Source organism: Novimethylophilus sp., from assembly GCF_036504375.1.
Classification (GTDB): domain Bacteria; phylum Pseudomonadota; class Gammaproteobacteria; order Burkholderiales; family Methylophilaceae; genus Novimethylophilus.
In genome coordinates this window covers 1-48,550 of sequence record NZ_DASXVH010000032.1, presented here as the reverse complement: position 1 = coordinate 48,550, position 48,550 = coordinate 1, and the positions used below count along the sequence as shown (strand labels likewise).

The window sequence follows — 48,550 nt, the reverse complement described above, 5'->3', positions numbered from 1 at the left end:
GGCCTTGGCTTCGCCGCCGAATTTCTTCGACAGGATGGTGGTGATCGCCGCCGTCAATGTGGTCTTGCCATGGTCTACGTGACCAATCGTGCCTACGTTGACGTGCGGCTTGGTCCGCTCAAACTTGCCTTTTGCCATGATCAACCCCTCTCACTATCGCGATATGTCAAATAAAAATGGTGCCCATGGCGAGAATCGGACTCGCGACCTCTCCCTTACCAAGGGAGTGCTCTACCACTGAGCCACATGGGCGCTATGTTTTCCGGTATACCAATACCCCGGAAAACCGCAAACTACAACTGGAGCGGGTGAAGGGAATCGAACCCTCGTCATAAGCTTGGAAGGCTTCTGCTCTACCATTGAGCTACACCCGCAAACCGCAACCGGTAACCAGTTACGAACGCCTTCACTTGGCTCCAATAAATTCATTCTGGTGGAGGGGGAAGGATTCGAACCTTCGAAGGCAGAGCCGTCAGATTTACAGTCTGATCCCTTTGACCGCTCGGGAACCCCTCCTGCCGAAACAACCGACAATTATGTTGAACTTTTCATCTCTTGTCAAACCCTCCTTGAATTTAAACTCACGCCGCAAGGCCCTGAATCAGCCGTTTTAAGGATTTTGACGAGCGGAAAAACCTGCCCGCTCCTTGCAGCGCTTACGTTTCCCCCTAATCCGGCAATGTGCATTGCTCCAGCCGATCCAGCCAGCTCAAAGCATGCTCTTGCGATTCACCGCACATTCCCGGCGATGGCCGCAGTCCGCCACAAAAAGCGGGCCGCTCGGTGCGGCCAAATACGGCACAACGATTATCTTCGGTCAGCTGGAGACATCGCACGCCCGCCGGCTTGCCAAACGGCATGCCCGGCAATGGCGAAGTGATCGAAGGTGCGATGCAGCAGGCGCCGCACCCTTCACGGCAGACAACTTCGCTCACGCCTTTTGGTAAACCTCGGCGCCCTGCTTGACGAACTCGACCGCTTTTTCCTGCATGCCCTTGTTCAGCGCTTCCTGCTCCGAAACGCCCTGGCTGGCAGCATAGTCGCGCACATCCTGGGTGATTTTCATCGAGCAGAAATGGGGGCCGCACATCGAGCAGAAGTGGGCGAGCTTGGCACCTTCCTGCGGCAGGGTCTCGTCGTGGAATTCCTTGGCCTTGTCCGGGTCCAGACCAAGATTGAACTGATCTTCCCAGCGGAATTCGAAACGCGCCTTGGACAAGGCATTGTCGCGGATTTGCGCGCCGGGATGGCCCTTGCCCAAGTCGGCGGCATGGGCGGCGATCTTGTAGGTGATGATGCCCACCCGCACATCTTCCTTGTCCGGCAGGCCCAAATGCTCTTTCGGCGTCACATAGCACAGCATCGCGCAGCCATACCAGCCTATCATCGCGGCGCCGATGCCGGAGGTGATGTGGTCGTAGCCGGGGGCGATGTCGGTGGTCAGCGGCCCCAGGGTGTAGAACGGCGCTTCGTCGCAGTGCTCGAGCTGCAACTCCATGTTCTCCTTGATCATATGCATCGGCACATGGCCGGGTCCCTCGATCATTGTCTGCACGTCATGCTTCCAGGCGATCTTGGTCAGTTCTCCCAGCGTTTTCAGTTCGGCAAATTGTGCCTCATCGTTGGCGTCATAGATCGAACCCGGGCGCAGACCGTCGCCGAGCGAGAAGCTGACGTCATAGGCTTTCATGATCTCGCAGATATCCTCAAAATGCTCGTAGAGGAACGATTCCCTGTGATGCGCCAGACACCACTTGGCCATGATGGAGCCGCCGCGCGAGACGATGCCGGTCATGCGCCTGGCGGTCATCGGGATGTGCGCGAGGCGCACGCCGGCGTGGATGGTGAAGTAGTCCACGCCCTGTTCGGCCTGCTCGATCAGCGTATCGCGGAAGATTTCCCAGGTCAGCTCCTCGGCCTTGCCGTCAACCTTTTCCAGCGCCTGGTAAATTGGCACGGTGCCGATCGGCACCGGGCTGTTGCGGATGATCCATTCGCGCGTTTCGTGGATGTTCTTGCCGGTGGAAAGATCCATCACCGTGTCGCCGCCCCAGCGGATCGACCACACCATCTTCTCCACCTCCTCGGAAATGGAGGACGCCAGCGCCGAGTTACCGATATTGGCATTTATCTTCACCAGAAAATTGCGGCCGATGATCATCGGCTCCAGTTCCGGGTGATTGATGTTGGCGGGGATAATCGCACGGCCGCGCGCCACTTCGTCGCGCACGAATTCGGGCGTGATCACCTGCGGAATCGATGCGCCGAAGTTCTGTCCGGAGTGCTGCTTGAGAATCAGCTCGCTCAACCCTTCGCGGCGCTGGTTTTCGCGAATCGCGATGAACTCCATCTCCGGCGTGACGATGCCTTGGCGGGCATAGTGCATCTGGCTCACGTTACGGCCCGCCTTGGCGCGGCGCGGCGGGCGGTTCAGGTTGAAGCGCAGCTCCGCCAGTTGCGGGTCGGTCTTACGCTGATGGCCGTACTTCGAGGTGGGGCCGGCCAGTTGCTCGGTATCGTTGCGCTCGGCAATCCACGGCGCGCGCAAGTCGGGCAGGCCATTGCGGATATCGATGCTGGCAGCGGGATCGGTATACGCACCGGAGGTATCGTAAACCACCACCGGCGGATTTTTTTCCGCACCGAAAGCGGAGGGCGTATCGGACAGGCTGATTTCGCGGAACGGGACTTTAACATCGTCACGGCTGCCGGTAACGTAGACCTTGCGCGATTTCGGAAACGACTTCACTGCCTCCGGGTCGAGTTCGGCGGCAATGTTGAGGAATTTGGGGTTGGCATTCATCTGTGGTGCTCCCAGGAGGAAGTTAAGGAGCAGCATCTGCTGCTTCCCTACGGCGGCATGACCCGCATCAGGTTCAAAGGGTATTTCTCACTGCGGCACTACCGCAGACCCCCAGCAATGCCTGCCAAAGTACTTGAAATATGGAATAATTGCAAGATTGAAAAACACTTGGACATGCCCATATGAATATCGAACAAGCTCGCTTCAATATGATTGAACAGCAAATCCGCACCTGGGAAGTGCTGGACCCGACCGTCCTCGACCTGCTGCAGCAGGTCCCGCGCGAGGATTTTGTGCCGGGCGGCTATAAGGGCCTGGCGTTTGCCGATCTGGAAATCCCGCTCGGCCATGGTCAGACGATGCTGTCGCCCAAGCTAGAAGCACGCATGCTGCAGGCGTTGGATCTCAAAAAGGCCGACAGCGTACTGGAAATCGGCACCGGCAGCGGCTATATGACGGCCTTGCTGGCCAAGCTCGCCGGGCGCGTCGACAGCGTGGAAATCGTTTCGCATCTCAGCCGGGACGCCGCGCAAAAGCTGGCTGCGCACGGTATCGCCAACGCCGCGCTGGAAGTCGGCGATGGCGCGCGCGGCTGGGGCAACGCCACTTACGATGTCATCGTGCTGACCGGATCCACTCCTCTACTGCCGGAAAGCTTTCAGCGCCAACTCAATCCGGGCGGGCGCCTGCTGGCCGTGGTAGGCGAAGCCCCGGCAATGGAAGCCGTATTGATCAACTGCGTGGCGCCGGGCGTCTATCGGCGCACAACCTTGTTCGAGACCTGCATTCCTGTGCTGCGGAATGCACTCGAGCCTGAGCGCTTCAGCTTCTGATTGACCAAGCGGCCGGTCAATTGTATGCTCCGGCCATCGCTTATCAGGATTTGCTAATGCAGAGGCTTGCTCTATTTTCTTTAGCTTTTTTTATCGGCGGCAATGCACTTGCCGATGACAGCCGGCAAAACCTGATGGACATCTATCGGCAAGCTCAAGCCAACGACTCGGCTTGGGCCGCGGCCCGCAGCGCCAATGTTGCCGCCCAGGAAAAACTGATTCAGGGCAAGGCGCTGACCCTGCCTACCGTTACCATCAACGCCAATGCCAACCACTCCAATACCGACCTGCAATTTCGCGGCAGCGGCGGCAGCTCGGCGTTTCGCTTCGGCGGCGGAGGAGAATCGTTCGAAACCTATGGCTATAGCGTCAACGTGAGCCATCCGCTGTACCGCAAGCAAAACAGCATTCAGTACGAAGAATCCAAAACCCAGGTAGCGCAGGCCGACGAGCAGCTCAACATCGCCCGCCTCGACCTGATGACGCGCACTTCGCAAGCCTATTTCGACGTACTGCTGGCGCAGGTCAGGATAGACCTGATCGGCGCGCAAAAAGCGGCGATCACCCAACAGCTGGAGCAGGCCAAGGCCAATTTCGAGGTCGGCACATCCACTATCACCGATGTGCATGAAGCCCAGGCCCGCTATGATTTGCTGATCGCGCAGGAAATCACGGCACGCAATGACTATGAAGCGCGCCGGCGCACGATTCAGTCCATCATCGGCCAGGTGCCTCACCGCCTGGTTGCGGCGAAGGAACAATTGCCGGTCAAGATCCCCGAACCGCAGGATATGGAACAATGGGTTGAAATTGCCGAACAGCAAAGTTACCAGTTGAAAATCCAGCAGTTCCAGCTGCAACTGGCCAGCCAGGAAATCGAACGTGCCCATGCCGGCCATCTGCCGACGCTGGATGCGGTAGGCGGATACAACGATGCACGCGCCAACGGCAGCGCCAATGGCATAGGCAGCGACCAGAAAAACTTCACGATCGGCCTGCAGTTTCAAGTGCCGCTTTACCAGGGCGGCGCTATTGCTTCGCGCGAACGCGAAGCAATAGCCAGCCAGCAGAAAGCCAAGGACGACCTGGAGCAGGCGCGGCGCACCACAGACCTGCAAACACGGCAGGCGTACCTGGATGTGGCCAGCGCGGTGGCCCAGGTCAAAGCCAACGAACAGGCGCTCGTCTCCAGCCAGAGCTCGCTCGATTCCACTTCGCTGGGGTATGAAGTGGGCGTACGCACCAGCGTGGATGTGCTGAACGCCCAGCAGCAGTTCTACAGCGCCAAGCGCGACCTGCTGCAGGCGCGCTATACCTGGCTGCTCAGCGTCATCAAGCTCAAGGCCGCAGCCGGCGTGCTCAACGAGAACGACCTCGTCGCCACAACCGCGATGCTGGAAGGATCATGAACCCCACCGCGATCTGCCAGCGCGTCGAAAGCCAGCTTGTCATCGTCGACGTGCAGGAACGGCTGTGCAGTTCCATGGAGCAACAGGCGCTGGGTATCACTATCAGAAATTGCACCATCCTGCTACAGGCAGCCAAGCTGCTGGCGGTACCTGCGCTCTACACCGAACAATATTCCAAAGGCCTGGGCGCCACGCTGCCCGAACTCGCGCAATGGCTTCAGCCTGCGACGCCGGTGGAAAAAACCAGTTTTTCCTGCTGCGAAGAGAGCGATTTCTGCGTCCGGCTGGACGACACCCGTCCGCAAGTGGTACTGGCCGGCATGGAATCTCACATCTGCATACTGCAAACCGCCCTGCAGCTGCAGGAAATGGGCAGATGCGTCTTCGTACCGGAGGATGCGGTGCTTTCGCGCAACCCGGCCAGCAAGGCCAATGCGATGCACCGCCTGCGCCAGGCCGGCATCATCGTCACCAATACCGAATCCGTGGTGTTCGAGTGGCTGCGGGTCGCCGAGGGCGACGCATTCAGGCAGATCAGCAGGCTGATCAGATAAACTTCTCCACCAGCGCCAGCGTACGCCGCGCCGCGCCGCGGTTGCCCGCGGCAAACGCCAGACCGGCCGCACCCATGCGCTCGCGCAGAGCGGCATCGTGCGCCAGTTCTTTTATTTCCGCAGCCAGCGCGGCCGCATCCCACACCCGCACCGCCGCCCCTTGCATTATCGCCGTTGAGGCCGCCTCATCGAAATTATACGTGTGTGGGCCGAGCAGCACCGGCTTGCCCAGCGCGCAGGCTTCGATCAGGTTCTGCCCACCGTAGGGCAGCAGGCTGCCGCCGATAAAAGCGAAATCGCAAACCGCATAATAGGCCGCCATCTCGCCCATGCTGTCGCCCAGCAGCACGGCGTCATCGGCGCCTGCCACGCTGTTTTCCGAGCGCCGGCGATAGCGCACGCCACACGTTTGCAACAGCACCGCGACCTCGTCGAAGCGCTGGGGATGGCGCGGCACGATGATCGTCAACAAACCCGGAATCCCGGCCTGCTGCACCGCATCCAGTACCAATGCCTCTTCGCCTTCGCGCGTGCTGGCCGCAAGGAAGATCGTGCGCGGTACGCCGCAAAGCCTTTGTAGGGTAGCGGCGGTGGCTTTTGCCGGCAGCACGTCGAACTTGAGATTGCCGGTCACCACTGCTTGCGGTGCGCCCAGTTCGCACAGGCGCCGGGCATCGGCTGCGGTTTGCGCCGCTATCGCCGCCAATTGCGTCAGCGAGTCTTCGACCAGCGCGCTCACCCTGGCATAGCCTCGCGCCGACCTCGCCGACATGCGCGCATTGACCAGCAGCAGCGGCATCTTCCCGGCTTTGCAGGCATGGATCAGGTTGAACCACAGCTCGGTTTCCATCAGCAGCCCGATCCGCGGGCGGAAATGACCGAGAAACCTGTTGACCGCGAACGGCAGGTCATAAGGTAAATAGGCGCGCAACACACTGTCGCCGAACAATTGTTCGCCCGCCTTGCGGCCGGTTGGCGTGGCATGCGTGAGCAGGACCTTGTGGCCGGGATAGCGCTGACGCAACAAATCGACCAGCGGCGCTGCGGCATGCGTCTCGCCGACGGATACGCAATGCAGCCAGATCACCGGCTTGTCGGCAACGCCGTCGAAAAAGCCGAAACGCTCGCCGACATGGTGCAAATATTCCGGCTGCCGCAGCGAGCGCCACAGCAGCCGCAGCGGTATCAGCGGCACCAGCAGCCAGAGCAAAAGGGTATAGAGAAATCGCGGCATGCAGGCATTTTCTCATCATTTTCCCATATCGTCGCCAGCGCCGTGAGCGAGGGCTCACGCTCCGGCTGCCGCATGCCTATTTTAGAGTTCCAAAGTCAACGGAAAAATTGCCGAGAACGGCTTGACGAGGCACAAGCTAAAGGGTTTAATGTGTCACCTGATCACAATATCTTGTGTTTACAAATTTTATAAATAAAAACAAACGGGAAGGAATGTCGGCATGCTAAAAGCTGTGAAACAGGCGCAAAAACTGGATAAAGAGGTTCCTATGCAACCGGTAGCGCTCGACATCTGGGACAAGAAATACCGTCTCAAGTCCAAACAGGGAGAGGTCATCGATCAGGATATCGATGACACCTACCAGCGCGTGGCGCGGGCTCTGGCCGATGTCGAAACCAGCGAAGAAAAACGCCAGCTGTGGCATGAAAAATTCCTGTGGGCGCTGCGCCGCGGCGCCATCCCGGCCGGCCGCATTACCTCCAACGCCGGGGCGCTGGAGCACAAACCGGCCACCAGCACGATCAACTGCACGGTCAGCGGCATTATCGAAGACAGCATGAACGGCATTCTGGAGAAAGTCCATGAAGCCGGGCTGACGCTGAAAGCCGGCTGCGGCATCGGCTACGAATTCTCCACGCTGCGTCCCAAGGGTGCGTTCGTCGCCGGCGCCGGCGCCTATACTTCCGGCCCGCTGTCGTTCATGGATATCTACGACAAGATGTGCTTCACCGTGTCCTCCGCCGGCGGCCGCCGCGGCGCGCAGATGGCCACCTTCGACATCGCACATCCCGACGTGGCCGATTTCATCAAGGCCAAGCGCGAAGCCGGGCGTCTGCGCCAGTTCAACCTGTCCTGCCTGATCACCGCCGAATTCATGGAAGCGGTGAAAGCCGACGCCGAATGGAAGCTGGCTTTCCCGGTTACCGACAAGGAAGCCCAGGCCGACGGCCTCAAACTGGACGACACAACGCAAGTGGTGTGGCGCGAATGGCCGGTAAAGAACAGGTACCTCACCCGCGAATCCGACGGCAAGATGGCCTGCCGCGTCTACAAGACCATCAAGGCGCGCCGGTTGTGGGACGTGATCATGTCGTCCACCTATGACTTCGCCGAGCCGGGCTTCATCCTGATCGACCGCGTCAACGAGATGAACAACAACTGGTTCTGCGAGAACATCCGCGCCACCAATCCCTGCGGCGAGCAACCATTGCCGCCGTACGGCGCTTGCTTGTTAGGTTCGGTCAACCTGACCACCTTCGTGCGCCAGCCGTTTACCGAAAACGCCCATTTCGACTGGAATGAATATAAAGAAGTAGTCGCGATCTTCACCCGCATGCTGGACAACGTGGTGGAAGTAAACGGCCTGCCGCTGGAACAGCAGCGCCAGGAAATCACGCGCAAGCGCCGCCACGGCATGGGCTACCTCGGCCTGGGCTCGACGCTGACGATGCTGAAGATGCCCTACGGCTCGGACGACTCGCTCAAGTTCACCGAGGAAGTGACGCGCGTGATGGCGGAAACCGGCTGGGAAATCGGCCTGGAACTGGCCGAGGAAAAAGGCCCGGCGCCCATCATGGAGGAAGAGTTCGAAGTCACCGCCGACATGCTGGCCAAGCGCCCGGAAATGCTGAAGGACGGCATCAAGCTCGGCGACAAGATCAAGGGCCGCGTGCTGCTCGGGCTCTACAGCCGCTACATGCAGCAGTTCCCCAGGAAGCTCACCAAGGCCATCGCGGAAAAAGGCGTGCGCTTCACCCATCACAGCTCGATCGCGCCCACCGGCACCATTTCGCTGTCCCTGGGCAACAACGCCAGCAACGGCATCGAGCCCTCGTTCGCACATCACTACAGCCGCAACGTGATCCGCGAAGGCAAGAAGTCCAAGGAAAAGGTCGACGTCTGGTCTTACGAACTGCTGGCGTATCGTGAGCTGATCAACCCCAAGGCGATGCCGTTCTCGGACAAGGAAGAGGAAAAGCTGCCGGAGTATTTCGCCGATTCCTCGACCATTCCGGCCAAGGCCCACGTCGACATCCAGGCCGCCGCGCAGAAATGGATCGACAGCTCGATCTCCAAGACCATCAACGTACCGACCGATTATCCTTACGAGGATTTCAAGGACATCTATTTCTACGCCTACGAAAAAGGCCTGAAGGGCTGCACCACCTTCCGCTTCAACCCGGAAGCGTTCCAGGGCGTGCTGGTGACCGAGAAAGACCTGGAAAGCACCACCTATAAGTTCACGCTGGAAGACGGCACGGTGGTCGAAGCCCGTGGCAACGAGGAAATCGAGTACGACGGCGAAATCCATACCGCCGCCAACTTGTACGACGCGCTGAAGGAAGGCTACTACGGCAAGTTCTAATACTTCCGTATCAGGAGAAAAACATGACCATCAAGATCAACAAAAAAATCACCGCCTACAACGTGGTGACCGAAGAAGACAAAGCCAAAGCTGAAGATGCGGCCACAGCGGCCAGCACCAGATCCGCCGAGGTGGTGCAACTGGGCGAGCCGCTGTCGCGCCCCGACAAGTTGGTGGGCAACACCTACAAAATCAAGACGCCGGTTACCGAGCACGCGCTCTACATCACCATCAACGACGTGATCATGAACGAAGGCACGCCGCAGGAACACCGCCGCCCGTTCGAGATATTCATCAACTCCAAGAACATGGAACACTTCCAGTGGATCGTCGCGCTCACCCGCGTCATGTCCGCCGTGTTCCGCAAGGGCGGCGACATCACCTTCCTGGTGGAAGAACTGCACAGCGTGTTCGACCCGCGCGGCGGCTATTTCAAAAAAGGCGGCAAATACATCCCCAGCCTGGTCGCCGAAATCGGCGAAGTGGTCGAGCAACATCTGCAGGAAATCGGCATGCTCAAAAAGCCCGGCCCGGACGAGCACCAGAAAAAACTGATCGCCGAGAAACGCGCCGAATACCTTGAACGCCAGACCCAAGACAGTGAAACTGAAGGCAGCGAAAACAGCGCCTTTCCCCCCGGCGCCCAACTCTGCGGCAAGTGCCACACCAAGGCGGCGATTATTATGGATGGGTGTTTGACATGCTTGAATTGTGGGGAGAGTAAGTGCGGTTGAGGTAAGAGGAACAAAGGGCCAGCCTAGCTGTTCTTGACACCATAAGTTGCAGGTTTTACAGCATAAGCTGCAAGTTTTTACACCATAAATTGCAACCAACTAAAAGCCCGCTTCTGCGGGCTTTTATGTATGCTCAAATTCCGCTACTGAGCCAATACTAGACTTGGATAGACACCACGAACTACTCGCTCGACGCGTGAAGAACAACGTAGAACATCACGGAATCCTCTACACGCCCGTGGGGGAATCAACGGTGCGCTTCTCCGTCTATCACTTAAAACACTGTCCAGTTTTGTGGGGCCACCTCTTGTTGCCTTTGAAGGCACTGGTTCGTCGGATGTATGCTGATGGCTTTTAAATCGGACCGGACCATGGAACCCCACATCCTCATTTCACGCATTGGCGTGGGTTCATGTTGTCGGAAGAACCAAGCGGTTATCGGGATAGACCTTAATTTTTCCTGATTCGTCCATATTGCCACGTTCCGCTGCCGGCGGCGGCTTTGAGGTTAACTGCCATCCTTGTTGCAGGCTCTGAAGATAAATCCACACACCCCCATCATATCGGCCTATGATGGAACTACGTTGGTTTGGCCTATTAGACTGACCCGACGGCAGGGAATCACCTGTAACTGAATCATATGCGTGACTGGGCATTTTTCCATGCCGGCACTGCGAGGAGATATATCATGGCTAAAGGACAGCAACGCGGTAACAAGGAAGCGAAAAAGCCTAAAAAGGAAAAACAACCGACCGCCCCGATTGGGACGTTTATCACGATGCCGAAAGTAATCCAGCCTCACAAAACCACGCATTAAGCGCTTTCAGCAAGAAAATAGGGGCTTGACCCCTATTTTTTCTCCTTCTATCCCGTCACTTTCCGCTTATGGAACGCGCCCTTCAGGATTTTGTTGCGTCGTCCATATAAGGAAGCTGTGTTAACTGGTAACATCCCGCGCTACTAAAATTCCCAAACATAAGGACAACAACATGAGCAACATCGTCATCGAGCATAACCCGGACGCCGCCCGCCTGGAAGCGCTGGGCGTTTCCAAGTGGCCGACCTGGTCGAAAGAAGTATCGACCTTCCCTTGGACTTTTCCCGAGCAGGAAATTGCGCTGATACTCGAAGGCGAGTGCGTAATTACGCCTGAAGATGGCGAACCGGTTACTTTCGGCAAGGGCGACCTGGTCACCTTCCCCGCCGGGATGAGCTGCGCCTGGGAAGTGCGCAAACCGCTGCACAAGCATTACCAGCTGGATGGCACTAAACTCGGCCAGATCGCGCGCCGGGTGCGGAAGTTTTTACCTTTCTGATCCGTTTGAGCTTAAATCAGGCGATTCTGGATTTTTAGCCGCCTGACAAGAACCAAGAACAGGTTCTATTTATTGCCTTCCGTATTGCCCCGCTCCGCCAGCAGATAACCCAGCACCGAGTCGAGCCCCAGCCGCTTGAACAGCGGTACCGCAAACACGGCGGCGGAAAGATGGATGGCGGCTTCACGCAGGAAATTGGGCGAGCTCATTGGGTATTCCAATCTTCAAGAATCATGCGGATAGGTTTTTATACAAGCCGCCTCGGCCGCTTGGCAGAAAAAGGGCACGATGGCCTGTAGAATACGCGCGTTAGTGCCGTGAATAAGGCAGTAAGCTTGGTACCTCAAGCCGATGAGCCGTCATTGACCTAGTGTGACTCTGCCGAAATAGATTAGGCGCACTAACTTTCCAGCCTTGCAGGCTGGTTATTGGACAGGCGGCCAACCTGCCGGATTGATACCCTGCACGGCAACAGGATAGGCGAGCTGCAGGCTTATTTCACCGAGCGGGTGGGCATAGACAGCAGATTTTCGAGACCGCCGGCTTAAGCGTGCATGTGGATCAGGGCATGTTGGTCGACGAACATGCGCCGGATTTATCTCTCGCTGACAAATTCACGTTCTCTTGCGCGCCGGTTGCTGCGCCCTACTTAACATACGGCCAAGTTTTATTTGGCTTGGCCAAGGAAATTTTTGGTATGAAACTCAAGTCATGACCATCGCACGCCGGTACATGCCGGAAACCTCGAACATCCCCAAAATTCGTTACCCGCCTTGGCTCCGTAAACCGCCACCCGGCGCACCATTTGGCTGCTGCATTTAGGGCAGGTTTGGGCTGTGCCTGAGCCTGCCGGCTGAGCCGTATCCAAGGCAATACTGCTGGCGCCAGGCTGTTCCGGCACCGCCTCCCCGCGCTTGAACGTCAAGAACTTCCATCGCCGCGATGAAGCTCTATCCACACCGGGGGTGGGGGTGGAGGTCGATTTCCTTTTATTTTTTAGCATTTTTATTTTTCAAGATCTCACACCTGCATCCATGCAAAGGATGCGGTCGAGTGACCATACATGCCGCTCAATGCCCATAAAGTCCATCGGCGGCAATGCTCCCCTTGTGATTCATTCGTTTTTCTTGTAGCCGGCAATTGTTATTGTTTTATGCCGATTGATTATTGATTTACAAGCTGTTTATTGGGGATGATATTCCTTTTGCATATGCCGCAAACCTATCAGGACGGATAGGTTTTCCATCGTTGAGGGCTTGGGATTACCCAAGCCCTGGCCGCCATCAAGCCGCCTTTGCCAGCGTGTCACATAAGCCTTTGTAGGTTTTTTCGATATCCACGTGCAAGGCCACCGCATTCTCGACTCCGATTCGGATCGGCGGGCCGAAGCGCAGCGTCACGACACCGGCGCGGCGCAGCAGGCGTTCGATGGCCGTGGTGGTGACCGTGACGTAGTGCTCGACCCCCATATGGTGGCCGTAGGAGATGATTTTTTCGATGGATTCCATCGCCAGCTCGGAGAAGCCAAAATTTTGGCGGCCTTCGGTTTCGATGGCGAACCGGCTTAATTCCCAGATTTTCGGATGTGCCGGCGCCGGCTGTCCGTGCAGCAGTTCGGGAAAGGAGTCCTTGAGCATATAGGGCCCCTCTGTCGGCAAAATGCGCCAACAGCCGCGCAATATCCCGCCCGGCTCTTTCATCATCATGTAGTGCGGTTCGATCGCGTCGTAGCCATCGATTTCCATGCCACTCATGATGGGCACGTCCCACCCCATGCGGTCTTTGAACACCTTGGCACGCAGTTTGTGCATGTCCCATAGATCTTTGCTTTGGAAGTCACGCCGGGCTGCTATTTGGATTTGCAACGACATTTTAAGCCTCCATTCAGATTGGTTATGCAGGAGGCATAGATAATTATGCGTTTTGTGTATTTACATAACTATCAAGGTTGATAGGTTGGAAAGAGGGCAAACAGGCAGGAAAATTGCGTACTGATGACGCGATGCCCAGAGGGCGAACACAGGGCGTGTCACATTTCCGAATGATTGTGCCTGATGAGGAGTTAACGACATGAAAGACGATGTTCGTGGATTGGATAAAAATTTTTTACGCGCCGATGTACTGCGGGAATCCCGCATCGCCCGGCGCGAAACCCAGACCAAGTTCTGGCGGCGTTTCGGGGTGACCCAGTCGCGCGGCAGCCGCTTTGAATTGGGAACGGAGATTCCGCCTTCGGTGGCGATCCTGATCAAACTGTATTTCGAAGGGACGGTCAGCGATGGCGATTTGTGGCGGGCGCGCCGCAGCAACCCGGTGCTGAAGTTGACGGCGAATGCGAGCGAAGCGTCGGTCTAGACCGGGCTGATCAGGCCGAGACGTATGGCCTTGACCACCGCTTGCTGCCTGGTAGCCACTTTGAATTTGCGGCGTACATTGCCGACGTGAAAATTAACGGTGGCCTCCGAGCAGCGCATGATCTGGGAGATTTCCCAGGAGGACTTGCCCACCATCGCCCATTTCAGGCTTTCCAGCTCGCGCCGGGTCAAATGGATGCTATTTTCCTGCGGAGCTGACGGCGTGGCAAAACGCAGCGAAGATTCGAAGACATAATCCCGGATCAGTGCGAGTTCGGGCATGAAGCGGCCCAGTTCGCGCTGAAACTTTTTGTCGGCCAGGGTATCGGAAACGAAACTGATGACGCCAAACTCACCGTTAGCCCCATGCACCGGATAGGTAATGCCGGAGCGAATGCCGTAGCCGCAAGCCTCCTCGTACAACTCGCGCTGCTGGGGGGCTTTGAAGGTTTGCGGCTGCCAGATCAGCGGCAACGTGCTGTTCAGGCAATGGCCCACCGTTGGGTCAACGTAATGCAGCTTTTCCGAATCGTATTTGCTGCGCCAGCGGGATGAATAATTGCTGCGCAGAAAGGCATTTTCCAGCGGGGTCTGCTTGTTGGGGACGACGCCGTACACCGTCTGCTCGAAGCCATGCCGGCGCGCCAGCGAGAACAGCGCCTTACTCCAGGCGTCTTCCGTCGCGCAATTCAACAAGCCATACAGCGATTCGATCTGAACCACGTGCCCCCTTTACCTGCTTGTCCGGCATGCGTTTGTTTTTGGTGTTCCTGCAGCCAGATTTAATTATCGTAAGGTCCGCTTATTAATGCAACCATTTATCACAAAAGGCTTTTTACGCGGCTAACCAACAGCCGCGGTTTGAAGGTAAGGCTGCGATAAATCAACCGATTTTATAAAACCAAGATTGATGTGCATCAAGGATTAAATTGATCCGCGGTGCTACAGTACAGCGTCGAACAATCAGTTCGCATTAGCGGAGGAGAATGCAATGAGCGCAACATTTACCAAAGCCATGGCGCGCAATGTCTTTTACGGCGGGACGGTGTTTTTTTTCCTGCTGTTTCTGGCGCTGGCTTTCGACACCAACCAAACCCTGCCCAAACGCGATAACAGCCAGAACCTGACGGCGGCCGTGGCGCATGGCAAGAACATCTGGGAAACCCACGACTGCATCGGCTGCCATACGCTGCTGGGCGAAGGTGCCTATTTCGCGCCCGAACTCGGCAATGTCTACAAGCGGCGCGGACCGGACTTCATCAAAGCCTGGATCAAGTCGCAGCCGACCGGTGCTCCCGGACGCCGGCAAATGCCGCAGTTCAACCTGACCGACCAGGAACTGGACGACCTTGTGGCGTTTCTGAAGTACACCTCGGAAATCAACACCAACAAGTGGCCGCCCAATATCGAAGGCTGACCTGCCTTTCATCATCTGGAGATAACGATCATGCAATATAAGTCTCAGGCAGTGGCGAAGCCTTATTTCATCGCCGCGATAGGCCTCTTTATCGGGCAGATCCTGTTCGGCCTCATCATGGGCCTGCAGTATGTCGTGGGGGATTTCCTGTTCCCCGAAATCCCGTTCAACGTGGCGCGCATGGTGCACACCAATCTGCTCATCGTATGGCTGCTGTTTGGCTTCATGGGAGCTTCTTACTATCTGGTGCCGGAGGAAACCGAAACCGAGCTGTTCAGCCCCAAGCTGGCCATCGCGATGTTCTGGGTGTTCCTGGTCGCAGGGGCTCTCACCATCCTGGGTTATCTGCTGGTGCCCTATGCGGCGCTCGCCAAGATGACCGGCAACGACATCCTCAACACCATGGGGCGGGAGTTCCTCGAGCAGCCGCTGCCGACCAAGCTCGGCATCGTGGTGGTGGCGCTGGCCTTCCTGTTCAATATCACGATGACCCTGCTCAAGGGCCGCAAGACCGCGATCAGCCTGGTGTTGGTGCTGGGGCTGGCGGGGCTGGCGGGGTTCTTCCTGTTCTCATTCTATAACCCGGCCAACCTGGTGAAGGACAAGTTCTACTGGTGGTGGGTGGTGCACCTGTGGGTGGAAGGCGTGTGGGAACTGATCCTGGGTTCGATCCTGGCCTTCGTGCTGATCAAGGTCACCGGCGTCGACCGCGAAGTGATCGAGAAATGGCTGTACGTGATCATCACCATGACGCTGGTCACCGGCATCATCGGCACCGGTCACCACTACTACTGGATCGGCACGCCGGAATACTGGAAGTGGTGGGGCTCGATCTTCTCCGCACTGGAGCCGATTCCGTTCTTCATGATGACGGTATTCGCCTTCAACATGGTCAACCGCCGCCGCCGCGAGCATCCCAACAAGGCGGCCACGCTGTGGGCGCTGGGCACGGGCGTGATGGCCTTCCTCGGCGCCGGGCTGTGGGGCTTTTTGCACACGCTGGCACCGGTCAACTATTACACCCACGGCACGCAGATCACCGCGGCGCACGGCCATCTGTCGTTCTACGGCGCCTATGTCGCAGTGGTGCTGACGATGATCTCCTACGCCATGCCCATCCTGCGCGGACGGGCGGCAAATTCAGAGAAATCGCAGGTGATGGAAATGTGGGCGTTCTGGCTGATGAGCATCTCGATGTTCTTCATCACGCTGTTCCTCACCGGCGCCGGCATCCTGCAGGTATGGCTGCAACGCGTCTCCGCCACGCCGATGAGTTTCATGGCGGTGCAGGATCAGATCTCGCTGTTCTACTGGGCGCGTGAAGGCACCGGCATGGTGTTCCTGATCGGCCTGATCGTCTATGTATGCAGCTTCTTCGTGAAAGGCGAAGCCAAAGCCACAACTTAATGATTAAGGGTAGTTGCCCCTGGGAGAAGCGACGTTGGCTTCTCCCTTTTTTATTTCTGCACGCAGTTGATGCACATCAAGTACCCGACTGCTTTCACGGGGTATTATTCATACATGCAGTCAATCTGCCTTGTTGAGAAAAATCCATGAACCAGCCCGCCATCGTAATCGACTCCTTCACGCCGACCGTATCGCCGTCGTCCGGCCATGACGGCGCGTTGCCCGGCGATCTGGCGATCTGGATTTTCATCTTCGCCGAGATGCTGGCGTTCGGCGTGCTGTTTGTCGCCTATGCTTTCACCCGCGCCCACAATGTCGAGATGTTCAACGACTCGCAACTCACACTGAGCCGTACCTCGGGTGCGATCAATACGCTGGCACTGATCACCAGCAGCTATTGCGTGGTGCGCGCTGTTTCCGCGATCAAGCACGGCTTATCGCGAGCATGCGCCCATTGGCTGTCCGGCGCAGTACTGCTCGGCGGCGTGTTCGTCGCCATCAAAGTGGTAGAGTTTCACGCCAAGTTCGAGGCCGGCATCACGCTCAGCACCAATGCCTTTTACATGTTCTACCTGGCGCTGACATTCTTTCACTTCATGCATGTGCTGATGGGCATGGTGATCCTCGCCTGCGTCATCGCCAAGGCGCGCCGCGGCGGCTACAGCCGGCATGATTACGTGGGCGTGGAAACCGGCGCGTCGTTCTGGCACATGGTCGATTTGCTGTGGATCATTCTTTTTCCGCTGGTGTACATCATTCGCTAGAGGCTGCCATGCAAACCGCAAAAAACCAATCCGATTTCTTCTCCACCGCCATCTGGGCGGCCCTGGTCGCACTGACGACACTCACCTACAGCATCGGCGAGACCGGCCTGGCCGGTAAGAACGTGATGCTGGCGCTGCTCTTGATCGCGCTCGTCAAGGGGCAGATGGTGGCGAATTATTTCATGGGCTTGCGCCACACCAATATCTGGTGGCGTAGCATAGTCTTCGGTTACTTCGTGATCGTCGGCGGCCTGATCGCCGTGGCCTATATCTGACAGGGGATACGATGAACTCGTCAAACGCATTGCCGAGCCTCGAACAAGCAATGGACACCATTCCGTTTTACAAACCGCACGGCAGTGAAATCGAGCTGTTCGAGCGCGCCTGGCGCAACCGCCTGCCGCTCTTGATCAAGGGCCCCACCGGCTGCGGCAAGACACGCTTCGTCGCGCATATGGCGGCGCGGCTGAATTTGCCGCTGTACACCGTCGCCTGCCACGACGACCTTACCGCCGCCGACCTGGTCGGCCGCCACCTGATCGGCAACGGCCAGACCGTGTGGTGCGACGGCCCGCTCACCCGCGCGGTGCGCGAAGGCGGCATCTGCTACCTGGACGAAGTGGTGGAAGCGCGCAAGGACACCACCGTGGTGCTGCACCCGCTGGCGGACGACCGGCGCATTCTGCCGATAGACCGCACCGGCGAACTGCTGGAAGCGCCACCGTCGTTCATGCTAGTGGTGTCTTACAACCCCGGCTACCAGAATTTCCTCAAGGGCATGAAGCCCTCCACGCGCCAGCGCTTCGTCTCGCTCGGCTTCGATTTTCCCGCCCCGGCGCAGGAAGAGGCGATTCTGGTGGGCGAAACCAGCATCGACAACATGGCCGCAAAACGCCTGGTTTCCATCGCCCAGGCTTTCCGGGCGCTGCGCGGCCACGACTTGGAGGAAGTCGCCAGCACCCGGCTGCTGGTATATGCCGCAACGCTGATCAAGGACGGCTGCGAACCGTCGCTGGCTTGCCGCGCGGCGCTGGTGGAAACACTGACCGACGACCCCGACACCGCCTCTGCATTGAGCGAGGTCATCGATGCCACATTCGGCAAATGACGACGGCCGCAGCCTCGCAATAGCAGCCGAGGTGCTCTACCTGGCCAACATCACGCTGGTGCCGGTGCTGGGGTTCGTCATTTTGCTGCTGCTGTATTTGCGCCAGACTCCGCAAACGCCGGCGCTGGCACGCTGCCATCTACGCCAGGCGATATCCGGCAGCCTGTGGGCGGGCGCGCTGCTGGTAGCCCTGACTACGCTCATCCTGCTGCTGGGCGGCTATCGTTCCGCCTATACGCTGATCACCCTTATTCTCTATTTCTTCAGCTGTCACTCCGTGCTGATCCTGCTCGGCATGGCCGGGCTTGCGCGTGCCCTCGCCGGCAAGCCTTTCGTTTACCCGTTGATAGGCGTGCGCTGCGATGATAAGAGCCTGTTTCAATAGGAAACAAAAGATGTGTTTGTTTTCTACTGAAACAGGCTCTAACCTGCAACTGCGGCGGCGATTGTTTCAGGGCGGTTTTTTCATCCTGTTCGTGCTGGCGCCGGTGTTCGACCTGTTCCGGCTCGACCTTAACTTGCACCATTTCATCATTTTCGGCATGGACTGGACGCTAGGGCTGGACGCCCTGCTGGCGCATCAAATTACCCCGCTGCAGGCCGGATTCAATATCTTTGTGCGCGGGTTTCTGCCGCTCGCCGCGGTCATCGCCCTGGTCATCGTCGTTTCGCTGAAATACGGCCGGCTCTACTGCGGCTGGCTGTGCCCGCATTTCTCCGTGGTCGAAACGCTCAACCAGCTGATGCGCCGCGCCATCGGCAAGCACAGCGTGTGGGACCGGGAAACCCTGCCCGAGCAGGACAAGGGCGCGCGTCCTGTCCAGCGCAACCGGGCCTGGCTGCTGGTATTACTGCCGCTGACGCTGGCATTTTCGTTTGTCTGGGCGACGGCACTGCTCACCTACCTGCTGCCGCCGTCGGAAATTTACGCCAACCTGTGGCACGGTACGCCGACGCGTAATCAGGCGCTGTTCATCGGCATCGGCACCAGCGTATTCTTCCTCGAATTCACGCTTGCCCGGCACCTGTTCTGCCGCTTTGGCTGCGCCGTCGGCCTGTTCCAGAGCCTGGCCTGGATGGCCAACCACCGCGCCATGGTGGTGGCCTTCGACCGCGCCAACGCCAGCGCCTGCCAGGACTGCACCAATGCCTGCGACAATGCCTGCCCGATGCGGCTCAAGCCACGCACGATCAAGCGCCACATGTTTTCCTGCACCCAGTGCGCGAGCTGCATCACCGCCTGCCGCGACTCTCAAGCTGACAGCCCGCACGGCTCGCTACTGGAGTGGACAGCCGGTACCGCGGCGCTGGACAAATCCGACCGCGAGCAAACACGGCAGGCAGCGTCTCATCATCGAGTCATCCAGATTGTGAGAACTTGAGAGATGGAAGAATACGTTGGCGGACTCTGGCACAAACTGGTGACGCACGCGGCCGACCGGCGGCATGCGCAGGCTGCGGTCACGCTGGATGAAATCGGCAAGACCGCGAGCATTTTTTTCCGCGCGCTGGGCGGCGACCCTGGCCTCAACCTGTCGGCTACGCCCGCCACGCGACACGGTGCCCGCCGGCGCTGGCTGGAATGGCTCGCCGCCAGCGGCGAAAAGGCCGAACTCGCCTGGCGCGATGGCGAAACCTTGCGCCTGCCCGAGCGCATCGACCTGTTTCCCGAACGCGACCTCAACCGCGATCTCTATCTGTGGCTGGTCGCGCTTTCCGCCGTCGAGGCCGAGCCCGCCCTGCCCTGGATCGTGCGCAGCCAGCGCTCCACGCTCGCGACCCTGGAGCGCTTTCCCGGATTGACTGCGCGCTACCGCCGGCTGGTGCAGGCGCTGCTGCCCCTGCGCCGCGCCCCGCAACAGTTGCCCGAGGACGAAGCCGCGCAGGAGCAGGCCCTTCGCCGGGCGCTGCTGCAGCCCGGCAGCATAGAAACGTTGCCGCGCGCGCGCCGCCCATTCCAGCCGGTACCGCTGTGGCCGCATCCGCTGCCGCCCGCGGGCAAGGCAGGTCGCGCCCCAGTTGGCGACGGCGCGCCGGAACGCGACGAAACCAGCCAGGACGTCGCGCACAGCCGCCGCAGGCATGTCGCCGAGCGCACCGACATGCCCGACGGCAAGGACGGTTTTCTCATGCTGTTCCGCGCCGAAAGCCTGTTTTCATGGACCGAATACATCAAGGTCAACCGCCCGCAGGACGACGAAGAAGACGCCGCCAACGCCGCGCTTGCGGCCGAGGATATGGACGCCATGACGGTCGCGCGCGATGGCCAGACCAGCGCCGCCAAGCTGCGCTTCGACCTTGACCTGCCGGCTGCGGGCGAGGACGACACGGTACTGGGCGAAGGCATTGCGCTGCCGGAATGGGACTGGAAGAAACAGCTTCTGCAGCCGGATTATTGCCGCCTGCAGGAAATGGTGGCGCGCCGGGCCGCGCCGTGCGAGCTGCCCCAGCCTTTGCGGCGTACCGCGCGCCGTCTGCGCAGCCAGTTCCAGGCTCTGGTGCCGGTGCGCAGCTGGCTCAAGGCGCAAGCCGATGGCGAGGAAGTCGATCTCGATGCCTGGGTGCGCCATGAAACCGACCGACTCATCGGCGTGCACGCCGCCGAACGCGGGCTTTACCGCGCGCAAACCGCCCAGCAGCGCGACCTGGCCTGCCTGCTGCTGGCTGATTTGTCGTTATCCACCGATGCCTATGCCTCGGACCACGCGCGCGTGATCGATGTCATCCGCGACAGCCTGTTCCTGTTTTCCGAGGCTCTTTCGGCAACCGGCGACCGCTTCGCGCTGTACGGCTTCTCTTCGCTCAAGCGCAGCCATGTTCGTTTTCATCGCCTGAAAAGTTTCGATGAACGTTATGATTCGGATATCCGCGGCCGCATCGCTGCGATCAAGCCCGGCTATTACACCCGCATGGGTGCCGCCATTCGCCATTCGACAGCGCTATTGTCGAAACAGCCCAGCAGCCAGCGCCTGTTGCTGCTGCTCACCGACGGCAAGCCCAACGACCTCGACCGCTACGAAGGCCGCTACGGCATCGAAGATACCCGCATGGCCCTGAGCGAGGCGCGCCGGCAGGGGCTGCAGCCCTTCTGCGTCACCATCGATCGCGAAGCCAACGACTATCTGCCGCATCTGTTCGGCGCCGGCGGCTATGCGGTGATCCGCAAGCCGGAAGATCTGCCGCGGGAATTGCCGCTGCTGTACGCGCAAATGACGAGGCAATAGAACTCGGCTCGCAGATCTAACTCTAACCCAGGATTTTTGCGGCCGCTCGCAGAACCTTTAGGAGAAATGATTTGCGCATCCCCAGCCTGTTCGTTTCGCACGGCGCCCCGACGCTGGCCATCGACCCCGGCCAAACCGGGCCGCTGCTGGCCAGCCTTGGCCAAAGCCTGCCCGCACCGCAATCCATCCTGGTTGTTTCCGCGCATTGGGATACGCCGCAACCGGCAGTCGGTATTACCCCGCGCCCCAAGACTATTCACGATTTTGGCGGTTTTCCGGCCGAGCTCTACACTTTGCAATATCCCGCCCCGGGCGCGCCGGAACTGGCCAGCCGGGCGCGGGAGCTACTGCTCGATGCCGGCTTCGAAACTATCGCCGACGCCCATCGCGGCCTGGACCACGGGGCCTGGGTGCCGCTGCGTTATTTATATCCGGAAGCGGATATCCCGGTGACCCAGCTTTCGATCCAGAGCAATCACGGCCCCGACCATCATTACCGGCTGGGCCGGGCGTTGACGCCGCTGCGCGACGAAGGCGTGCTGATCCTGGCATCGGGCGCCGTTACACATAATCTTGCCGATTTCACCACTCCCGATCCCAACGCACCGGCCCGCGATTATGTCGTTGAATTCAGCGGCTGGATCGCCCGCCACCTCGCCGCCGGCAACATCGAAGATCTGCTGGATTACCGTCGGCGCGCTCCCTGCGCTGCCCGGGCACAGCCCACGGAAGACCATCTGCTGCCGCTGTTCGTCGCGCTCGGGGCGGCGGCGGGCAAACCGGCCCGCCGCCATGAAGCCGGCGTCACCTACGGCATCCTGGCGATGGACATTTATACTTTCGACTAGCCGAATCCGAAAATCTCACTATCTCCAGACGCTGGACATACATAACTATAAAGTTTAAACATATAGACATGTTAACCGACCGCATCCAAAAACTGCCGGCCGAATGGCGCGATGTTTCCGCTCTTTTTGTCGCACTGGGAGATGAGCAGCGGCAACGCATCCTGCTGACTTTCGCGCCGGGAGAACGGCTCAACGTGACGCAGATCGTTTCCGTATCTGCGCTGAGCCGCACGGCGATATCGCATCAACTCAAGGTGCTGCGTCAAGCCGGGGCATTGCATAGCGAAAAATCGGCAAGGAAGTGTATTCCTGGATCGACAAACCGCACATCGCCGGCTTGCTGCAACGTGTGCTGGCGTATGTGCAGACGCAAACCTAGCGGTTACCTTCCTCGGCAACTACTCCCATCCCTATGACTTCTACAGGCTGCGCTACGTCGTTGCCGGGGCGGGAAAAGCTCAACGAGGAGGTACGCAAGGTGTGGGCGGAGAAGTTCGGTATCCGCATCCTGGAAGGCTACGGCGCCACCGAGTGCGCCCCGGTGCTGGCGGTGAACACGCCCATGGCCAACAGCCTCGGCACCGTCGGCCCGCTGCTGCCAGGGCTGGAGCCCAGGATGGAAGCCGCTCTGCGCATCCTCGGCCGCGTCAAAATATTTGCGGAAGTAGCCGGTGAAATGGTCTCGCCGGAAGTGGTCGAACGGATCGCCGGCCACGCCTCTCCGGAACATCGGCATGCAGCCACCACCCAGTCGATCCGCAGCGTGGCGAGAACATCATCCTCTGCACCACGCACGCCGGCCTCACCCGCAAAGCTCTGCAAACCACCACGCATGATCTCGGCAGCGCGGAACTCGTCGTTCCGCGCAAGATTATCGCGGTGAAAGAACTGCCGCTGCTGGGCACCGGCAAGGTAGATTATGTGAAGCTCAGACAAATGGCGGAGACGGAATGATGCATAACAGCCTCTCATCGCGCGGCATGATCGCCATCCTCGCCGCGCAGTTTTTCTCGGCGCTGGCCGACAACGCGCTGCTGTTCGCCGCCATCGCGATGCTCAAATCCATGCATGCCCCGGGCTGGCAAACGCCGCTGTTGCAGGAGTTCTTCGCCATCGCCTTCATCCTGCTGGCGCCGTTTGTCGGGCCGTTTGCCGACAGCTGGCCCAAGGGGCGGGTGATGCTGGCGGCGAACGCGATGAAGTTTGCCGGAGCGATGGCGATGCTGCTGGGGCTGCATCCGCTGCTGGCCTACAACCTGGTCGGCGTCGGCGCGGCGGCTTATTCGCCGGCGAAGTACGGCATCCTCTCCGAGCTGGTCGGGCCGGACAAACTGGTCAAGGCCAACAGCATGATGGAGGGCTCCACCATCGTTGCCATCCTGCTGGGCGCGGTATTGGGCGGCATGCTGGCGGACCGGTCGGTGACGGCAGCCTTGACCGGCGTGGCCGCCTGTTACCTGATCGCCGGTTTGGCCAATCTCTTGATTCCAAAACTGCCGCCGGCGCATCCGGTGGCAACATTTTCGCCCGTCGTGCTCATCAAGGATTTCTGGAATGCATTGATCGCGCTGGTGAAAAACCCGGACGCGCGCTTTTCCATGCTCGGCACCAGCGTGTTCTGGGGCAGCGGCAGCACGCTGCGTTTCCTGCTGGTAGCCTGGGTGCCGGTCGCCCTGCTGATTACCGACAACGGCACTGCCGCCAACTTAAGCGGCGTGGTCGCCATCGGCATCGCGCTGGGTGCGGCTGCGGCAGCCAAGTTCGTCAATCTCGATACCGTCAACCGCGCACTGCCCGCGGGCATCCTGATCGGCCTGCTGATCTCCGTCTTTGCCCACGCCTCCAGCCTGCCCGCAGCCGTCGCCCTGCTGGTGCTGATCGGCGTCTGCGGCGGCTTTTACGTGGTGCCGCTCAACGCCCTGCTGCAGGAGCGCGGCCACGAAACCGTGGGCGCGGGCCACGCCATTGCGGTGCAGAACGTGTTCGAGAACTTCGCGATGATCGTAATGGTAGGGCTATATACGCTGATGGTGAAGGCCGGGATGCCGGTGGTTGCCTCAGCCACCCTGTTCGGGCTGGTGGTGTTTGCGGTGATCGGCTCGCTGGCGTGGACGCGGATGCATAAATAATCCAGCGTTTCAGCCCGACAGTGCCGGATTTTTTTCTTGTTATGATAAGCATGAATTAAATAGGGGGATCGACATGGCAAGCATCGAAGAACGGCTGGAAGCGATTGAAGCCCGGTTAAGCCGGCTTGAAGCGCGGTCCCCCATCAAGGCGCCGCCCGCAAAGCCTGCCGCCCCGACCCCAAAGCCTGCCCGCGAAGGCCCGCCTCGCCACGCAGCTGCTGGGCTGGGGCGGCGCGGCGGCGCTGGTGCTGGCGGCTTCATACATCGTCAGGCTGGCCATCGCTTCCGGCTGGCTGACGCCGGAGCGCCAGATCGGGCTTGCCGTAATCGGCGCGCTGGCGATGATAGGCATTGGCCTGTGGCTGCGGCGCAGCGAGTCGAGCGGCGGCGGGCGCGCTTATGCCGGGCTGTTGCCGGCGGGCGGCATCATTATCCTGTTCATCGCCATCTATGCCGCACATTTATATTATGGCCTGGTGGGAGCCCCGGCCGCGCTGGCCGCCGTTACGCTGGCCTGCCTGTTATCGCTGTGGCTGTGCCATGTGTTCCAAAGCACGCTGTACGCCTTTTTCGCGGTGGCGGGCACTTATTCCGTGCCCTTCCTGCTGCGCAGCCTGATGCTGGACATCACCGACCTGGCGATCTATTTCGCTAGCTGGAGCGCGGTGTTCTGCATGTTTTCGATCTGGGTCGGCAGCCGTGCCGTTTACCTCTTGGCGCTTTACATGGCGCTGATCGGCTTCGACTGGGCCTGGCGCGACGGCAGCTATGCCGACCAATGGCTGAGTGCCGGAATATTCCAGACGGCGTTGCTGGTGATTTTTGCCGGCACCGCGGCGATCTATTCGGTCAGGCGCCAGTCGCCCTTGAACCAGGAAGCCGCGGTTGCGCATCTGCCGGCCTTGCTGGTGTTCTATTTCCTGCAATATGCACTGTTCAAGCAGCATATACCCGCCCTCGCCCCGTGGGTCGCGGTGGCAAGCGCCGCCATCGTCGCGCTGTGTTACCTGCTCGCCCGCAACGCTGCCGGCAAGGAACTGGCAGGAGGCAGGATGCTGCTGCAGGCTTATGTGGCCTTGGTGCTGTTCCACGCCGGCTATATCGAATCCATACCGTACGCCTGGGCTCCCTGGGTGGCGTTTTTGCTGGTGCCGGCGACGGCCGCCTACGGTGCGTTGCGCCGGGATATGGCGGCGCCGGGCAGATTCGTCTGGCTTGCCGTGATCGCGATTTTCCTGATCAACTACCTGCGCATCGTCGCCGGCTTCGACCGCGGCGGCGTCACCGCACCCGATTTGCTTGCGGTCTGCTACGCGCTGGAACTCTACGGCGGCTATTATCTGGCGCGGCGTGCCAATAGTTTGCAGCAGGCATGGCCGCTGTTGCTGCTGGGCGGCCATCTGGCGGCCATTGCCGCCGCGGTGCAGGTGTTTCACGACCGCATCGCAGTGTCGCTGACCTGGGGTATCCTGGCCGTCGTCTGTCTGTTGATTGCGCTACGCTTCAAGGATAAGTTGCTGGGGAAATCATCGCTGCTGATTTTTGCCATTTCGGCAGGCAAGGTGCTGTTCTACGACTTGGCTTCATCGGCACCGACAGTGCGCATTTTCACCTTGCTCGTGGTGGGATGCAGCTTCTATCTCGGCGGCTGGCTGTACCGCAAAATCGAGTTGCTGGAATGAGACGCTGTTTAAAACAGGGCATCCGTTAATACGTTGCTTGCAACGCTAGGTAAGACGAAAATTGGTTAGTGGAGTAAGCATTGATGAGGGCTTTACCAGCCGAAAAGAGCAAATGGAAGTGGTCTGACAGATCATATTTCCCGCCCAGATTGAATCCGACAGTTGCCTTTTCACCAATTCTTGAAGGTGTTTCGTGGAACAGCTCCCCACCCAGCAGGAGGTTTTCAGATAGATGGTTGAGAGCCGCGACGCCGACAAAGTATGAGTTCTTTGTGTTTGACCCTTGATTAATCCTATACCCTGCACCACCATAAATAGTCCAATCCTTGCTGTCTCTTTGAATCCATAGCGGCAAAAATGTCTGGATTTTTCTTTCATCCGGATTCAGCGTCTTATCGGCCGTTGGTAAAAGTAGCATAGGGTAAATTCCAACCATCCAGGTCGAATGATCATACTGGCGATTAAAGAACCTGTATTTGATGCCAATCTCGGTGTTATCTAACCCGTAATGCTCGTCCTCACTGGTCTTTGCATACGTCAGTCTTGGCAGAGCATGAATCTGGACATCCGGCAATAAGCCATAGTTGATATCGATGCTCGGAGCGCCTACCGAGGTTTTTCCTTGGCTCCTGGACGCATTTACAGCGAAACTGATTTCCCAATGCTGATTTGCCACAGGTTCAGGATCATCTGTGACGAACGGAGGGCCTGCCCAAGTCGGGGTAGAAGCTACAACCATCACTAAGAACACAGAAAGTTTGATTTTTCTTAAAACCAGCAAATTCTGAACTCCGGATAGGATGAATAGAAAGTATGTTTCGTCTATTTTGAATTGCTCGCGCGTGAATCAACCTTTAATGCGCACCCTGTTTGCCTGCCCGCTGCGGGAAAATCATGATGCAGGCAACGATAAATACAAGCAGGGCGGCTGATGCAGAATAGCGGCTCAATTCAAGCCCTCCAGAGCTGAATGGTTTGTCGAGAAAATCACCCACGACAGCACCCAGTGGTCTGGTCAGAATAAATGCAACCCAAAAAAGGGTCGTTCTCGAGATGGAAGTCCAATGGTAAGCGGCAACCACAATTCCCAATAAGGCAGTAAATAGAATTGCTGCGCCATCGTAGCCAAGTCCTGCAGTATCCGCAGTCCAATCGCCTAATGCAGTCCCTAGCGTTTGGGAAAACATGATGGTGACCCAGTAAAACATTTCGGCTTTAGACGTGATTATTGTCTCGACAGCAATTGTTCCAAGCGAACGATGCCAAACGAAGAGGGACGTCATGAGGAGAACGAGCAACAGCGACGAACCCCCTGCGTAGCCTATACCCAGAGAGCGGTCCGCAAAATCAGCGAGAGTTGTACCCACAGTGGTGGTTGCGATAATAGTGGTCCAGTAAAGAAAGGGATGGAAACCCTTGGCCTTGATCTGGGCAAACACGGCCACAAGGAAAAGCGCAGTAAAAATTGCTGTGCCTACCAGGTAGCCCAAGTTCATCGACATTGACACGGCATCGCCGCCAGTTTCACCCAAAGTCGTTGCTAAAATTTTGATAATCCAAAATACCAGGGTCACCTCTGGGACTTTGCTCAAATTGTTCTTAGCTGCGGTATTCATTCAAAGCCTTTCGCATATAAATCATCGCAAACAAATGATAAGTTTAAGAATAACAAGTTACCGCTTAATGACTGCTTCTGGCCGATATGAGGCATTCACTTCATAGCAAATCAACACGAATGAAAATTTCTGCGCCCCACCAGCTATTACCGCAATCAACCGCAGATTACGAATACCTCACTTTTAGATATTTTCCAAGGCGCTCCTGGGGCCATTCACCAGCCGCTGCACCACCAGGCTGCCCACCATGTCGCCCTCGACGTTGACCGCGGTGCGCACGGTGTCCAGCAGACGGTCGATCGGCAGCAGGATGGCGATGGCCTCGGCCGGCAGGCCGACCGATTGCAGCACCATCACCATGGTTACCATGCCGGCGCTGGGGATGCCGGGTGCGCCGATCGCGGCCAGCATCGCGACGAAAAATACGATCAGCTGCTGCGCCAGGTCGAGGTCTATGCCGGCCAGGTTGGCGATGAACAGCGCCGCCGCGGCTTCGTACAGTGCGGTGCCGTCCATGTTGACGGTAGCGCCCAGCGGCACGACGAAGCCGGCGATGCCGGGGCTGACGTGCAAGTGCTGCTGCATGCAGCGCAATGTCACCGGGATCGTGGCTGAACTGGAACTGGTGGCGAAAGCGGTGATCAGCGCTTCGCGCGCGCCGCGCCAGAATTTCAGCGGGCCGACGCCGGTCACCGCGAACAGGATCAGCGGCAGCACGACTGCGCCGTGCAGCAGCGTGGTTCCCAGCACCACCGCGACGAACTTGCCAAGGCTTGCCAGCAGCAGCACATTTTGCGTGGCCGCCAGCTTGGCCAGCAGCGCCATGATGCCGAACGGCGCCAGCCGCATGACCCAGCCGACGATCAGCAGCGTCAGCTCCAGGCCTTCCTGCAACAGCGCCAGCACATTGCGGTAGCGTTCGCCGCCCATCACCAGCGCGACGCCGACGAACAACGCAAACACCACGATGGCCAGCACATTGCCCTGCGCCAGCGCGGCGAAAGGGTTGACGAACAGGCCATGAAAGAAACTCACGGCGAATTCCGCCAGACCCATGCGCTTGGCTTGGAAGCCCTGCATCGCGTCGCGAAACAGGTCCAGGCTCAAGCCCTTGCCGGGCGCGAACAGGTTGGCAGCGCTCATGCCCAGCACGATGGCGATGGCCATCGACAGCACGAAGAACCCCAGCGTCAGCGTCCATACCCGGTGCATCTGCCGGTGCATGCGCAAGTTGGCCACGCCGGCCGCGATGGAGGTGAATACCAGCGGCACCAGGATCATCTTCAGCAGATCGACGAACACGCCGCCCGCCAGCCCGGCCACATACAGCCCGTTTTGCGTGACTGCCGCATCCTTGCCCGCCGCGGCCATGCCCAAGCCGGCCACGATGCCAAGCGCCGCGCCGAGCAGGATTTGGGCATTGAGCGAGATCTTCATCGCAAACTATTCGCCGCGCTGCATCACTGCCGCAAAAAAGCCGTCGGTGCCGTGCTGATGCGGCAGCATCTTGAGCGTCGGGCCGGTATCCAGCGGAATTTTCTGCTGGGCGAGAATTTCCGCCGCATTGCCGGCCTTGAACTCGGGATGCTGCGCCAGGAAGGCTTCGACCACGGCTTCGTTTTCTTCGCGCAGCAGGCTGCAGGTGGCATACACCAGCCTCCCGCCGGGTTTGACCAGCCTGGCGGCGGCGGCCAGGATGTTGGCCTGCTTGATGGCGAGCTCGGCGATATCCAGTTCGGTCTGGCGCCATTTCAGGTCCGGGTTGCGACGCAGCGTGCCGAGACCGCTGCACGGCGCATCCACCAGCACGCGGTCGAACTTGCCGGCCAGGCGCTTGAGCTTCTGGTCGCGCTCGTTGGCGATCAGCTGCGGGTGAATGTTGGACAGGCCGCTGCGGCCGAGGCGCGGCTTCAAGTTGGCGAGGCGCCGCTCCGATACGTCAAAGGCATAAAGCCGGCCGGTATTCGCCATCAGCGCGCCCAGTGCCAGCGTCTTGCCGCCTGCCCCGGCGCAGAAATCGGCGACCATTTCACCGCGCCGCGGCGCGACCAGCATCGCCAGCAACTGGCTGCCTTCGTCCTGCACTTCGACCACGCCTTTTTGAAACAGCACGTGCTTGTTCAGCGCGATCTTGTCTTTCAGTCTTACCCCGTCCGGTGAATAAGGCATAGGCGCGGCGACGATGCCTTCCTTGGCGAACAGTGCCAGCACCGCTTCGCGCTGGCCGCTCAAGCGGTTCACGCGCAGGTCCAGCGGCGCTGTTTGCTGCAAGCTGCGTGCCAAAACGAGCGCCTGCTCATCACCGTATTGCGCGACCAGCCTGGCCCACAGCCAGTCCGGCAGTTCGGCCTGCACCGGCAGCGGCAGATCGTCGGCGGGCTTGGCCTTGAGTTCATGCAGCCATTCGATTTCAGCCTTGCGCAGCAACGGCTCCAGTTCGCGCGGGTTGATGCCGTTGAGCCGCACCAGACAAGCCAGCAGCAAGCGGCGCGGGCTGGCGTCGGGCGCCAGATATTCGAGAAACCGTCTGCGGCGCAGGATGGTATAGAGCGATTCGGCGATGAAAGCGCGGTCAGGCACGCCCAGCTTGCGGTTATCGCGGAAGTAGGCGGAAAGCCGGGCATCGGCAGCGCCGCGACCTTCCTGCAGCTCCGTCAATGCGGTAACCGCGGTTTCAAACAGCGATTTGGTCAGGGCCATGGATATCCTAAAAAGACGGCTTGGCCACGGAAGCACAAAGCCAGGCGATTATGTGCTTCCTTGTGGCGGATTAATTTGAATCATTCTATCAGCAGGCGTGTCGCCAGCTGCTCGGTGACGGTGCCGTCCTTATCGGTCTGGCGAATCTTTACCGGCAAATAACGGTAATCCGCGGCCAGCCACACTTCGGTTTTTTCATCGGCATCGCCGCTGCTCTTGGCAATGTGGATGACGCGCAGCGTTCCCATGCGGGTTTCCAGTTTCTGCTCGCCCTCGAATGAATAAACGTAAGTCTTGAGCTTTTTGCCATTCGCTACCGTCACGCGCATCTGCTCCAGCGGCGGCACGAACATGAACTGGTAAAGAAAGCTCAGCATGTCCTGCGTACCGTCGACGATCTCGACCGATGAGCGGCGGTCGCCGGCCTCCATCGCCACGGTATGCGATCCCCAGTTAAAGCTCGCGGACTGCGATTTGCCGCTGCCGCGCTGCTGGCGGAAACTCAGCGGTTGCAGGCCATGCTCGGTCACCTGCCCTTCGCTATGCTCTTCGAATTTTCCGGAAACGAACAGCGATACCAGACCGCTGGCCTCGGCCACGCTGTGCAGCGTGTACCGATTATCATCTTCCAGCTTGAAAGCCTGCTTCACCTTTCCCAGAGGGGTGCCGCCCTTGCCGCGAGCGAGCTGGAAATCGATTTCCACCCGTTTCGGTGCGGGGGGTACGACCGCGGGTTCTTCCGCAATATCTGCCGCTCCCTGCTCTTCCGCCGCCCCTTGCTCGGCCACAGGCGCAGGCGATGTTTCCTGCGGCCTGAGCGCCTCGACCGGCGCAACAGGCACGCTTGGGGCTGGAGATGCGGGTACCGCCTCCTGCGGCGGCGGCTCGACTGTTTTGCTCTTCGGCTTGGACCTTGCCGGCTTTTTAACCTGCGGCAGTGCCTGGCGGGGTTGCGGCCGTGGCGCAGGTGCTATTACAGGCAGCGGCTTAGGCAGCGGCGCCAGCGTCACATCTATGGTTTCCCTGGATTGAGCCCAGTCAGGCAAGGGGATTTTCGCACCGAACACCAACAAGAAATGTATTGCCACCGATACGGCGATAGCCCAGAAAAGCCGGCGGCTGAACAGCCTGGGCATGGGATTACTCGAAACTCAGACTGGTCAGAACCTGTTCGATCTTCATGCCGTTTTCATCGCGCAATACGATTTTGGCGGGAATGAAATACTTGTCGGTGGCCAGCCAGAGCTCTTTTTCATCGTCGTCCCCATCCTTGACTGCATTGCTTAACCGCACCACTTTCAACCCGCCCAGCACGCCATCCAGCGTTTCGTCCTTTACCGTCACGCGGTACTGGTAATTGCGCAACCGCTTGCCGGTAGTCACCGGCAACGTGAACTCCTCGCCAGCAGGCGGCTGGAACATGAACTGGTAAGTGAAGCTGGCCAGATCCTGCGTACCGGCAACAAGATCGACCGTGGTAGTTTTCTTCTTGGAACTCAACGTCAGCTTGCCCGCGGCCCAGTCAAACTCCGCGGCGACCGTTTTCCTGGCGTTATCGCCTTGCTGCTGCTCGAAACGGTGCGGCTTGAGTCCTTCGGCGTTGACTTCGCCTTCGCTGGTCAGCCTGCGTTTGCCGAACAGCGCGTAAACGCCCTTACCCGTAGTCACGCTCTCGATACGGTAATGATCGCCTTCCCGGCGATAGGTCTCGTTCACCGTGGCAAAAGGCTTGCCGTCACGGGTCGCCTCATAGACGGCAGTGACTTTTTGCGGCGCGGCAATCGCCACGCAGGAAGCCAGCAGGCCGCTTAACAACAGGAGGTATTTGTTCATGGTGGGCTTAACGCATCATCCTCTTTATTCGACGACTTATTTAACGATGGTCTGCTCTTCGCCGTTGCAGCGCTGCCGCACAGAGCCGATGCGCCACACCCGTTCACCCTCTGCCGTCAGCAGGTTTTGCGCGTGCTCGGCGTCGGCGGCGGAGACAATCACCACCATGCCGATGCCGCAGTTGAAGGTGCGATGCATTTCGTCGTGGGTAACGTTGCCCTGCGCCTGCAACCACTGAAACAACGGCGGCAGGGTCCATGCCTTGCCGTCAATCTCGGCAACCAGATTTTCCGGCAGCACGCGCGGCACGTTGCCGGTCAGCCCACCGCCGGTGATATGCGCCATGCCCTTGACCGGCAACGCCGCCAGCAGCTTGAGCAGCGGCTTCACATAAATGCGTGTCGGCGCCATTACCACGTCGCGGAACGGCTGGCCATGGAAGTCGCTATCCATATCGATGCCGGAAAGTCCGATCAGCTTGCGCACCAGGGAATAGCCGTTGGAATGCGCGCCGCTGGAAGCCAGCCCCAGCACCACGTCGCCCTCACCGATGGTCGAACCGTCGATGATGGCGTCTTTTTCCACGCAGCCGACGGCGAAGCCCGCCAGGTCGTATTCGCCGGCCGGATACATGCCCGGCATTTCCGCCGTCTCGCCGCCCACCAGCGCGCAGCCGGCCTGTTCGCAGCCGGCGGCGACGCCCTTGATCACCTGCGCCGCGGTGCCGACCTCCAGCTTGCCGCAGGCGAAATAATCGAGGAAGAACAGCGGCTCGGCACCCTGCACCAGAATATCGTTGACGCTCATCGCCACCAGGTCGATGCCGACGGTATCGTGCTTGTTGAGCTGGAACGCCAGCTTCAGCTTGGTGCCGACGCCGTCGGTACCCGACACCAGCACCGGATTCTTGTATTTTTTCGGCACTTCGAACAAGGAACCGAAACCGCCGATGCCGGCCAGCACTTCCGGCCGCATGGTGCGCTTGGCGAAAGGTTTGATGTCCTCCACCAGCGCATCGCCGGCGTCAATATCGACGCCCGCGTCACGGTAGCTGATGGAAGGTTTCTGTGAATTGGGAGCGCTCAAGTTGTATTCTCGCTGTCGGCAGGATAAATTACGGCTTTTCCGAATTTTACCGCGAAACGGCCCAATGCGAGACAACAGTGCAGGTGTATCTCAATTCTTCTGGCTGATTCCGCTGGCGGCACTCCTCTGGCTACTGTATCTGCTCAGCCCTATCCTCGCGCCGTTCATGTTCGCGGCCATCCTCGCCTATATCTGCAACCCCATGGTGGGCTGGCTGGAGAAGAAACGCATCCCGCGCAGCATCGGCGCGGTCGCCGCCTTATTGCTGCTGATCGGCGCCTTCGTCGGCCTGGTGCTGATCCTGGCACCGCTGGTGCAGCGCGAGACCCAGCTGTTCATCGGGCATATTCCGGCGTATCTGGATTGGCTCAAACTGCACGCCATGCCCTGGCTGCAAACTAATTTCGGCATCGACATCGCTATCGACGCCGACGAGATCAAGGCTTTTCTCGTCAGCCATATGCAAAATGCGCGCGATGTCGCGGCGCACCTGCTGCCGTCGCTCAAAACCGGCGGCCTGGCGCTGCTGGGAATCGCTGCGAACATCCTGCTGGTCCCGGTGGTATTTTTCTATGTGCTGCGCGACTGGGGCGGCATGCTGGCCCGCATCGAGCGGCTGATTCCGCGCCGCTGGCATGCGCTGACCACGCAAATCGTCGGTGAAATCGACACCGTGCTGTCGGAGTTTCTGCGCGGGCAGATTGCGGTAATGCTGCTGATGAGCGTGTATTACGTCATCGCGCTGCATCTGGCGGGGCTGGAATTCGCGCTGCCGATCGGGCTGGTGACCGGGCTCTTGGTGTTCATCCCGTATCTCGGCATCGCGGTAGGCATCGTCCTCGCTCTCGTCGCCACGCTGATGCAATTTCAGGGTGTCGCCGGCCTCTTGCCGGTATTGATCGCGTTCGGCATCGGCCAGGCGCTGGAAGGCATGGCAGTCACGCCGTTGCTGGTGGGCGAGCGCATCGGCCTGCACCCGGTGGCGGTGATTTTCGCGCTGCTGGCTTTCGGCCAGCTATTCGGCTTTTTCGGCGTGTTGCTGGCGCTACCGGCCAGCGCCGCGCTGCTGGTCGCGCTGCGCCATCTGCGCCGCTATTATCTCGACAGCTCTTTCTACCGATAGTGAAACAGCTGATTCTCGACATCCAGCCGGCCCCGGCGCCGTCGCTGGAAAACTTCGTTCCCGGTCGCAACACCGAATTAGTCGCTGCGCTGCGCGCGCTGCCGGAAAACCCCCAAGGCAAGCGCTCGCTCTACGTCTGGGGCGAATCCGGCAGCGGCAAGACGCATCTGCTGCTGGCGGCGGCCGCGCTGTACGCACGACAAGGCCAGTTCACGCACTACGTCCGCAGTGACGCCGACTGGGAATTTCTCGCCACCTGCGATGCGGTGGCGCTGGACGATGTGCAGAAGCTTAATGAAACCGGCCAGGTCGCGCTGTTCAACCTGTTCAACCAGTTCCGCGACGCCGGCAAGCCGCTCATCATCGCCGGCCCCCGCGCGCCGCTGGAACTGGCCGTGCGCGACGACCTGCGCACCCGCCTGGGCTGGAGCCTGGTGTATCAGGCGCAAGCGCTCACCGACGCCGAAAAAACCGAAGCCCTGCGCCGCCACGCCGCCGAGCGCGGCTTCCGCCTGCCCGACGAAGTCACCGACTACCTGCTGCGTCACATGCGCCGCGACCTGCCGACGCTGATGGCAATGCTGGATGCACTGGACGAATGGTCGCTGACGGCGAAGAAACCGGTGACGGTGGCGTTGTTGCGGCAGTTGCTGCATACGCCGATCTAGATGCCGTTCACGGCGCGCAGATTTACGCCGCCACTACCAGCCATCGATTACCAGTAACACTTAAATTTTAGGGGTATTGTGTTTCGGCCCGGATGCTGTAATGCTTTACCCGGAGCCGGTTACGCACTTGATCGAGAGGTTTTGGGAGCGCGGTAGAGCCAGGTGTGTTTTCTGGCTGCCTAATCATGGCTTCTGTGTTTATTTACATTAATAACCAATAGATTATAAAAATAATGCAACGGGTTATACACCTACAATTTCAGTTTTATACACCGCATGCGGTGTATATTCAGCGTTGGGCGTACTAAGCACCATGGCAAAGCCGAAGAGATTGCAGCGTCCCAAAGACGAACTAAAGCGCGAACTCGTCGAGCAACTTCAGTTGTTGCGGCGTGCATGCGTCACGTTCGATGATGGGCTGGAAGCTGTCGGGAAGCATATTTCTCTGAGCCTTCGAGTTCTCTTGCACCACCATGGCCAGTCACGTGCGCTGCTAGATCAACTCGGTGTCCGTTCGGGCCGCTATCTGACGTCGGTCCCGCCGCTGAATCCACGAAATCTTCTTACCGAATGCAATCTGGTCGTACTTCAGGGTTCCGCGAGCGGAGCAAGATACCTTCCGGCTATTTCTATGGGAGGGGGCCCCTTCCCCCTGCAGTCAATTCCGTTCGTGAATTGGTGGAACGATCCGGTACTAAAGGACAACCGAAAGAGAACGCTCTGTCGGCGTGAGTTGGTATTGAACGTTGCAGACACGGATGGTGGCGCCCACGTCGATCTCGAACTCGAAGAGGCATATATGGCAATTTCTCGCGAAAACTCCCTTGGTTGGTTCTTCAGCAATGGAACTGTTAGCGCCCCTGCGGGAGGGCGCCCGGAACTGGCCTGCATGCGTCAAATAGCACACGAACTGCTAAGCACCATTTATCAGTATGTTCCGGAATTCGCCCCGCACGCCCAACCCATCATTCCACCGGACCTGCCGCAAGCACCGGACCTCCGGGGTCAGGTCTAGATAAATAGCACGTAGGAAGATTATTAGTACTGAAATAAGATGCAACTATTCTAGACCTGACCCTAAAGCGTAAAGCGTGTTTTGACGTATTGTGTTTCGGAAGGAAATCCATGTCCGGTGAAACTACAGGTGTTGTACGTTTAACCCTTCGGCTTGAGGGGCTGTGTGTCCTTGTGGCGGCCATGCTTGCTTACTCGAAGCTTGGTCTTGGCTGGGGTACGTTTGCATTATTCTTTCTCACCCCGGATGTTTCGTTTCTGGGCTATCTCACGGGGCCACGGGTTGGTGCCGTAGCCTACAACGCCGCACACTCGTATATCGGCGCAATTACCTGCATTGTCGCCGGCTTCCTTCTTCCCGCCCCCGCACTTTTATGTGCGGGCATCATCTGGTGCGCACACATTGGCTTTGACCGTGCCCTTGGTTATGGGCTCAAGTATTCAGCCGGGTTTGGTGTTACCCATCTCGGTCTTATCGGGCGGGTTACCAAATCCGCGCCTGACCAGGTGCGTCCCTGACGCTAACACGTCAGGACAAGACCATGACCTATAATCTGCTTAAGCTCGCACACATCATTGGTGCCGTGTTAATCGGTGGTGGCCTGCTTGGTGTTTGGCTGAGCGATTTACGATGCCGTCAGTCGCGTGAGCTGGTGCGTTTTTCCGAGGCCGTACGAAACATTCCGGTGTTTTACGATGGAGTTGTGGTTCCGGGAGCCATTATTCTCCTCATCTCCGGCACATGGATGATCGCTAAGTTTTTCGGTGGCTGGAATTTTGTTTCCACCCCCTGGCTTGCGGGCATGGTCTTCCTGTTTGCTTTTGAGTTCATCGAGGGCAATACCATCACTCGCCTCTACTTCATGCACTTGCGCCGTTTGACCCAACAGGCTTTGCAGGCTGGCGCATTTACGCCGGAACTGGAGAAAGCGCGCGCAGCGAATGTGCCGACATTCACGCACTTTCTCGATTTACCAATGCTGTTTTTGATCGTCACATTGGGCGCGCTCAGGCCAGACAACTGGAGTTTGTTTATTGTTGGGTCATTAGTTTCCGTGGCCCTTGCCACGGCCCTGACGATATTCATTCCTCGTCTTTATCCCTGGGTGGCAAACCAATGAGCGTCTATTCCGCTCCCTGAGCTAACTCGTTCGGAGAGACGATGCCGACCATTAGCGTAAAAAAGCTGGACGATTCGACGTTCGAAGTCACCGTGAACGACCGGAGTTCGACCACCCACACCGTTACCGTGCCACCGGATTATGCCGCCAGATTGACCGGGGGACGGGTGCCGGTGGAACGGCTGGTGAGCCGCTCGTTCGATTTTCTGCTGGCACGCGAATCGAACACCAGCATCCTGCGCAGCTTCGAACTGCCGGTGATTGCGCGCTATTTTCCGGAATACGAGCGTGTGATTCACACGATGCTGGAATAAGCCAAAGCGGCAGTCAACCGCCGATGCACACCGATAAACGCCGACAACACCAGCCTTTGGTGCAACCAAACAAATCATCTGCGTTTATCGGCGGTTAATGGCTTTTACAAGTTGTCTGCGCTGGCGGGAACGGGCCTGCCGGGCTGCTCTCATCCGGCGACGATCGCGGTTTCTATCGACTCCGTCGCGCCCTTGTTGTCCACCCAGCTGATCTTGACGATGTCGCCCACCTTGGCGGCTTTCAGCCGGAAAGTCAGGTAGGGATTCTTGGAAATGCCGGTGCCCCATTGCGCCTCCAGCACGGTTTTGCCGTTCAACGTCGCGCTGACCAGCTGGATGAAATGCGCCGGCTCAGTCTCGCCGCGGTCGTTCTTGCGGCGGCCGGTTTCCATCGGGTGGCTCATCAGCACCTTGATCTCGACGCTACCGTCTTTCAGCTGGGCGCGGATTTTCATGTTATTCGCCATCAGTCGCACCCCCCTATCGCCACTTCGACCTTGCGCGATACCGAATAATATTTGCCGCCGGCCTTGACGATGGCTTTCAACTCGGAGGTTTCGGCCATTTTGATGCGGGTGACGATGTAGGGCTCGGCGGCGGCGGCAAACACGAAATTGGCGATCAGCGGCGTCGGGTTCTTCTCGGACAGGATCGCAATCGCCTCGGTGCCGGGAATGCGGCTTTCCACTTCGATTTGCACAATGGCACCGTTTTCCGCCAGTTGCGGCGCGACCAGCACGATGTCGCGGCTGGGGCCGATTTGCGTTGCTTGCAAGCCCTGCAACGCGCCCTCCACGCTAGTCGACTCGAACGCGGCCTTGTTCCATACCGCCGCCAGCGCTTTCAGCGGTATCAGCACGGCCAGACCCAGCAGCGACGCACCCGCTTTCAATAGAGATCGCCTGTTCATCTATCCACCATTTTCCCTTGCCTCCTACTTCTTCTTGGGATCGCCCATCTGCTGCCGCAACTGCTTGAGCCGGGCCTCGACGATGGATAACTGGTAGAAATCGCCGTCGCCGCTTTTCACCGCGAGCTCCATCTGTTCGACCGCCGACGGCAGGTCATAGGCGCGATAGTAGGCCTCGCTCTGCGCCTGGTGGCGCAGCAGGTTCTTGCCCAGCCGAGTGTAGGCCTGCGACCGCAATTCGTAAAGATAGCCGTCGTCGGGAAACAGTGTTTGCTTCTCGCCCAGGAAACGGGTCGCTTCGTTGGTCTGGTTCATCGACAGCAGCGCTTCGGCAAAGCCGTAAATCAGGCCTCGATGCTTGGGAAACCAGGTCAGCGCACTGCGGAAACGGGTGAGCGCCTCCTGGGTCCGCCCTTCCGCCAGCAGCAGTTGCGCAGCCAGCGTTTCGGCCATTGGATGGCGCGACAGCAGGGCTTTGAGCGTATCCAGCTCATGCGCGGCGCGCGTGTAGTCCTGGCTCAGCATGGCCGCCTGCGCCAGCCCGTAGTGCTGGGCTGCTTCGCTGCTATATTTCTTCTCGCGCAGGTTGGCCTCGAAAAACTGCATCGCATCCCGCGGGTTGCCCTGCATGGCACGCAGCTTGGCCCTCACCAGCTGGAACTCCAGGCTGTCCGGCGCCTGGCGGTAGGGCATCTGTTCGACCCGGTTGCGCACCTCGGCGATACGCTCCGTCGTCAACGGGTGGGTGCGCAGGAAAGATGGCGCGCTGCCTTCCGAAATGCGGGTACTTTTCATCATGGTTTCGAAGAAAGCGGGCATCGCGCGCGTGTCGAAACCGGAATCGTTGAGGATCTGCAGGCCCACGCGGTCGGCCTCGCGCTCGTTCTCGCGGGTGAAGTCCAGCTGGCGCTGCACAGTGCCGGCCTGCGTCGCCGCCATGCCGGCGCGCGCCAGTTCCGGATTGGCGCGCGCCATCAGGATCGCCAGCGCCAGCGCGGCAATCGAAGGAATAGTATCCCGCTGCTGTTGAGCGACCATGCGCGAAATATGGTGCTGCACCACGTGGCCGATTTCGTGGGCCAGCACGCTGGCCAATTCCGATTCGCTGGCGGTGTTCTGCAACAACCCGGTATGCACACCGATAAAACCGCCCGGCAGCGCAAAGGCGTTGATGGTGGGGTCCTGGATTACAAAAAAGGCAAAAGCCCGGGTGTTTTCCGAACTGTTGGCGGCGAGTCGGTAGCCCAGCGCACCGATATAATCCGCCACTTCGATATCATTGACCAGTTCGCCGCTGGCGCGAATGTCGCGCATGATTTCTTCGCCGATGCGGCGTTCTTCCTGCGGCGGCAGCACGGTTTGCGAATAATCGCCCAGGTCGGGCAGGCCATCGGCCAGTGCGGCCGGTACCAGCAAAAGCGCCAGCACCGATAGGTATAGAAATTTCATGCTGCTATGATAATGGCAGCTGAAAATAAGTTCACATCAAAAATTGTAAGGATATGTAAATGGCCGAATTCACGCATTTCGACGCCGAGGGCCAAGCCCACATGGTCGATGTCAGCGAAAAAACCGAGACCCGGCGCATCGCGCGCGCCGAAGGCCGCATCCGCATGCAGCCGGAAACGCTGCATATGATCCTCAAGGGCGACGCCAAGAAAGGCGACGTACTCGGCATCGCCCGCATCGCTGCGATCCAGGGCAGCAAGCGCACTTCGGAACTGATCCCGCTGTGCCACCCGATCGCGCTGACTAAAGTCGGCGTCGAGTTCGAAGTGGAGGCCGCTGCCTGCGAAATATGCTGCCTCGTGACTGCGGAAACCGTGGGCCGCACCGGGGTGGAGATGGAAGCCCTCACCGCCGCCAGCGTCGCGCTGCTGACGATCTACGACATGTGCAAGGCGGTCGATCGCGGCATGAGCATGCACGGCATCCGGCTGCTGGAGAAACAAGGAGGAAAATCCGGGCACTGGGTTGCCGACAAGCAATAATCCGCTAACGCGAGTCTCAGTCCGGCCAATAGCCGCATGTCAAAATGGATCGTCTAACGATCTTCGATACCAACAACAAAACCCAATCGCGAAACACGGTCCAGCAGCGTTTTTAACCGCCTCTACCCACCGAACGCATATGGGCTGGCGTCCATAAACGGCGCCTTGCCGGCCAGCAGGCTGGCGATGAGTCTGGAGCTGGCCGGCGCCATCGTGACGCCGTAGCGGAAGTGGCCGGTGTTGAGCCAGAGGTTTTTAAGCACGGGATGGCGGCCGATGGCGGGGATATTGTCGGGAGAACCCGGACGCAGGCCGGACCAGTGGCGCACGGGCTGGCGGCCGTGCAATTGCGGCAGCAGCGCGACCGCCTTTTGATGCAGCTCGCGCGCGGCGGTCGCGGTCGTGCTCTTGTCGAAACCGACGTCCTCGACCGTGCTGCCGGCGAGAATATGGCCATCGCGGCGCGGAATGAGGTAGAAGTCGTCCTGATAATGGATGTGTTGCAGCAACCCCGCCGGCATTTCGTACAGCAGCATCTGGCCGCGCATGGGCTTGAAGTCGAGCGCCGCCGCATGTTCGCCCAGCAGCGGGCGGCTCCAGGCGCCGGCGGTGACGACGACGTCATCCGCTGCCAGCATTTCCGCCCCGGCCTGCACGGCGGCGACACGGTTGCCGGCGATCTTGAGGCCGCTCACCTCGGTATGCTCCAGCAGCCGCACGCCATGCTCTTGCAGCCAGCGCCGCAACGCCTGCGTCAGGCGCGGGTTGCGCACCTGCGCCACCTGCGGCAGCCATAATTTATCTTCCTGCAATTCCGCCGTCATATCGTGGGCGGCGCACCAGGATTGCGCGACTGCCATATCGCAGGGTGGATGCACCAGCATGCCGCTGACGCTATATTCCGGGTCGATGCCGGTAGCTGCATGCAGTTCGGCCGCCAGCGCCGGGTAGCCGGCAGCACCGGCCAGCGCCAGCCGGTTGACTTCCTCCCGGTAGCGCCACGGCAGCAACGGAAACAGAATGCCGCCGCCGGCCCAGGAAGCTTCTCCGCCTGCATCCGCCCTATCCACCAGCATGACGTTCGCGCCACGCACTGCCAATTCCATCGCGGTCATGCAGCCGACTACGCCGGCGCCAATAATGACGATATCGCTCATTTGCCTTTCAACAACATGTTCTCTGCGCTGGCCAGGCCTTCCCACATGCCCAGCAGCACGACGACGTCGCCATCGTAAAGCTGGGTGTCGGGGGTAGGCTCGATGTTGCCATCGCCGATGCGGCGGATGGACTGCACCTGTACCTCCAGTTTTTCCAGAGCGAGATCGGCAAGCCGGCGGCCGATCGCAGCAGCGCCGGTCGTGATCTGAACCGGGTGCAGGCGCATCTGGAACCTGTCGGCGACGTCCAGATCATGATCGGACAGGCCATGGAAGAAGCCTCGCAACATGCTGTAGTGCTCCTCGCGGAAGCGGCGGATGCGCTTGACCACCCTGTTCAGCGGCACGCCCAGCACTACCAGCGCGTGCGACGCCAGCATCAGGCTGCCTTCCAGCACCTCCGGCACGACTTCGGTAGCGCCGGCTTCGCGCAGCCGGTCCATGTCGGTATCGTCCAGCGTGCGCACGATGATGGGTATGCTGGGATAGTGCTCACGCACCACATGCAGCACCCTGAGCGTCGCGCGCAGCTCGGAAAAACTCACCACCACCACCCTGGCGCGTGCCACGCCGGCGGCTTCCAGTATTTCCAGCCTGGATGAGTCGCCGTAGGCTACCGGCAGGCCGGCGGTAACGGCCTCGCGCACGCGCACCGGGTCAAGATCGAGCGCGATATAGGGAATATTTTCCTGCGCCAGGAAACGCGCCAGGTTCTGGCCGCTGCGCCGGTAGCCGCAAATGATGGCGTGACCGGACAAGCCCTGGCTGACGTGGGCAATATCCTCGGCTTGCTGGGCGCGGTTGCGCTTGTAGCTCGGCGCGAGGATGCGCGCGATACGGCCGTTGGATTGAATAATGAAAGGCGCGAATAGCATCGACAGCAGCATCGCCGCGAGCAGGATCTGCGCGTAGTGCGGATCGAGCAGATTGTACTCGGTGCCCTGCGCCAGCAGCACGAAACTGAATTCGCCGGCCTGCGCCAGCGTCAGGCCAGTGCGCAGCGCGACCCCGGCTTCATGGCCGAACGCGCGGCACAGGCTGGTCACCAGCCCCGCCTTGACCAGCGCCAGCGACACCGCCAGCAACGCGATCCAGCCCAGGCTGCCGGCCAATGCATGCAGGTCGAGCTGCATGCCCAGCGTGATGAAAAACAGGCCCAGCAGGATATCGCGAAACGGCCCGATGTCGGCTTCCACCTGGTAGCGGTAGCGCGTCTCCGAGATCAGCATGCCGGCGACGAACGCGCCCAGTGCATAAGACAGGCCGGCGAACTTGGTGGCATAGGCCAGCCCCAGCGTCACCATCAGCACGTTGAGCACGAACAGTTCCTGCGAGCGCTGGCGCGCCACCAGTTCGAACCAGGGGTTGATCAGTGACTTGCCGAATACCAGCAGCACCGCCAACACCACCCCGGCCTTGAGCGCCGACATGCCGAGCAGCGACGGCAGGTCGCCGCCGGGCGTCGCCAGCGCGGGAATCAGGATCAAGAGCGGCACCACCGCGATATCCTGGAACAGCAGCACGCCAATGGATAGCCGGCCGTGACGGGAATTGAGCTCGATCTGTTCCACCAGCATTTTCGATACGATCGCGGTCGAAGACATTGTCAGCGCACCGCCGATCACCAGCGCCGCGCGCCAGTCCAGTCCCAGCAGCATGGACGCGGCCACGGTATAGGCCATGGATACCAGCACCTGCGCGCTGCCGAGACCAAACACGGTGCTGCGCATCGAATACAACTGCGGCAGGCTGAATTCCAGGCCTATGCTGAACATCAGGAATACCACGCCGAACTCGGCGAGGCTGCGCACCGCCTCGCTGTCCTCTACCCAGCCGAAGGTATGCGGCCCCAGCGCCAGGCCGACCAGGAAATAGGCCAGCAGCGGTGGCAACCGCAAGGTGCGCAGCAGCGCCACCAGCAGTACGGCGCTGGAAAGCAGGAGCAGGATGATTTTAAGGGTGGGCATAAAATGTAGCGCTCGTAAATTGCGGCGGGCATGAAACCGCACCGCCGCTGATATTTTTATTATGATCCAACCATGTTACCGTTAAATTCGCGCAGCGGCATCTGCGCCGCGGTCATCGCGAGTAAACCAGCACGTCGTCCCGCAGCGAGAATCCGCAGGCTTCCCAGAACTGCTGGGCGATCAGGTTGTCGCGCTTGACCAGGCTGTGGATTTTCGGAATGCCCTCATTGGCTATCGCTTCCACGGCGGCGTTCACCAGCCTGGCACCCAGACCTTTTTCGCGATAGTCCGGCTTCACCGCAAGGTGATACAAGTAACCGCGCCAGCCATCATGCCCCGCCAGTACCCCGCCCACCAGCCGCGTACCTGCACAGGCGACAAAACTGCTGGCCGGATTCCTGTAAAGAAAACGCGCCAGCGCTTCGGGCGTATCGGTATCGCGCAGCTGCAGGCTGCCGGCCGCACTCCATAGCACCGTCAGTTTCGGATAGTCGCTTTCGCACATCGGGCGCATCACCGGAGCTTGCCGCATCAACTCTTGGCTTTCGCATTGCCGGGCATGCGCGCGACCTGTTCCGCGCTGCCGTGCTGCTGGATGTAGTCCCGCATCAGCTTGCGCACCACCTGGGAAGGTGTCAGGTCATGCGTAGCGCAGACTTCTTCGAAAATCTGTTTCTTGATCGGATCCACCAGGATGGTCAAACGCGCAGTTCGATTTTCCATTGCTTATCCTCTTTGATGATAATAATATGTTAATCAAAATATAATTTAATCACAATTAAATACTCCATCAGGCGCCATGGCAGATCTTCTAACATCGCTGTTGCCTATAGACGCGGCCGGGCTGGCAACGCTGGCGTGGCTCGCGCTGGGGTTGCTGGGCCTGTTCATACCGCGCCGCCTGATCACCGCAATACTGTTCCCGGCAGGCGCGGCGGTAGCGCTGCTGCTGGCGGCGGCGGGCCTGTGGGGGCTGAATACGCCGACGCAGTCGACAGTGCTGCCGCTGGGCCTGCCCGACCTGCCGTTCCACTTGCGGCTGGATGCGCTCTCCGCCTTTTTCCTGCTGCTGCTGGGCGCGGCGGCGACCGGCATCTCGCTGTATGCCGCCGGCTACTTTCGCAGCCTGGCCAATAAAGATGGCACGCTCAATCTGCTCTGCCTGCAATACCACGTGTTTCTCGCCAGCATGGCGTGGGTGCTGCTGGCGGACGATGCCTACCTGTTCATGGTGGCATGGGAGACGATGGCGCTGTCATCCTATTTCCTTGTCACCACCGACCATGTCATTCCGGATATCCGCCGCGCCGGCTTTCTCTACCTGCTGATCGCCCACATCGGGGCAATCGCCATCCTGCTGGCGTTCGGCGTGATGCAGGGCGGACACGGAGATTACAGCTTTGCCGCGATGCGCGCCGGGCACCTGGATGCGTTCCGCGCCAGCATGGCGTTCCTGCTGGCGCTGTTCGGTTTCGGCGCCAAGGCCGGCCTGCTGCCGCTGCACGCCTGGCTGCCGGAAGCCCATCCCGCCGCGCCGTCGCCGGTATCGGCAATGATGAGCGGCATCATGCTCAAGACCGCGATCTACGGCATGCTGCGCGTGATGTTTGACCTGCTGGACGAGCGGCTGTGGTGGTGGGGTGCACTGATGCTGGTGCTGGGGCTCTCGACGGCGCTGTTCGGCGTACTGTTCGCCGCGGTGCAGACCGACATCAAGCGGCTGCTGGCCTATTCCTCGATCGAGAACATCGGCATCATCGCGAGCGGCATCGGCCTTGGCATCCTGTTCCACGCCTATAACGAAGACGCGGTAGCCGCGCTGGCGCTCACCGCCACCCTCTACCATGCGCTTAACCACGCCTTCTTCAAGAGCCTGCTGTTCCTCGGCGCGGGGTCGGTATTGCACGCCACCGCAGAGCGCAACATGGCCAAGCTGGGCGGGCTGATCCACCGCATGCCGTGGGTGGCGGCGACCGCACTCATCGGCACGCTGGCGATCGCCGGCCTGCCGCCGTTCAACGGCTTCGTCTCCGAGTGGCTGATGTTGCAGGCCTATTTGCTGACGCCGGCGCTGCCCGCGCCCTACCTCAACATGATGCTGCCGCTGGGTGCGGCGGCACTGGCGCTGGCAGCAGCGCTCGCAGCCTATGCCATGGTCAAGTTCTACGGCATCATTTTCCTCGGCCGGCCGCGCGGGCTGGATCCCGGTGCCGCGCACGACGCCGGCGCCTGGGAACGGCTGGGCCTGACGTGGCTGGCTGCGGGCTGCGTGCTGCTGGGGCTGTTCCCGGCGAGCGTGATCCTGCAGCTGGACGCAGTCACCCGGCTCTTGACCGGACAAGCTCTCGGCAACAGCGCCGCGCACTCGGGCTGGCTATGGCTCACCCCGGTGGCGGAAGAGCGGGCGAGCTACAGCCCGATGATCCTGCTGCTGGTGATTGCCGGTGGTTTGGCACTCACGTTCCTCGCCGTGCGCAAGTTCTACCACGGGCGGCTGCGCCGCGGTCCGGCCTGGGACTGCGGCTACCCGCAACAGACCGCGCGCATGCAGGACAGCGCCGAAGGCTTCGGCCAGCCGATCAAGCAGATTTTCGAACAGTTCTTCGGCATCAGCCGCGAACTGCCGAGCCCGTTCGACGCGCAGCCCCATTACCGCGGCGAAATCCGCGACCGCCTGTGGGAGCTGTTCTACCGTCCGCTGGCGCGTCTGGTCGAGCGCATTTCGATGCTGGTCGGCGCGCTGCAGCACGGGCGCATCTCGATTTACCTGCTGTACAGCTTCGTTACGCTGATCGCCTTGCTGGCGTTTATCCGATGAAGACCTCGACCCTGCTGTTCCAGTTCTTGCAAAACGGCCTGGTGCTGCTGGTCGCCCCCTTGCTGCTGGGCTGGGTCAACCAGTGCCGCGCCTGGCTGCAGAACCGCAGCGGCGCCGGCCTGCTGCAGCCCTACCGCCTGCTGTTCAAGCTGTTCCACAAGGACGCGGTGCTGGCCGACAACGCTTCCGTGCTGTTCCGCAGCACGCCCTACATCCTGTTCGGCTGCATGTGGCTGGCGGCGGCGCTGGTGCCGGTGGTGGCGACCGACTTGCCGCTGTCCGCGGCGGTGGACGTGATCGCGCTGGTCGGCATCTTCGCACTGGCGCGGGTATTCATCGCGCTGGCCGGCATGGATATCGGCACCGCCTTCGGCAGCATGGGCGCACGCCGCGAAATGCTGGTGTCCTTCCTTGCCGAACCGGCGCTGTTGATGGTGTTCTTCACCGCCGCCTCGATCAGCGCCAGCACCTCGCTCACCACCATCGTGGAGACCCTGGCGCATCGCGGCTTCGTCATCTACCCCAGCATGGCGTTCGCCGGCGTCGCCTTTCTCATGGTGCTGCTGGCGGAAAATGCGCGCATCCCGGTGGACAATCCGGCCACCCACCTGGAATTGACGATGATCCACGAGGCCATGACCCTCGAATATTCGGCGCGCCACCTGGCATTGATCGAGTGGGCCAGCAGCCTCAAGCTGCTGGCTTACATTACCATCGGCTTCGCGCTGTTCCTGCCTTTCGGCATCACCAAAGCCGGCAACTGGGCGGCATTGCCGCTCGCAGTGGCTGCGCTGGCGCTCAAGCTCGCCGCGGCCGGCGCCGGACTGGCGCTGCTGGAGGCGCTGTCGGCCAAGCAGCGCGTTTTCCGCGTGCCCGAGTTCCTCGGCACCGCATTCCTGCTGGCGGTGCTGGCCATACTTATTCATTACCTGCTGGGAGCCTGACACTGTGCCCATCGCCCAGCAACTCATCAACCTGTTCGCCGCGCTTTTGCTGCTGATCGCCTTCGCCATGCTGTCGCAGCGCCGCATCCTGTCGCTGATCAACCTGTTCGCGCTGCAGGGGCTAATCCTTACGCTGTCGATCGCAGACAGCGCCTGGCTCACCCACCAGCACCATTTGTACTACTCGGCGGCATTAACTCTATTGCTCAAGGTGCTGTTCCTGCCCTGGCTGCTGCACCGGCTGATCCGCAAGCTGGAAATCAAGTGGGACGTGGAAACGCTGATCAACATTCCCACCACGATGCTGATCGGCATCGTGCTGGTGGTATTCGCCTTCAACCTGGCGCTGCCGATTTCGCTGCTGTCGGGCACCATCCTGCGCAACACGCTGGGCATCGCGATGGCCAGCGTGCTGCTGTCGTTTCTGATGATGATCACCCGGCGCAAGGCCATCCCGCAAGTGATCGGCTTCCTGGCGATGGAAAACGGCCTGTTCTTCGCCGCCACCAGCGCCACCTACGGCATGCCGATGGTGGTGGAACTGGGCATCGCGCTGGACGTGCTGGTGGGCGCATTCATTTTCGGCATTTTCTTCTTCCATATCCGCGAGACCTTCGACAGCCTGGAAATCCGCCATATGGAAAAACTGAAAGAGGACTGAGCCTCAACCATGGAAATTTTCTGGCTACTGGGAATGCCGCTCTTGGGCGGTGCGCTGCTGGCACTGGCCGGCCACCGCCGCTTCGCCCCGGAATTGAACGTGGCGATGAGCCTGAGCACCCTGCTGGCCGCGCTGGTGCTGACCGTCAAGGTCATCACCGACGGGTCGCTGTCGGCCTTCGGCGAGCAGTTCTTCATCGATCCGTTCAACGTGTTCCTGGTCGCGCTGACCGCCTTCGTCGCCTTCACCACCTCGCTGTTCTCCCGTCCCTACATGCACATCGAGGCCGAGCACGGCAAGCTCGGCAGCGCCCGGCTGCGGCTCTACCACAGCATGTACCAGCTATTCACCTTCACCATGCTGCTGGCACTCACCACCAACAACATGGGCATCCTGTGGGTGGCGATGGAAGCGGCGACGCTGACCACGGTGCTGCTGGTGTCGCT

At 59.8% G+C, this 48,550-nt stretch carries 53 protein-coding genes, 3 tRNA genes, 2 pseudogenes and 1 riboswitch; of the genes and pseudogenes, 33 read left to right on the top strand and 25 right to left on the bottom strand.

Annotation, left to right across the window (positions count from 1 at the left end; translation table 11 throughout):
• From VGK14_RS04210 to thiC, 5 genes are all read right to left on the bottom strand, one after another.
• Nucleotides 1-138, bottom strand: a 138-nt coding sequence (locus VGK14_RS04210; RefSeq protein ID WP_304908554.1) for a GTP-binding protein, incomplete at its 3' end; no start/stop codon positions are given.
• 39 nt (nt 139-177) lie between these two features.
• A tRNA-Thr gene (locus tag VGK14_RS04205) sits at nt 178-252 on the bottom strand.
• 48 nt (nt 253-300) lie between these two features.
• A tRNA-Gly gene (locus VGK14_RS04200) sits at nt 301-374 on the bottom strand.
• Between the two features lie 57 nt (nt 375-431).
• A tRNA-Tyr gene (locus tag VGK14_RS04195) sits at nt 432-516 on the bottom strand.
• A gap of 415 nt (nt 517-931) precedes the next feature.
• Nucleotides 932-2,803 (bottom strand): phosphomethylpyrimidine synthase ThiC, encoded by a 1,872-nt coding sequence (gene thiC, locus VGK14_RS04190; protein ID WP_331507676.1) that lies wholly within the window; start codon nt 2,801-2,803, stop codon nt 932-934.
• A gap of 27 nt (nt 2,804-2,830) precedes the next feature.
• Nucleotides 2,831-2,926, bottom strand: a riboswitch (TPP riboswitch).
• Nucleotides 2,927-2,985: 59 nt separating this feature from the next.
• Here thiC and VGK14_RS04185 point away from each other — a divergent pair.
• Genes VGK14_RS04185 through VGK14_RS04175 form a run of 3 tightly spaced genes read left to right on the top strand, consistent with a single transcriptional unit; the run spans nt 2,986 to nt 5,599 of the window.
• A complete protein-coding gene (locus tag VGK14_RS04185; protein ID WP_331507672.1) occupies nt 2,986-3,636 on the top strand; it encodes a protein-L-isoaspartate O-methyltransferase in 651 nt (216 codons plus the stop codon).
• Nucleotides 3,637-3,692: 56 nt separating this feature from the next.
• Nucleotides 3,693-5,045 (top strand): TolC family outer membrane protein, encoded by a 1,353-nt coding sequence (locus VGK14_RS04180; RefSeq protein ID WP_331507671.1) that lies wholly within the window; start codon nt 3,693-3,695, stop codon nt 5,043-5,045.
• On the top strand, nt 5,042-5,599 hold the full coding sequence (locus tag VGK14_RS04175) for a hydrolase (protein ID WP_331507670.1): 558 nt from the start codon (nt 5,042-5,044) through the stop codon (nt 5,597-5,599). Before VGK14_RS04180 ends, VGK14_RS04175 begins: the two co-directional genes overlap by 4 nt.
• Here the strand turns inward: VGK14_RS04175 and waaA are convergent.
• Entirely contained in the window at nt 5,592-6,833 is a 1,242-nt protein-coding gene (gene waaA, locus VGK14_RS04170; RefSeq protein WP_331507669.1) for a lipid IV(A) 3-deoxy-D-manno-octulosonic acid transferase, read from the bottom strand. The two genes, VGK14_RS04175 and waaA, sit on opposite strands and share 8 nt — an antisense overlap.
• A gap of 220 nt (nt 6,834-7,053) precedes the next feature.
• Here waaA and VGK14_RS04165 point away from each other — a divergent pair, with 220 nt between their 5' ends.
• From VGK14_RS04165 to VGK14_RS04150, 4 genes are all read left to right on the top strand, one after another.
• The gene (locus VGK14_RS04165; RefSeq protein WP_331507668.1) at nt 7,054-9,198 is read left to right on the top strand and encodes an adenosylcobalamin-dependent ribonucleoside-diphosphate reductase; all 2,145 of its coding nucleotides are present in this window, start codon (nt 7,054-7,056) and stop codon (nt 9,196-9,198) included.
• Nucleotides 9,199-9,221: 23 nt separating this feature from the next.
• The gene (locus VGK14_RS04160; protein ID WP_331507667.1) at nt 9,222-9,932 is read left to right on the top strand and encodes an NrdJb; all 711 of its coding nucleotides are present in this window, start codon (nt 9,222-9,224) and stop codon (nt 9,930-9,932) included.
• A 688-nt stretch (nt 9,933-10,620) separates the two neighbouring features.
• On the top strand, nt 10,621-10,749 hold the full coding sequence (locus tag VGK14_RS04155) for a hypothetical protein (RefSeq protein ID WP_331507666.1): 129 nt from the start codon (nt 10,621-10,623) through the stop codon (nt 10,747-10,749).
• Between the two features lie 172 nt (nt 10,750-10,921).
• On the top strand, nt 10,922-11,248 hold the full coding sequence (locus tag VGK14_RS04150) for a cupin domain-containing protein (protein WP_331507665.1): 327 nt from the start codon (nt 10,922-10,924) through the stop codon (nt 11,246-11,248).
• A gap of 65 nt (nt 11,249-11,313) precedes the next feature.
• Here VGK14_RS04150 and VGK14_RS04145 read toward each other — a convergent pair whose 3' ends face one another.
• Nucleotides 11,314-11,457 carry a hypothetical protein gene (locus VGK14_RS04145; protein WP_331507664.1) on the bottom strand — a complete coding sequence of 48 codons (144 nt, stop codon included), beginning with the start codon at nt 11,455-11,457 and terminating at the stop codon, nt 11,314-11,316.
• 359 nt (nt 11,458-11,816) lie between these two features.
• Between VGK14_RS04145 and VGK14_RS04140 the strand changes: the two genes are divergently transcribed.
• Nucleotides 11,817-11,963, top strand: coding sequence for a hypothetical protein (locus tag VGK14_RS04140; protein WP_331507663.1), 147 nt, complete (start codon nt 11,817-11,819; stop codon nt 11,961-11,963).
• Here VGK14_RS04140 and VGK14_RS14635 read toward each other — a convergent pair.
• Nucleotides 11,958-12,251: a topoisomerase DNA-binding C4 zinc finger domain-containing protein gene (locus VGK14_RS14635; RefSeq protein ID WP_414691701.1), complete on the bottom strand. Its 294-nt coding sequence runs from the start codon at nt 12,249-12,251 to the stop codon at nt 11,958-11,960. The two genes, VGK14_RS04140 and VGK14_RS14635, sit on opposite strands and share 6 nt — an antisense overlap.
• A gap of 280 nt (nt 12,252-12,531) precedes the next feature.
• Entirely contained in the window at nt 12,532-13,119 is a 588-nt protein-coding gene (locus VGK14_RS04135) for an acyl-homoserine-lactone synthase (RefSeq protein WP_331507662.1), read from the bottom strand.
• Nucleotides 13,120-13,318: 199 nt separating this feature from the next.
• Here VGK14_RS04135 and VGK14_RS04130 point away from each other — a divergent pair, with 199 nt between their 5' ends.
• Entirely contained in the window at nt 13,319-13,603 is a 285-nt protein-coding gene (locus VGK14_RS04130; protein WP_331507661.1) for a helix-turn-helix transcriptional regulator, read from the top strand.
• Here the strand turns inward: VGK14_RS04130 and VGK14_RS04125 are convergent.
• Nucleotides 13,600-14,325 (bottom strand): LuxR family transcriptional regulator, encoded by a 726-nt coding sequence (locus VGK14_RS04125; RefSeq protein ID WP_331507660.1) that lies wholly within the window; start codon nt 14,323-14,325, stop codon nt 13,600-13,602. The genes VGK14_RS04130 and VGK14_RS04125 overlap by 4 nt on opposite strands.
• Before the next feature lie 268 nt (nt 14,326-14,593).
• Here VGK14_RS04125 and VGK14_RS04120 point away from each other — a divergent pair, with 268 nt between their 5' ends.
• The 9 genes from VGK14_RS04120 (at nt 14,594) to VGK14_RS04080 (ending at nt 22,370) form a co-directional block, all read left to right on the top strand.
• Nucleotides 14,594-15,019: a cytochrome c gene (locus VGK14_RS04120; RefSeq protein WP_331507659.1), complete on the top strand. Its 426-nt coding sequence runs from the start codon at nt 14,594-14,596 to the stop codon at nt 15,017-15,019.
• Between the two features lie 30 nt (nt 15,020-15,049).
• Nucleotides 15,050-16,426, top strand: coding sequence for a cbb3-type cytochrome c oxidase subunit I (locus VGK14_RS04115; RefSeq protein ID WP_331507658.1), 1,377 nt, complete (start codon nt 15,050-15,052; stop codon nt 16,424-16,426).
• A 146-nt stretch (nt 16,427-16,572) separates the two neighbouring features.
• Complete coding sequence (locus VGK14_RS04110) at nt 16,573-17,190, top strand: cytochrome c oxidase subunit 3 family protein (RefSeq protein ID WP_331507657.1); 618 nt, start codon at nt 16,573-16,575, stop codon at nt 17,188-17,190.
• An 8-nt stretch (nt 17,191-17,198) separates the two neighbouring features.
• The gene (locus tag VGK14_RS04105) at nt 17,199-17,465 is read left to right on the top strand and encodes a cytochrome C oxidase subunit IV family protein (RefSeq protein WP_331507656.1); all 267 of its coding nucleotides are present in this window, start codon (nt 17,199-17,201) and stop codon (nt 17,463-17,465) included.
• An 11-nt stretch (nt 17,466-17,476) separates the two neighbouring features.
• Nucleotides 17,477-18,298, top strand: coding sequence for a CbbQ/NirQ/NorQ/GpvN family protein (locus tag VGK14_RS04100; RefSeq protein WP_414691700.1), 822 nt, complete (start codon nt 17,477-17,479; stop codon nt 18,296-18,298).
• Nucleotides 18,279-18,683 carry a hypothetical protein gene (locus VGK14_RS04095; RefSeq protein WP_331507655.1) on the top strand — a complete coding sequence of 135 codons (405 nt, stop codon included), beginning with the start codon at nt 18,279-18,281 and terminating at the stop codon, nt 18,681-18,683. The genes VGK14_RS04100 and VGK14_RS04095 overlap by 20 nt, the downstream gene beginning before the upstream one ends.
• A gap of 16 nt (nt 18,684-18,699) precedes the next feature.
• Nucleotides 18,700-19,680 (top strand): 4Fe-4S binding protein, encoded by a 981-nt coding sequence (locus VGK14_RS04090; RefSeq protein WP_331507654.1) that lies wholly within the window; start codon nt 18,700-18,702, stop codon nt 19,678-19,680.
• Between the two features lie 3 nt (nt 19,681-19,683).
• Nucleotides 19,684-21,522, top strand: a complete 1,839-nt coding sequence (locus VGK14_RS04085; RefSeq protein WP_331507653.1) for a nitric oxide reductase activation protein NorD — start codon at nt 19,684-19,686, stop codon at nt 21,520-21,522.
• A gap of 77 nt (nt 21,523-21,599) precedes the next feature.
• Nucleotides 21,600-22,370 (top strand): class III extradiol ring-cleavage dioxygenase, encoded by a 771-nt coding sequence (locus VGK14_RS04080; protein WP_331507674.1) that lies wholly within the window; start codon nt 21,600-21,602, stop codon nt 22,368-22,370.
• A 71-nt stretch (nt 22,371-22,441) separates the two neighbouring features.
• On the opposite strand, the gene VGK14_RS04075 is transcribed toward VGK14_RS04080, so the two are convergent.
• A complete protein-coding gene (locus tag VGK14_RS04075; protein ID WP_331507677.1) occupies nt 22,442-22,636 on the bottom strand; it encodes a hypothetical protein in 195 nt (64 codons plus the stop codon).
• Between VGK14_RS04075 and VGK14_RS04070 the strand changes: the two genes are divergently transcribed.
• The 4 genes and pseudogenes from VGK14_RS04070 (at nt 22,565) to VGK14_RS04055 (ending at nt 26,181) form a co-directional block, all read left to right on the top strand.
• Nucleotides 22,565-22,786 carry a hypothetical protein gene (locus VGK14_RS04070; RefSeq protein ID WP_331507673.1) on the top strand — a complete coding sequence of 74 codons (222 nt, stop codon included), beginning with the start codon at nt 22,565-22,567 and terminating at the stop codon, nt 22,784-22,786. The two genes, VGK14_RS04075 and VGK14_RS04070, sit on opposite strands and share 72 nt — an antisense overlap.
• Nucleotides 22,755-23,324: pseudogene (locus VGK14_RS04065) on the top strand (AMP-binding protein); the annotation flags it as partial. The gene VGK14_RS04070 and the pseudogene VGK14_RS04065, both read left to right, overlap by 32 nt.
• Entirely contained in the window at nt 23,321-24,499 is a 1,179-nt protein-coding gene (lplT, locus tag VGK14_RS04060; protein WP_331507652.1) for a lysophospholipid transporter LplT, read from the top strand. The pseudogene VGK14_RS04065 and the gene lplT, both read left to right, overlap by 4 nt.
• A gap of 125 nt (nt 24,500-24,624) precedes the next feature.
• The gene (locus VGK14_RS04055; protein ID WP_331507651.1) at nt 24,625-26,181 is read left to right on the top strand and encodes a DUF2339 domain-containing protein; all 1,557 of its coding nucleotides are present in this window, start codon (nt 24,625-24,627) and stop codon (nt 26,179-26,181) included.
• 25 nt (nt 26,182-26,206) lie between these two features.
• Here VGK14_RS04055 and VGK14_RS04050 read toward each other — a convergent pair whose 3' ends face one another.
• From VGK14_RS04050 to purM, 7 genes are all read right to left on the bottom strand, one after another.
• Complete coding sequence (locus tag VGK14_RS04050; RefSeq protein ID WP_331507650.1) at nt 26,207-26,962, bottom strand: hypothetical protein; 756 nt, start codon at nt 26,960-26,962, stop codon at nt 26,207-26,209.
• Between the two features lie 73 nt (nt 26,963-27,035).
• Nucleotides 27,036-27,797, bottom strand: a complete 762-nt coding sequence (locus VGK14_RS04045; protein ID WP_331507649.1) for a hypothetical protein — start codon at nt 27,795-27,797, stop codon at nt 27,036-27,038.
• Between the two features lie 183 nt (nt 27,798-27,980).
• The gene (locus tag VGK14_RS04040) at nt 27,981-29,234 is read right to left on the bottom strand and encodes a dicarboxylate/amino acid:cation symporter (RefSeq protein WP_331507648.1); all 1,254 of its coding nucleotides are present in this window, start codon (nt 29,232-29,234) and stop codon (nt 27,981-27,983) included.
• 6 nt (nt 29,235-29,240) lie between these two features.
• The gene (locus VGK14_RS04035; protein ID WP_331507647.1) at nt 29,241-30,497 is read right to left on the bottom strand and encodes an RsmB/NOP family class I SAM-dependent RNA methyltransferase; all 1,257 of its coding nucleotides are present in this window, start codon (nt 30,495-30,497) and stop codon (nt 29,241-29,243) included.
• Nucleotides 30,498-30,577: 80 nt separating this feature from the next.
• Nucleotides 30,578-31,543 (bottom strand): DUF3108 domain-containing protein, encoded by a 966-nt coding sequence (locus VGK14_RS04030; protein ID WP_331507646.1) that lies wholly within the window; start codon nt 31,541-31,543, stop codon nt 30,578-30,580.
• A gap of 94 nt (nt 31,544-31,637) precedes the next feature.
• Nucleotides 31,638-32,330: a DUF3108 domain-containing protein gene (locus tag VGK14_RS04025; RefSeq protein WP_331507645.1), complete on the bottom strand. Its 693-nt coding sequence runs from the start codon at nt 32,328-32,330 to the stop codon at nt 31,638-31,640.
• Nucleotides 32,331-32,366: 36 nt separating this feature from the next.
• Complete coding sequence (gene purM / locus VGK14_RS04020; RefSeq protein WP_331507644.1) at nt 32,367-33,416, bottom strand: phosphoribosylformylglycinamidine cyclo-ligase; 1,050 nt, start codon at nt 33,414-33,416, stop codon at nt 32,367-32,369.
• Between the two features lie 64 nt (nt 33,417-33,480).
• On the opposite strand from purM, the gene VGK14_RS04015 reads away from it, so the two are divergent.
• From VGK14_RS04015 to VGK14_RS03990, 6 genes are all read left to right on the top strand, one after another.
• On the top strand, nt 33,481-34,539 hold the full coding sequence (locus VGK14_RS04015; RefSeq protein ID WP_331507643.1) for an AI-2E family transporter: 1,059 nt from the start codon (nt 33,481-33,483) through the stop codon (nt 34,537-34,539).
• Nucleotides 34,539-35,207: a DnaA regulatory inactivator Hda gene (gene hda / locus VGK14_RS04010; protein WP_331507642.1), complete on the top strand. Its 669-nt coding sequence runs from the start codon at nt 34,539-34,541 to the stop codon at nt 35,205-35,207. Before VGK14_RS04015 ends, hda begins: the two co-directional genes overlap by 1 nt.
• A 313-nt stretch (nt 35,208-35,520) precedes the next feature.
• Nucleotides 35,521-36,222 carry a hypothetical protein gene (locus tag VGK14_RS04005; RefSeq protein ID WP_331507641.1) on the top strand — a complete coding sequence of 234 codons (702 nt, stop codon included), beginning with the start codon at nt 35,521-35,523 and terminating at the stop codon, nt 36,220-36,222.
• A gap of 110 nt (nt 36,223-36,332) precedes the next feature.
• The gene (locus VGK14_RS04000) at nt 36,333-36,740 is read left to right on the top strand and encodes a DUF4260 domain-containing protein (protein WP_331507640.1); all 408 of its coding nucleotides are present in this window, start codon (nt 36,333-36,335) and stop codon (nt 36,738-36,740) included.
• Between the two features lie 23 nt (nt 36,741-36,763).
• Nucleotides 36,764-37,342 (top strand): DUF2269 domain-containing protein, encoded by a 579-nt coding sequence (locus tag VGK14_RS03995; RefSeq protein WP_331507639.1) that lies wholly within the window; start codon nt 36,764-36,766, stop codon nt 37,340-37,342.
• A 41-nt stretch (nt 37,343-37,383) separates the two neighbouring features.
• Nucleotides 37,384-37,656, top strand: a complete 273-nt coding sequence (locus VGK14_RS03990) for a hypothetical protein (RefSeq protein WP_331507638.1) — start codon at nt 37,384-37,386, stop codon at nt 37,654-37,656.
• A gap of 149 nt (nt 37,657-37,805) precedes the next feature.
• Here the strand turns inward: VGK14_RS03990 and soxZ are convergent, their stop codons facing one another.
• From soxZ to VGK14_RS03975, 3 genes are read right to left on the bottom strand one after another with little or no spacing between them, the layout of a single operon-like run.
• On the bottom strand, nt 37,806-38,123 hold the full coding sequence (soxZ, locus tag VGK14_RS03985; protein WP_331507637.1) for a thiosulfate oxidation carrier complex protein SoxZ: 318 nt from the start codon (nt 38,121-38,123) through the stop codon (nt 37,806-37,808).
• Nucleotides 38,123-38,566, bottom strand: a complete 444-nt coding sequence (gene soxY, locus VGK14_RS03980) for a thiosulfate oxidation carrier protein SoxY (RefSeq protein WP_331507636.1) — start codon at nt 38,564-38,566, stop codon at nt 38,123-38,125. Before soxY ends, soxZ begins: the two co-directional genes overlap by 1 nt.
• Before the next feature lie 24 nt (nt 38,567-38,590).
• The gene (locus VGK14_RS03975; protein WP_331507635.1) at nt 38,591-40,015 is read right to left on the bottom strand and encodes a M48 family metalloprotease; all 1,425 of its coding nucleotides are present in this window, start codon (nt 40,013-40,015) and stop codon (nt 38,591-38,593) included.
• A 59-nt stretch (nt 40,016-40,074) separates the two neighbouring features.
• Between VGK14_RS03975 and moaC the strand changes: the two genes are divergently transcribed.
• Nucleotides 40,075-40,557: a cyclic pyranopterin monophosphate synthase MoaC gene (gene moaC / locus VGK14_RS03970; RefSeq protein WP_331507634.1), complete on the top strand. Its 483-nt coding sequence runs from the start codon at nt 40,075-40,077 to the stop codon at nt 40,555-40,557.
• A gap of 122 nt (nt 40,558-40,679) precedes the next feature.
• Here moaC and VGK14_RS03965 read toward each other — a convergent pair whose 3' ends face one another.
• From VGK14_RS03965 to VGK14_RS03950, 4 genes are all read right to left on the bottom strand, one after another.
• On the bottom strand, nt 40,680-41,714 hold the full coding sequence (locus VGK14_RS03965; RefSeq protein WP_331507633.1) for an NAD(P)/FAD-dependent oxidoreductase: 1,035 nt from the start codon (nt 41,712-41,714) through the stop codon (nt 40,680-40,682).
• Nucleotides 41,711-43,681 carry a monovalent cation:proton antiporter-2 (CPA2) family protein gene (locus VGK14_RS03960; RefSeq protein ID WP_331507632.1) on the bottom strand — a complete coding sequence of 657 codons (1,971 nt, stop codon included), beginning with the start codon at nt 43,679-43,681 and terminating at the stop codon, nt 41,711-41,713. The genes VGK14_RS03965 and VGK14_RS03960 overlap by 4 nt, the downstream gene beginning before the upstream one ends.
• Before the next feature lie 112 nt (nt 43,682-43,793).
• The gene (locus tag VGK14_RS03955; protein ID WP_331507631.1) at nt 43,794-44,213 is read right to left on the bottom strand and encodes a GNAT family N-acetyltransferase; all 420 of its coding nucleotides are present in this window, start codon (nt 44,211-44,213) and stop codon (nt 43,794-43,796) included.
• Nucleotides 44,213-44,404 carry a CopG family transcriptional regulator gene (locus tag VGK14_RS03950; RefSeq protein WP_331507630.1) on the bottom strand — a complete coding sequence of 64 codons (192 nt, stop codon included), beginning with the start codon at nt 44,402-44,404 and terminating at the stop codon, nt 44,213-44,215. The genes VGK14_RS03955 and VGK14_RS03950 overlap by 1 nt, the downstream gene beginning before the upstream one ends.
• 76 nt (nt 44,405-44,480) lie before the next feature.
• Here VGK14_RS03950 and hyfB point away from each other — a divergent pair, with 76 nt between their 5' ends.
• The 4 genes and pseudogenes from hyfB to VGK14_RS03930 form a co-directional block, all read left to right on the top strand.
• Nucleotides 44,481-46,499 (top strand): hydrogenase 4 subunit B, encoded by a 2,019-nt coding sequence (gene hyfB / locus VGK14_RS03945; protein WP_331507629.1) that lies wholly within the window; start codon nt 44,481-44,483, stop codon nt 46,497-46,499.
• Entirely contained in the window at nt 46,496-47,443 is a 948-nt protein-coding gene (locus tag VGK14_RS03940; RefSeq protein WP_331507628.1) for a respiratory chain complex I subunit 1 family protein, read from the top strand. Before hyfB ends, VGK14_RS03940 begins: the two co-directional genes overlap by 4 nt.
• Before the next feature lie 4 nt (nt 47,444-47,447).
• A complete protein-coding gene (locus VGK14_RS03935; RefSeq protein WP_331507627.1) occupies nt 47,448-48,104 on the top strand; it encodes a formate hydrogenlyase in 657 nt (218 codons plus the stop codon).
• Between the two features lie 9 nt (nt 48,105-48,113).
• Nucleotides 48,114-48,550: pseudogene (locus VGK14_RS03930) on the top strand (hydrogenase 4 subunit F); the annotation flags it as partial.

Bases quoted from the DNA above. Each gene is read 5' to 3' on its own strand.
- thiC (WP_331507676.1), bottom strand. From the start codon at position 2,803: ATGAATGCCAACCCCAAATTCCTCAACATTGCCGCCGAACTCGACCCG.
- VGK14_RS04185 (WP_331507672.1), top strand. From the start codon at position 2,986: ATGAATATCGAACAAGCTCGCTTCAATATGATTGAACAGCAAATCCGC.
- VGK14_RS04180 (WP_331507671.1), top strand. From the start codon at position 3,693: ATGCAGAGGCTTGCTCTATTTTCTTTAGCTTTTTTTATCGGCGGCAAT.
- VGK14_RS04175 (WP_331507670.1), top strand. From the start codon at position 5,042: ATGAACCCCACCGCGATCTGCCAGCGCGTCGAAAGCCAGCTTGTCATC.
- waaA (WP_331507669.1), bottom strand. From the start codon at position 6,833: ATGCCGCGATTTCTCTATACCCTTTTGCTCTGGCTGCTGGTGCCGCTG.
- VGK14_RS04165 (WP_331507668.1), top strand. From the start codon at position 7,054: ATGCTAAAAGCTGTGAAACAGGCGCAAAAACTGGATAAAGAGGTTCCT.
- VGK14_RS04160 (WP_331507667.1), top strand. From the start codon at position 9,222: ATGACCATCAAGATCAACAAAAAAATCACCGCCTACAACGTGGTGACC.
- VGK14_RS04155 (WP_331507666.1), top strand. From the start codon at position 10,621: ATGGCTAAAGGACAGCAACGCGGTAACAAGGAAGCGAAAAAGCCTAAA.
- VGK14_RS04150 (WP_331507665.1), top strand. From the start codon at position 10,922: ATGAGCAACATCGTCATCGAGCATAACCCGGACGCCGCCCGCCTGGAA.
- VGK14_RS04145 (WP_331507664.1), bottom strand. From the start codon at position 11,457: ATGAGCTCGCCCAATTTCCTGCGTGAAGCCGCCATCCATCTTTCCGCC.
- VGK14_RS04140 (WP_331507663.1), top strand. From the start codon at position 11,817: ATGTTGGTCGACGAACATGCGCCGGATTTATCTCTCGCTGACAAATTC.
- VGK14_RS14635 (WP_414691701.1), bottom strand. From the start codon at position 12,251: ATGCTAAAAAATAAAAGGAAATCGACCTCCACCCCCACCCCCGGTGTG.
- VGK14_RS04135 (WP_331507662.1), bottom strand. From the start codon at position 13,119: ATGTCGTTGCAAATCCAAATAGCAGCCCGGCGTGACTTCCAAAGCAAA.
- VGK14_RS04130 (WP_331507661.1), top strand. From the start codon at position 13,319: ATGAAAGACGATGTTCGTGGATTGGATAAAAATTTTTTACGCGCCGAT.
- VGK14_RS04120 (WP_331507659.1), top strand. From the start codon at position 14,594: ATGAGCGCAACATTTACCAAAGCCATGGCGCGCAATGTCTTTTACGGC.
- VGK14_RS04115 (WP_331507658.1), top strand. From the start codon at position 15,050: ATGCAATATAAGTCTCAGGCAGTGGCGAAGCCTTATTTCATCGCCGCG.
- VGK14_RS04110 (WP_331507657.1), top strand. From the start codon at position 16,573: ATGAACCAGCCCGCCATCGTAATCGACTCCTTCACGCCGACCGTATCG.
- VGK14_RS04105 (WP_331507656.1), top strand. From the start codon at position 17,199: ATGCAAACCGCAAAAAACCAATCCGATTTCTTCTCCACCGCCATCTGG.
- VGK14_RS04100 (WP_414691700.1), top strand. From the start codon at position 17,477: ATGAACTCGTCAAACGCATTGCCGAGCCTCGAACAAGCAATGGACACC.
- VGK14_RS04095 (WP_331507655.1), top strand. From the start codon at position 18,279: ATGCCACATTCGGCAAATGACGACGGCCGCAGCCTCGCAATAGCAGCC.
- VGK14_RS04085 (WP_331507653.1), top strand. From the start codon at position 19,684: ATGGAAGAATACGTTGGCGGACTCTGGCACAAACTGGTGACGCACGCG.
- lplT (WP_331507652.1), top strand. From the start codon at position 23,321: ATGATGCATAACAGCCTCTCATCGCGCGGCATGATCGCCATCCTCGCC.
- VGK14_RS04045 (WP_331507649.1), bottom strand. From the start codon at position 27,797: ATGAATACCGCAGCTAAGAACAATTTGAGCAAAGTCCCAGAGGTGACC.
- VGK14_RS04040 (WP_331507648.1), bottom strand. From the start codon at position 29,234: ATGAAGATCTCGCTCAATGCCCAAATCCTGCTCGGCGCGGCGCTTGGC.
- VGK14_RS04035 (WP_331507647.1), bottom strand. From the start codon at position 30,497: ATGGCCCTGACCAAATCGCTGTTTGAAACCGCGGTTACCGCATTGACG.
- VGK14_RS04025 (WP_331507645.1), bottom strand. From the start codon at position 32,330: ATGAACAAATACCTCCTGTTGTTAAGCGGCCTGCTGGCTTCCTGCGTG.
- VGK14_RS04015 (WP_331507643.1), top strand. From the start codon at position 33,481: ATGCGAGACAACAGTGCAGGTGTATCTCAATTCTTCTGGCTGATTCCG.
- VGK14_RS04005 (WP_331507641.1), top strand. From the start codon at position 35,521: ATGGCAAAGCCGAAGAGATTGCAGCGTCCCAAAGACGAACTAAAGCGC.
- VGK14_RS04000 (WP_331507640.1), top strand. From the start codon at position 36,333: ATGTCCGGTGAAACTACAGGTGTTGTACGTTTAACCCTTCGGCTTGAG.
- VGK14_RS03995 (WP_331507639.1), top strand. From the start codon at position 36,764: ATGACCTATAATCTGCTTAAGCTCGCACACATCATTGGTGCCGTGTTA.
- VGK14_RS03990 (WP_331507638.1), top strand. From the start codon at position 37,384: ATGCCGACCATTAGCGTAAAAAAGCTGGACGATTCGACGTTCGAAGTC.
- soxZ (WP_331507637.1), bottom strand. From the start codon at position 38,123: ATGGCGAATAACATGAAAATCCGCGCCCAGCTGAAAGACGGTAGCGTC.
- soxY (WP_331507636.1), bottom strand. From the start codon at position 38,566: ATGAACAGGCGATCTCTATTGAAAGCGGGTGCGTCGCTGCTGGGTCTG.
- VGK14_RS03975 (WP_331507635.1), bottom strand. From the start codon at position 40,015: ATGAAATTTCTATACCTATCGGTGCTGGCGCTTTTGCTGGTACCGGCC.
- moaC (WP_331507634.1), top strand. From the start codon at position 40,075: ATGGCCGAATTCACGCATTTCGACGCCGAGGGCCAAGCCCACATGGTC.
- VGK14_RS03965 (WP_331507633.1), bottom strand. From the start codon at position 41,714: ATGAGCGATATCGTCATTATTGGCGCCGGCGTAGTCGGCTGCATGACC.
- VGK14_RS03960 (WP_331507632.1), bottom strand. From the start codon at position 43,681: ATGCCCACCCTTAAAATCATCCTGCTCCTGCTTTCCAGCGCCGTACTG.
- VGK14_RS03955 (WP_331507631.1), bottom strand. From the start codon at position 44,213: ATGCGGCAAGCTCCGGTGATGCGCCCGATGTGCGAAAGCGACTATCCG.
- VGK14_RS03950 (WP_331507630.1), bottom strand. From the start codon at position 44,404: ATGGAAAATCGAACTGCGCGTTTGACCATCCTGGTGGATCCGATCAAG.
- hyfB (WP_331507629.1), top strand. From the start codon at position 44,481: ATGGCAGATCTTCTAACATCGCTGTTGCCTATAGACGCGGCCGGGCTG.
- VGK14_RS03940 (WP_331507628.1), top strand. From the start codon at position 46,496: ATGAAGACCTCGACCCTGCTGTTCCAGTTCTTGCAAAACGGCCTGGTG.